Genomic DNA, 52980 nt, shown 5'->3' with positions numbered 1-52980 from the left:
CTTCACGAGTTCCCGCTCCTGAAGGGTGACGACCGTCCCGGCGCTACCGCCGCGCATCGCCTCGATCTCCGCGCGCGTGACGGGCTGCCGGTAGGCGATCACCGCGAGCACCTCCAGCGCCGCGCTGCTCAGGGCCGGCAGGGGCGGCGGGGCCAGCAGCGGGGCCAGGTGTCCGGACAGCGTGGGCGGCACCACCAGCCGGTACCCGCCGGCGACCGCCTCGACCGTGAAGCCCAGGTCGGCGGCCTGCACGCGCGCCGTGAACGCCTGCACCTCGCGCAGCGCCGCGTCCTCCGGCACGCCGAGCACCGCCGCGAGTTCCCGCACCTGCACCGGCCGCCCCGCCGCCAGCAGCGAGGCGCCGATCAGGGCGCCCAGGGACGGCGCGCCGCTCACGCGGGGTCCGTCAGGGCCGCCCGGAGCTGCGTCTCACTGACCGCCCCGGCCCGCAGGATCAGCCCCTCGGGCAGCAGCAGCACGGTGCTCGGCACGCCCAGCGCCGGGAACCCGCCGTCCGGTAGCACCTGATCCCCCAGGTTCAGGTCACGCGCCTGCTCGAAGGTCAGGGCGGCCGGCTCGCCACTGCGGTTGCAGCTGGTCGTCGCCAGCAGGCCCCCCACCCGCTCCAGCAGCGCCAGCGCCACCGGGTGATCCGGCAGGCGCAGGCCGACCCGGCCGCCCGGCGCGAGATCGGGCGGACAGTCGGGCCGGGCCGGCGTGACGACCGTCAGCGGCCCCGGCCAGAACGGCGCCAGTCGTGCCAGCGCCGGTTGCGGCAGGATCAGGCGCTGCGCCGCCTCGCGGTTCAGGCAGGACACCTGCACGGGTTTCTGCGCGTCCCGGCCCTTCAGTTCGTACAGGCGGCGGATGGCGGCCGGGTGATCCGGGTGCGCCGCCAGTCCCCAGACCGTCTCGCTGGGGTACGCGACCACGCCGCCCGCCAGGAGTCGCGCGGCCGCCCGGTCCACCTGCGCCTGCCAGTCCGGCGCGGCGTGCGCGCGTGCGTTGTTCTCGTCGTTCATGATCGGTTCTCCCTGACGCCGCCCGCCCGTCCGGGGCACCCCCGGACCTGTAAGGTCAGCGCAAGACCATCAGACTATACTGATCCGGTATGCCCGTCTTCGAATACCGAGTGCGTGACCGCTCCGGCAAGGTGCTGAAATCCCAGATGGAAGCCGAGACGGCCAACCAGGTCCGGGACGCCCTGCGCGCCAAGAACCTGATGATCGTCGAGATCAAGGCTCCCAAGTCGGGCCTGAACGCCGACATCAAGATTCCCTTCCTGGACAACCAGCCACCCAATCTCAAACAGATTGCCATCTTCAGCAAGCAGCTGGCCACCCTGATCAACGCCGGGGTGCCGCTGGTGCAGTCCCTGGCGATCCTGCAGAAGCAGATCGACCACAAGGGCTTCCAGACGGTCGTGAAGAACATGCGGACCGATGTGGAGGCCGGCACGCCCCTGAGCGACACCATCGTCAAGTACCCGAAGATCTTCAACCGCCTGTACGTGAACCTGGTGCGGGCCGGCGAGACCAGCGGCACCCTCGATTCGGTCCTGGAACGCATCGCCGCCTTTCAGGAGAAGGACCTCGCGCTGCGCGGCAAGCTGAAGAGCGCCCTGACCTACCCGGTCGTGGTGCTGGTCTTCGCGATCCTGATCACGTACTTCCTGCTGACGACCATCGTGCCGCAGTTCGCGAATATCCTCTCCCAGCTGAACGCTCCCCTGCCGCTGATCACGCGGGTCCTGATGGCCGTGTCGGACTTCCTGAAGAATTCGACGCTGATCATCGTCGCGATCGTTGCAGTGATCACGTACGTCTACCGCTGGTACTACAAGACGCCCAAGGGCCGGATGATCATCGACGACATCAAGCTCAAGATCCCGGTCTTCGGCAATCTCGTGCAGAAGAGCGCCATCGCGTCGTTCGCGCGCACCTTCGGCCTGCTCATCAGCAGCGGCGTGAACATCATCGAGAGCCTGGAGATCACGAAAGGCACCGCGAACAACGCCATCGTCGAGGAGAGCATCGAGAACGCCAAGAACGTCGTGATGGTCGGTGAGCAGATGAGCAGCAGCCTCGCCACCAGCAAGGTCTTCCCGCCGATGGTCGTCAGCATGATCTCCATCGGTGAGGAAACAGGTTCGCTGGACAACATGCTCGGGAAGGTCGGGGACTTCTACGACCGCGAGGTGGACGAGGCCGTGGACAGCATGACGGCCGCCATCGAACCGCTGATGATCGTGTTCCTGGGCGGCATCGTCGGGGTGATTGTGGCCGGGATGTTCCTCCCGATGTTCGCCATCATCGGGCAGCTCAGCCAGTAACGACCTTCAGCGGGAAGGAGGCCGGTGCATTATGCTCACCGGCCCCCTTCCCGTTGGCTCTGTGTGGTTCAGCGGGTGGCGGCGCGCACGGCGGCGTTCGCGTCCAGCAGGGGCTGCCCGGCGGCCCGGTTCACGCTGCCCAGCAGGCGGGCCTTCGTCTCGGCGGCGCTCAGGTCGGGGTTCGCGGCGCGCATGAGGGCGGCCACGCCACTGACGAGGGGCGCGGCGAAACTGGTGCCGGCCCCCAGGGTGTACCCGCCGCCGGGCGCGAGGATCAGCATCTGCGCGGCGTTCGTGGCGCCAGCGCAGTTGCCGGCGCCGCCCGGCGCGACGATGTTCAGCGCACGCGGCCGGGCGGCGCTGGGGCGGGCGCTGTAGCAGGCGAGTTGCCCGTCGTTCTGCGCGACGGCGCCCACGGCGATCACGTCCGGGTGACTGGCCGGGTAGTACACGCCGTCCCCGGCGGTGTTCCCGGCGGCGGCGACCAGCACGGCGCTCCTCGCGGCGTCCGTGAGGGCCTGGGCCAGCACGGCGTCCCCAGGATCACCTGCCAGTCCCAGGCTCATGTTGATGACCTTCGCGCCCTGCCGGACCGATTCGTTCAGGCCACGTGCCAGATCGCTGGTACTGCCGCCCGACGCGCCCAGCACCTCCACGGCCAGCAGCGGGCCGCTCCAGGTGACGCCCGCCACGCCACGGCCGTTGTTCGTGGCGGCCCCGACCAGTCCGGCCGACGCGGTGCCGTGGCCGGTGCTCGTGTCGGACCCACCGGAATTCGGGCTGAGGAACGACGCGCTGCCGGCCACGCGGCCCGTCAGGTCCGGGTGGCCCGCCTCGACCTTCGAGTCCAGGATGGCGGTCTTCGCGGCGACCGGCGTCTTGCCGCAGCCCTGCAGGAACGTCCAGGCCTGCGGGGCACGCACGCGCGTCAGGTACGACTGCGTGAACGTCCCCGCACCGCTGATGGGCACGCCCGCGTTGCCCGGCACGCCCGGATCGTTCGGGTTCGCCAGCGGCGCGTACAGGAAGTCCGGCTGGGCGCGCAGTCCGGCCTGCTGCAGCCGCACGGCGAACGCCCGGTCATCCGTGCCAGCGGGCGTGAAGGCCAGCCGCACGCCGTCCGTGACCGTCTGCGTCACCACGCCTGCCAGGGTCGTCACGGACTGCGCCGCCAGGGTGTCCGATCCCAGCAGCAGCACCCGCCCCGGCACGCGCGGCGCACTCCAGTCCGGTGCGCCCAGCGCAGCCACCGGCGTGGACTGCACCTGAACCGGGGTGGGGGCCGCCGCCTGCGTGCAGATGGGACCAGCGTCAGGTGGCGCGGGAGCCGGGGTGGAACTCCCGCCCCCTCCGCAAGCCGACAGCAGCAGCGAGGCGGTCACGGCACACAGCACGGGCACAGGCAGACGCATACCCCAGCGTATAAACCCCCGGCCTGACGCGGGTCTGAACCGCCTCCATCAACCCTGAACGTCACCCCCGCCGCCGGTCAGTGAACGCGCACACCCCGCGAGAGCGGCTGCTTCTGCACCCACTTCACGAACTTCTGCACCTCCTCCCGCTCGCGGATCGCCTCGACGGTGTTCAACTCGTTCGCCAGCTGCGAGTTGCTGAACGTCTTGCTCAGGAACCCCTGGCAGGCCGCGCACATCTTCACGGTGGGAATCTCGCCCAGTTTCACGCCCTGCCGCCGCCCCTGCGATTTGGGAACAAGGTGATGATCCGTCATTTCCCCCTCGCGCCCGCACAGCACGCACACGTCCAGCGGTTCCGTGCGCGTGTCCTCGACCCAGCTCGCCTGCTCCCGATCCTTACGACCCATGACGGCACCATAGCGCGGGCAGAACACCTGACCCGTACACTGAACGCATGACCAGTTCGCCCCTGAAGAAACTCAGCGAGGCCGAATACCTGAGCAGCGAACCGCTCAGCCCCCACCGCCGGGAGTACGTGGACGGCTTCGTGTACACCCTGCCCGCCGACACCCCTACCGCGCAGGCCGGAGCGACCAGTCGACACGGTACGGTCGCCACGAACCTCGTCGCCGCGCTGCACGCCCCCGCCCGGCGCATCGGGTGCCGCGTGTTCGCCAGCGACATGCGCGTCCGCATCCCCACCCACGGCACCCGTTACTACTATCCGGACATTCTGGTCACCTGCGAGGACATGCCGGACGACGCCCGCTACACGAATGCCCCGTGCCTGATCGCAGAGATTCTCAGCGACAGCACGCAGGACACCGACCGCCGCGAGAAACTCTGGGCATACCAGCAACTCCCCAGCCTCCGGGGGTACCTGCTGGTGGACACCAGCGTCCGCGCCGCCCGCCTCTACACCCGCACCGGCAACAGCTGGAGGGAGGACTACGTGGAAGGAAAGGGAACGTTGACGCTGCCGTGCGTAAACATCAGCGTTGCACTGGACGAGATGTACGAGGGGACAGCGCTGTAACGCCGGGTCACCCCCTCCGCCATAGCGTGAGCCCCGCCCAGGAAACCGGGCGGGGCTCGTTCACTTCAGGTCAGGCTCAGGCTTTGACTTCGTTGCTCTTGGCGAGGATGCCGCGCAGCACGGTCTGGAGGATGCCGCCGTTCTTGTAGTAGTCGATTTCGACGGGGGTGTCGATGCGGCACTGGACGGTGATGGTGCGGCTCTGGCCGTCGGCGGCGGTGATCTTCACGTCGACGTCCTGGCGGGGTTTGAGGTCGCCGGGCAGGATGACGTCGAAGGTCTCGTCGCCGTTGATGCCCAGGCTCTCGGCGGTTTCGCCGTTCTTGTACTGGAGGGGCAGGACGCCCATGCCGACGAGGTTGCTGCGGTGGATGCGCTCGAAGCTCTCGGCGATGACGGCCTTCACGCCGAGCAGGAAGGTGCCCTTGGCGGCCCAGTCGCGGCTGCTGCCCATGCCGTAGTCCTTACCGGCGAAGATGACCAGGGGGATGTTGCTGGCCTTGTAGTTGACCGAGGCGTCGTAGATGGAGCTGACCTGTCCGGTGGTGTAGTCGGTGGTGAAGCCACCTTCGGTGCCGGGGGCGAGCTGGTTCTTGAGGCGGATGTTGGCGAACGTGCCGCGGGTCATGATGCGGTCGTTGCCGCGGCGGCTGCCGTAGGAGTTGAAGTCCTTCGGAGCAATGCCGCGTTCCGTGAGGAACTTCCCGGCGGGGGTGTCGCTCTTGAAGCTGCCGGCGGGGCTGATGTGGTCGGTGGTGACGGAGTCGCCGACCTTCACCAGGGCGCGCGCACCCTCGATGCTGACGATGTCGCTGGGGCCGCCGGCGAGGTTGTCGAAGAAGGGGGGGTTCTGGATGTAGGTGCTGTCTTCCTTCCAGTCGTAGAGGGCGCCCTCGGCGACGGGGATGGCGTTCCAGTCCTGGTTGCTCTTCTCGATGCCGTCGTAGACCTTCTTGAACATGTCGGCGTTGATGGCCTGGTCCATGACCTGCTGGATCTCGGCGGTGGTGGGCCACACGTCGCGCAGGTACACGGGCTGGCCGTCCTTGCCGGTGCCGATGGGGTCGTTCACGATGTCGTTCACGACGGTGCCTGCCAGGGCGTACGCGACGACCAGGGGCGGGCTGGCGAGGTAGTTGGCCTTGATGTGCGGGTTGACGCGGCCTTCGAAGTTGCGGTTGCCGCTCAGGACGCTGGCGACGACGAGGTCACCTTCGTTGATGGCGTCCACGGTGGGTTCGGGCAGCGGGCCGCTGTTGCCGATGCAGGTCATGCAGCCGTAACCGACGGTGTTGAAGCCGATCTGGTCGAGGTACGTCTGGAGGCCGGCGGCTTCGAGGTACTCGGTGACGACGCGGCTGCCGGGGGCGAGGCTGGTCTTGACCCAGGGTTTGCTGTCCAGGCCCAGTTCGACGGCCTTCTTGGCGACGAGGCCGGCGGCGATCAGCACGCTGGGGTTGCTGGTGTTCGTGCAGGAGGTGATGCTGGCGAGCGTCACGGCGCCGTGTCCGATCTTGATGTCGGTGCCGGTGATGGTGCCCTGGGCGTCCAGCTTGCCTTCGGGCAGTTCGAAGCCGCGCGCCTTGACGGGCGCGGTGAGCGCCTCGTTGAACACGGTGTGCATCCCGGTCAGGTCCACGCGGTCCTGGGGACGCTTGGGGCCGGCGAGGCTGGGGACGATGGTGCCCAGGTCGAGTTCGATGGTGTCGGTGAAGACGGGGTCGACGGTGTCGTCGGTGCGGTACATGCCCTGGGCCTTGTAGTACGCCTCGACGAGTTCGATCTCGGTTTCCAGGCGGCCGGTGCGGCGCAGGTAGCGCAGCGCCTCGTCATCCACGGGGAAGAAGCCCATGGTGGCGCCGTACTCGGGGGCCATGTTGGCGATGGTGGCGCGGTCGGGGAGGGTCATGTTGCTCAGGCCCGCGCCGTAGAACTCGACGAACTTGCCGACCACGCCTTTGGCGCGCAGCATCTCGGTGACGCGCAGCGCGAGGTCGGTGGCGGTGGCACCTTCGGGCATGGCGCCGGTGATCTTGAAGCCGATCACTTCGGGCATCAGCATGTAGATGGGCTGGCCGAGCATGACGGCTTCGGCCTCGATGCCGCCGACGCCCCAGCCGACGATGCCCAGGCCGTTGATCATGGTGGTGTGGGAATCGGTGCCGACGAGGCTGTCGGGGTACACGACGACGCCGTCGTCCTCGGGGCGGCTCTGGACGCCCTTGGCGAGGTACTCCAGGTTGACCTGGTGAACGATGCCCGAGGCGGGGGGCACGACGCCGAAGTTGTCGAAGGCCTGCTGGCCCCAGCGGAGGAACTCGTAGCGTTCGCGGTTGCGTTCGAATTCGAGGGCCATGTTGTTGGCGAGGGCGAAGTCGGTGCCGAACTCGTCGACCTGCACGGAGTGGTCGATGACGAGGTCCACGGGGATCAGCGGGTTGATCTTGCTGGGGTCGCCGCCGAGCTTGACCATGGCGCTGCGCATGGCGGCGAGGTCCACGACGGCGGGCACGCCGGTGAAGTCCTGGAGGATCACGCGGGCGGGCTTGAAGGGAATCTCGACTTCCTCGTTGACGGGTTTCCACCCGGCGACCGTGGCGACGTCCTCGCGGCGGACGTCGTAGTCGTTCGCTTCGCGCAGCACGCTTTCGAGCAGCACCTTGATGCTGACCGGCAGGCGGCTGATGTCGTGGCCCTGCTCCTGGAGTTTGTTGAGGTTGTAGTAGTAGAGTTTCTGGCCGCTTTGCGTGGTGAGCGTGTCGCGCGCGCCGAACAGGTTCATCGCCATGTGTGTTCCTCCTTGCCCGTTTCCGGGCGGTACTTCCATCATACGTGAAGGGTGTCTGAGTGGGCGTTACCGGGGCAGGCACGCAGCTTCCAGAGTCGTTACCCCTACAGGGACAACAGCTCCTGTGCGGAGGCGTCCGGCAGGGGACGGCTCTGGTATCGTTCACGGGCATTCTCCCCCCCTGCGAGGTTCCCCTGCATGAGCGACGCCACCCCCCCCACCCAGCTTCAACCGCACGAACGTGCCCGCCTCTCTTCGCTGGAACAGACCGTCCGCGACGGCCTGCGCGACTTCCGACGGACCGGACAGGCCCTGTCCGAGATCCGCGACAACGAATTCTTCCTCGCCACGCACGACTCCTTCGAGGCGTACCTGCAGGACCGCTGGGGCTTCACCGCCCCGCAGGCCGGACGCCTGATCGACGCGGCGGACGTGGCCAGGGTGCTGGAACCGCTGGGCATCCAGCCGAAGAACGAGGCGCAGGCCCGCTCGTACCGCGCCGCCGCGAAGGTCATCGAGGAACTGGAACCCGAACAGCAGCGCGTGATCGCCCGCCTCGTCGAGGCCGCCGCGCCCGACACCCAGCCCGAAGCGGAGGGCGAGGTGGACGGCGAGGCCGACCTGCCCTGGGACGTGCCCGCCGCCGAGGTCCGCATCATGGCCAGCGTCGTGAAGAAGATGCAGCCCGACGCACTCGTCCACCACCCCGACAGCGGTGACGAGGTGCCCTTCGACACCCTGAGCAACCCCGAACGCTTCGAGGTCATCCGCACGCACGTGGACCAGAAGACCCAGGCGTACCGCGAGAAGCAGGAGGCGAAAGCGAACGCCCCGCAGGCCGAGAAGATCAACTGGGCCGACTGGGTGCTGAACACCGCCGCGCAGAACCTGAGCCACGGGCAGCGGCTGGAAATCACCGTGGAACCCGACGGCAGCGGCGCCGCGCGTGCCGTCGCCCGCATCGTGGACGGGGGCACCGGCGAGGTCCTCTCTGCCGGGGCCGGGGCCGTCACCCTGAAGAAGGCCGTGCTGAACCTCGCCGCCGAACTGAAGTAACGCCGCGCGGAGGCGGCCCGTATGCTGCGGGCATGCCTTCCACCCTGCTGACCGACCAGTCCGGTTTCACGCCCATGATCGCCCGACTGGTCGGCATGATGACCTACGCGCGCGAGACGACACTGGAGGCCGTGCAGGGCTGGACGCCGGAGGAACTGGACCTGATCCCGGACGGGCACGCCAACAGCGCCGGAATGCTGCTGGCCCACATGGCGGCCGTGGAACGCATCTACCAGCTGATCAGTGACGGGCACCCGGACCCGGACGGCGCGCTGGAAGCCCACCACTGGCCGGGCCTGAACCTCGGCCAGCAGGGCCGCGCCGAGATCCGGGGGCGGCCCCTGCGGCACTACCTGGAGGCACTGGCACAGGTGCGCGCCGGGACGCTGGCCCTGCTCGCCGCGCGGGACGACGCGTGGCTGGACGAACCGCTGCCGCTGTGGGGGGATACAGGCAACCGGCACTTTATGTGGTTCCACGTCTTCGAGGACGAGATCAACCACCGTGGGCAGCTGCGCCTGCTGCGTCGGCACCAGCCGGGTCACCAGGGGCTGGGAACGACCGGCGCGTGGCTGGAGCCGCTGCGGGACGGGCTCGGCGTGCGCTGCCGCATGGTGCATGAGGGCAGCCCGGCCGAACAGGCAGGCCTGCGCGGCGGGGATGAGATCGTCGCCATCGACGGGGTGGACGTGCGCGACACACTGTTCCACGAACTGCGGCTGGGCGCCGCGCCGGGTATCAGCAGCACCTACCGCGTGCGCCGGGACTTCGGAGAGCTGGACCTGACCGTGACGCGGGTGGCCCGGCTGAGTTTCCCCATGTGCGGACGTCCACCGGGGCATTCCTGCCTACACTTCGGCCATGTGGCGCAATCTTCTGATCACTCTGGGCGTGTTGTTCACGCTGTTCTACAGTGGCGCGACGCTGGCGTTCATGTCGCTTTTTGGCGCTGTCATGGCGACCGATTACCCGTATCTGGCGATCCCGTTCTGGCTGCTGGCACTGACGTTGCTGATCGGCTGCGCGGTCTGTACGGGTGAGGCGGTGTTGCTCGGCTGGGGTGCGCGGCCTCTGAATTCTGGTCGTGTGACCGGGTGGTTCCTGCGACTGATGGCCGAGGCGGGCAGTGAGCGGCAGACCGTCGCTGGGCAGCTGGGCTTCGTACGGGCGATTGTGCAGCCGGTTGCGCTGCCCCTGGTCGCGCTGGTGATGCTGGAGATGCAGGCCGAGGCGCAGGAGCAGAAGCGGTCGTGAGGGCTGGTGGCGCGGCCCGGCTGAGGGGAGAGGACCAGTGGGGTTCAGGTCCACGCTGAGGCTGACAGCACACCCTGCGTCCCGGTCAGAGGTGCCAGCCCTCCGGGCGTTCCTTGATGGGTTTGGCCGGGGCACCCACGGCGGTGCAGTTGGCGGGGAGGGATTTCGTGACGACGGCCCCCGAGCCGACGATGGTCCAGGCCCCGATCTCGACGCCCTGGTTCACGGTGGCGTTCGTGCCCAGGTCGGTGCCCTCGCCGATGGTAACGTTCCCGCTGATCACGGCGCTGGGGGCGATGGTCACGAAGTCGTGCAGATCGTCGTCGTGAGCGACGGTGGCCATGATGTTGATCAGGACGTGCTGTCCGATGCGGTAGTCGGTGGTCGTCGTGACGTTTGCGCAGATGACGGTACCCTCACCGATCTCGACACGGCGTCCGATGACGGCAGTGGGGTGGATCAGGGTGGCGAACCGCGTGTGCCCCAGTCCTCGGAGGCGCTCTACCACACGCCGACGCGTGGGGGGAGCGCCGATACCTACGGTGACATACACGTCGGGGTTGGCCTGGAGCCAGTCAACGTCACCCAGGACGGGAAGGTCGTGGACCGTTGTGCCGTGCGTGGCGGCGTTGCCGTCCAGCCAGCCCGCGATCTCCCAGGTGGTGGTGGTGCCTGCGGCATTGATGTCCTCCACGAGTTCATGCAGTTCTCGGGCGAGTCCACCTGTTCCGATGATGGCGAGGCGGCGGGACTGGGTCGTGCTCTCTTGACTCATGGCGGGATTGTAGGACGGTGGATGGTCCCGGCCTGTCATTGGACTGGGTTCAGTCTTCAGCGCCTCCCCTGCCTAGCGCAGCAGGTCGAGGAGTTCGCCGACGGTGTGATGCGCTTCGAGGGGGTGGCGCAGGGGGGTGCTGGGCTGGATGCGGTAGGTGTTGCGGCGGCCCTGGCGTTCGCGGGTGAGGACGCCGGCGTCTTCGAGGTCGCGGACGATGCGTTGTACGGCGCGTTCGGTGATGCCGACGCGCAGGGCGACTTCGCGGAGGGTGTCGCCGGGGTGCTGCTGGAGGCACAGCAGGACGTGGGTGTGGTTGGTGAGGAAGGTCCACGGGGCGGGCGTGGTCATGGGTGGCTTGACCTTAGCACATGATATACGACATACTTTTCGCGTATTAGATTTCGCTCTTCTGGAGGAGTCATGACGCACCCCACCCTGCACCCTGCCCACACCACCCCCCTCACCACCGTCGCCGTCGCCCACGGGGACGGCATCGGCCCCGAAATCATGGACGCCACCCTGCGGATCCTGGCTGCCGCCGGGGCGCGCATCCAGCCCGTCCCGATCCGCATCGGCGAGGCCGTGTACCGCGAGGGCCACACCAGCGGCTTCACGCCGGACACCTGGGACACCCTGCGTGCGGCGGGCGTGCTGCTCAAGGCGCCCATCACCACCCCGCAGGGCGGCGGATACAAGAGCCTGAACGTCACGCTGCGCAAGACGCTCGGCCTGTACGCGAACGTCCACCCGTGCCGCGCCTACGCGCCGTTCGTGCCCAGCCACCACGCGGGGACGGACGTGGTGATCATCCGCGAGAACGAGGAGGACCTGTACGCCGGCATCGAGCACCGCCAGACGCGCGAGGTCGTGCAGTGCCTGAAGCTCGTCACGCGGGACGGCTGCGAGCGGATCGTGCGCTACGCCTTCGAGTACGCCCGCGCGCACGGGCGGCGCAAGGTGACGGCGCTGAGCAAGGACAACATCATGAAGCTCACGGACGGCCTGTTCCATCAGGTGTTCCGTGAGATCGGCGCCGAGTACCCGGACCTCGAACAGGAGCACCAGATCATCGACATCGGCACGGCGCGGCTGGCGACCCACCCAGAACGGTACGACGTCGTGGTGACCCTGAACCTGTACGGGGACATCATCAGTGACGTAGCGGCCGAGGTGACGGGCTCGGTGGGACTGGCGGGCAGTGCGAACATCGGCCCGAGCTTCGCGCTGTTCGAGGCGATTCACGGCAGCGCGCCGGACATCGCCGGGCAGAACGTCGCGAACCCCGGCGGGCTGCTGCAGGCGGCGGTCATGATGCTGGGGCACCTGGGGCAGCACGACGTGGCGATGCGGGTGCAGAACGCGTGGCTGCGCGCCCTGGAGGATGGCGTGCACACCGCCGACATCGCGGGGGAACACACCCGCGAGCGGGTCGGGACGCGCGGGTTCGCGGACGCCGTGATCGCCCGGCTGGGGCAGGAGCCGCAGGTGCTGCCCGCCGCGCGCCGGGGGCCGGGGCAGCTGCCGGCGCCCGCGCCGCAGCCGGACCGTCGGGACGTGGTGAAGGCCCTGGTGGGCACGGATGTGTTCTTCGAGTGGGCCGAGGCGGACCGTGATCCGGCGGTGCTGGCGGCGCGGCTGGAGGCGCTGGCGACCGGGCGGCTGCGGCTGAACATGATCACGAACCGGGGCGTGAAGGTCTGGCCGGGCGGGCAGCCGGAGACGTTCCGCGCGGACCACTGGCGCTGCCGTTTCCTGGCGGACGGGGACGGGTCGGTGCGGCACGCGGACGTGGTGGCGCTGCTGACGGGTCTGCTGGGCAGCGGGCTGGATTTCATCAAGACCGAGCACCTGTACACCTTCGACGGCGTGCCGGGCTTCTCGATGGGGCAGGGGCAGTAGCAGGCAGACACTCTGACGGGGGGCCGCCTTCTTCCCGCGTGGGAGGGGGCGGCCTTCCTCCGTTGGGCGGCTGGGATTACCGAGCATTCCGGTGGGTGTTCTGCGTTGAGTTCGGGGGGCGGGGGGAGTAGAATCCTCTTATTGAGAATCCTTCCTATTAAGGAGGGTCGCCCCTCTCCCCCACCCCGGAGGCCCCCCGTGACCACCCAGACCCTCACCACCCCGCGCGACCGCCGAGAGCCGCGCTTCACGATGTCGCCGGAGCTGCGCCGCGCCGTCATCCTCACTGCCCTGACCCTGGCTGGCCTGCTCGTGGGCCTGACCGGGCAGTACCTCCTGCACCTCCCGGCCCTGCAGTGGGCGGGGTACGTCACGGCGTTCCTGGCGGGCGGCATTCCCGCCGGGCGCGAGGCGCTGCACTCGCTGTTCGTGGAACGCAAGCTGGACGTGGACCTGCTGATGGTCCTCGCGGCCCTGGGCGCGGCGAGCATCGGGCAGGCGGCAGACGGCGCGATCCTCCTCTTTCTGTTCAGCCTGAGCAACACCCTGCAGGACTGGGCGATGGGCCGCACGTCCAGCGCCGTCCAGGCCCTGATGAACCTGAACCCGGAGGGCGCGACCGTGCTGCGCGGCGGGCAGGAGAAATGGTGCGAACTGGGCGACATCCGCATCGGGGACCTGCTGATCGTGCGGCCCGGCGAGCGGGTCGCCGCCGACGCGCGGATCGTACGGGGGCAGACGAGCGTGGACGAGAGCCCCATCACGGGCGAGAGCGCCCCGGTGGACAAGGCGCCGGGCGCGGAGCTGGCGTCCGGCACCGTGAACCTGAACGGCAGCGTGCAGGCCGAGGTGCTGCGCCCCGCCGGCGAGAGCACCCTGGCGCGGCTGGTCACGCTGATGGAGCAGGCGCAGACGCAGAAGAGCCGCACCGAGAGCCTGACCGAACGCTGGGAGAGCCCGTACGCCATGACGGTCCTGCTGGCCGTGCCTGCCGTGTACGCCCTGCTGCGCTTCGGCTTCGGCCTGAACGTGGACGACGCGTGGTACCGCGCCATGACGTTCATGGTGGTCGCCAGTCCCTGCGCGGTCGTGATCAGCACCCCGGCCGTGATGCTCTCGGCCATGGCGGCCGCCGCGCGCGCCGGGGTGCTGTTCAAGAGCAGCGCCGCCGTGGAAGCCCTGGCGGGCGTGGGGACCGTCGCGTTCGACAAGACCGGCACGCTGACCCAGGCGCGCATGACGCTGGGCGGCGTCGTCGCGGACGACGAGCAGGCCACGCTGGCCCTGGCCGCCGGACTGGAGGCGCACAGCGAGCACCCCATCGCGCAGGCCATCGTCACGGCCGCCCAGGAACGTGGCGTGACCCCGCAGGCCGTCACGGACGCGCAGGCGATTCCCGGTCACGGCATCGAGGCGCGCCTGCCGGACGGGCAGGTCGCGTGGGCGGGGAACGTCCGCCTCGCGGACCGGCAGGGTGCAAGACTGGACGCCGCGCAGCAAGCGGCCCTGAGTGAGCTGGGCGCGCGCGGCAGCAGCAGCGTGATCGTGGGCGTCGGCGGGCAGGTGCTGGGCGTGATGGGCGTCGCGGACGCCCTGCGGCCCGACATCCGCCCCGCGCTGGACGCCCTGAAGGCCAGCGGCGTCACGCACCGCGTCATGCTGACCGGGGACCGCGAGGAGGTGGCCCGCAGCGTCGCCGCCGAGGTGGGCCTGAGCGAGTACCGCGCGGGTCTGCTGCCCGAGGACAAGCTGCGCCTGATCGGCGAGCTGCCCGGCCCGGTCGCCATGGTCGGGGACGGCGTGAACGACGCGCCCGCCCTGGCCCGCGCGGACCTGGGCGTGGCGGTCGCCTCGGGCACGGACGTCGCCATCGAGAGCGCGGACGTGGTCCTGATGCGCAGCGACCTCGGGAAACTGGCGGGCGCCGTCCGGCTGGCCCGCGACGCGCGGCGCACCGTGATCACGAACCTGCTGTTCGCGTTCGGGGTGATCCTGATCGTCGCGCCGCTCGCCGTGGCGGGCAAGGTGCCGCTCCCGCTGGGCGTCATCGCGCACGAGGGCGGCACGGTGTTCGTGGTGTTCATGGGCCTGCGCCTGCTGGGCCGCCGGCTGTAGCGCGGCGGGCAGGTCCCAAGGGCGCGTGAAGTCTCCCCCACCCGGCCGCCCGCACACGCCGCTTACCCTGGAAGGCACCACACGCACGTCGCCCGGCAGCGGGCACCAGGAGGCACGACATGGGAGAAGGCAACCCGAACGGTCAGGCGAACGCCAACGTCTCGCAGGACACCATCAACGATCAGGGGCAGTGGAACACCGGCACGCCCAAGAACGCCGGCGACGCCGCCACCGAGGGCCAGTACACGGGCGTCAGCGACGCGAACGCGGACGCCGGTGACAGCACCTCGCCGGCCGGGCAGGTCAGCAGCACCACCGACCCCCGCGCCGCCGACAACACCGGCCAGGACGCCAACCCCAGCACCTACGGCGGCATGAAGGACGGCCTGCCCGCCAGCGGCGCCGCCACCCACCCCGACAGGACCGTGGACGGCAACGAGGGCAGCTGATACGGATTCCGTTTATTTCGCCGACAATCCGGAACTTCACCGCCCCTGCCAGCTCCACGTCCGGAACCCGTGTTGCTCCCACTCTGCGGAGCAGCTCTACGAGTCGCTTCGCTCGGATTGAACGGGCTTTACAGCCCATTCAATCGGAGTCCGTATGATCCTCCCGCCGACGCAGCCGCGGGGCCGTTCTCCGGTGGAGGTCGGCCCCCGCCTGCCGTCAGCCTGGGAAGCTCAGCAGGACGTGCTCGGCGCTGAAGCCCGGTCCCATGGCGCTCAGCAGGGCGCGGCCCCGCTGTCCGTCCTGCAGCGCCCCGGCCAGGACGAACAGCACGGTCACGCTGCTCATGTTGCCGTACTGCCGCAGCACCCGGCGACTGGAATCCAGCGCCCCGGCCGGCAGGGACAGCGCCTCCTCGTAGGCGGCCAGGACCTTCACGCCGCCCGGATGCACCACGAACGTCCCCACGTCCGCGCGTGACCAGCCGTGCGCGCGCAGGGCTTCTTCCACGTTGCCGCGCATCATGCCGCGCACCAGGGTGGGAATGTCTCGGCTGAACCGGACCTTCAGGCCGTCGTCCACGACGTCCCAGCCCATGATGTCCTCGCTGTTCTCGATCAGGGTGGAGTACGCGCCGTGCAGGTGCGCCAGCGCGGGCGGTCCCGGCACGTCCGGGGCGGTCAGCACGAGCGCCGCGCCCCCGTCGGCGAACAGGGCCGTGCCCACGAAGTTACTGCTGGACTCGTCGCCCCGCACCAGCGTCAGGCTGCACAGCTCCACCGCCACGAACAGTACCCGCCGGAACCCCGCGCGGACCAGGTCGGCCGCGCGGGCCAGTCCGGCCGCGCCGCCCGCGCAGCCCAGCCCCCAGACGGGCACGCGGGCCGCGTGACGGTTCAGGCCGAGCGCGCCGATCAGGTCCGCGTCCAGGCTGGGGGTGCTCAGGCCGCTGGTGTTCACGACGACCACGGCGTCCACGTCCTGCGGGGCCACCTGCGCCTCCGCGAGGGCCTGCGCCGCCAGCCGGCGGGTCAGGGCGCGGGCTTCCTCGATGAAGACGGCGTTCTTCTCCCCGAAGCCCCGAGGCGTCAGGTACCACTCCAGCGGGCGCGCCAGCGCCCGCGAGTCGATCTGCGCATTGACGAACACGTCCAGCAGGCCGGGGCGGGCCGCCATGCGGGGAAAGAGGGTGCGGGCCGCCGCCTGCACGTCGGACTGCGCGGTCAGGTGCGGCGGCGTACCCGTCACCAGGGAACGGAGGGCCGGAAGAGCAGGAACGGACATGCGGGCATTCTGCCGCGCCCGCGCGCCCCCAGACCGTGCCCCTTCCCCCTTCCGGCCGCCGTTGGGCTTGGCCGGACCTTCAGACAGGTCGCCAGGGGTGGCGTCCGCGGCCGGCCCGCCCCCTGTGCGACGGGAGCGGTTTCAGTCGGGTCTGGACTGGCTGGCCCACTCCTGCTTCCCGACCTCGTCGAGCGCGCGGAAGTCCTCGTCGGTCAGGGTCAGCTCGGCGGCCGCCACGTTCTCCTCGAGGTGACGGACCTTGCCGGTGCCGGGAATGGGCAGCATGACGGGGCTGCGGCGCAGCACCCACGCCAGCGCCACCTGCGACGGGCTGGCGTTCAGGCGGGCAGCCACGTCGGCCAGCACGCTGCCGTCGCGGGCCAGTCCACCGGCGGCCAGCGGGTACCAGGGCATGAACCCGATGTTCTCGCGTTCGCAATAGTCCAGCACGTCCTCGCTCTTGCGGTTCACGAGGTTGTACAGGTTCTGCACGGTCGCCACCGGGAACACCCGGCGGGCCGCCTCGATCTCCTCGACGGTGACCTCGGACAGCCCGGCGTGCCGGATGACGCCCTCGTCCATCAGTTCCTTGATGGCGGCGAACTGCTCGTCGCGCGGCACTTTCGGGTCGATGCGGTGCAGCTGCCACAGGTCGATGCGGTCCACGCCCAGGCGGCGGCGCGACAGGTGCGCCTGCTGCTTGAGGTACTCGGGGCGGCCCACGGGCGGCCACACGTTCGGGCCGGTGCGGGTCAGGCCGCCCTTGGTGGCGATCACGACCGTATCGTAGGGGTGCAGCGCCTCGCGGATCAGTTCCTCGCTGACGGCCGGGCCGTAACTGTCGGCGGTGTCGATCAGGTTCACGCCGAGTTCCGGCAGGCGGCGCAGCGTGGCCAGCGCGCCCTCACGGTCGGCCGGGTCGCCCCAGACTCCGTCGCCCGTGACGCGCATCGCGCCGAAGCCCAGGCGGTTGACGCTGATGTCCCCGCCGATCCTGAACGTGCCGCTCTGCGCGGCGTTGGGTGTGGATTCAGTCATGGTGATGCCCTCCAGGGAGGCATTCTGCGCCGCCCGTCGGGACGCCGTGTGGCAGTCACGCTAAGAGATCATGAAGGATTCCGGTGGTCCGGTCGGGGGCGCGGCCGGGCGGGGTCAGTGGCCCGCGTCGTCCGGTTCCGGCACGTCGCAGGTGTCGCGGGACACGAACTGCGACAGGCGTTTGCGGTGACGGCTGCTCCAGTCGATGCTGGGCCGCGCCTGCTCGGGCGGCAGGTACCCCAGGCGGTACACGGCCATCAGTTCCAGCTGCGGCGGCACGCGCAGCAGCTCCTCGATCGCCCGCCACTGCCGGGGGATCTCCATGGGCGTACTGACGAACTGAATGCCCATGCCGAGCGCCCCCACGGCGTTCCAGATGTTCTCGACGGCGGCGCCCAGACCGAACACGCTGTAAAACCCGCTCAGTTCGCCGGGGCGGTACTCCTCGCGGTCCAGCAGCGCCGCCAGCAGCAGCGGACTGCCGGCCACGAGGCGGCGGTTGTCCTCGCCGAGTTTTTTCGGCACGCCGAGTTGCCGCATGACCTTCAGGCCCGTGTCACTGAAGATCTGGCGCGTGAAGGGCCGCAGCGGGCCGGGCAGGTGGTCGATGTGGATGCCGTCGCGCCGCTCGTCCATCTCGGTTTCGCTGAAGCGGAAGTAGCGGCGGTAGCGTTCGAAGAACACGCCCGCCTCGATCAGTTCGGTCATGCTCTCGCCGCTGATCTGCGCGACGCGGGCGATGGTGTCGGGGTTCTCGATCAGCACGAAGCGCCACGGCTGAGAGTTGAAGTGACTGGGCGCGGCCTGCGCGGCGCGCATCAGGACGTGCTGGTGCTCGCGGCTGACCGGATCCGGACGGAACGGCCCGTTCGTGGTGCGGCGGTTCAGCATGCCGCGAATCAGGGCGGCGTCCGGCGCGGGCAGGCGTTGCAGGGCACCCTGAACGGCCGCTTCTGGGGTCAGGTCGGAGGAGCTCATGCGGGTCAGCTTATACGGACTCCGATTGAATGGGCTTGGCGGCCCATTCAATCCGAGCGGATGCGACTCGTAGAGCTGCTCCGCAGAGCAGGAGAGAAACGCCCCTCCGGACGTGGAGCCGACAATCCGGTGAAGTTCCGGATTGTCGGCGAAACAAACGGCAGTCCGTATCAGAGCACCCGGCCTCAGCGGCCCGGCACGCCCCACGCGACCAGCGCGCCGCACAGGAACGCGGCGGCCCCCAGCAGCGCCCGCTGCCAGTGGTCGGCCCGGCCGGGCCGGGTGCGGGGCATGCTCAGCAGCAGGGCCAGGGCGGGCAGCAGCGCCCAGGCGCGCGCCCCGTCCCGCCACGCCAGCGCGGCGGCCAGCAGCGTGCCGGCGCTCACCAGAAAGAACAGCAGGTGGTGAACGCGGCGCCTCACGCCCCGCCAGCCCAGTTGCAGGCTCAGGCCCAGGCCCAGCAGGACCGTCAGGAGGGCGCCCGTGACCAGGAGCGTCAGCTGGTGCGGCGTCATACCCGGTCACCATAGCGGAGTGGGCGCGCATTGGAGGGAAGGCGGGGCGCGTGACAGATGACCCGCGCGGGCGGGTGTACGGTCAGGGTCATGCGCGCCTCTGCTCCCGCCGCCCTGCTGTCCGCCGCGCTGTGCGCCCTTGTCCTGACCGGCTGCCGGCCCGACCCGGACAGCGCCGGGTCCGGGGGGGGCCGCGCGGACGGCCAGGGGGACCTGGTGGGGCAGGTGCTGTTCATGGCGACCGGCGCGTTCGACGTGCAGTCCACGCAGAAGGCGCGGGTGCCGGGCGGCCTGCGCCGCGCCGTGTGGGAGGACCGGGTGCCGCTGGACGCCCGGCGGGTCGTCATCCAGTACGACAGTGACGCGCGCCCCATGACCTGGATGCTGGAGATCACGCAGCCGGGCTTCACGGCGCGGGACGTGGCGGGCGCCGACGCCCGCGCCGTGAGGACCGCGCAGGGCGAGGGGTTACGGCCCGGCGCGGCGTCACGCCTGCGCGACACGCTGATCCTGACGCGCGGCTCCGACCTGAAGATCCTGACGCGCAGCTACGCCACGCAGGTTGAACCGGAATTCCTGGGCGCGTTCCAGCCGGCCCCCTGATCCGGCTGGTTGGTCACCACCCGGAACGGGCGCGGTCCCGCTGCCGGAACCCGCTACCCTGCCTGTGAGCAGCGGCCCGTTCAGCGCACGGTGTTGCGGCCGGCGCGTTTGGCCTCGTACAGGGCGCTGTCGGCGCGGCCGAACAGGGTCGCGGTGTCGTCCTGCCCGGCCCGGTAACTGGCGACGCCGAAACTGGCGGTGACGGGCAGCCCCGCGACCTTCTCGCTGGCGACCTCCTGCCGCAGCCGCTCGGCGATGGCGTGCGCGTCGGTGCGGGCGACGCCGGGCAGCAGCACGAGGAATTCCTCGCCGCCCCAGCGGCCCACGACGCCGCCCCCGCCGCTCACGCTGCGGCGCAGGCGTTTACCGAAGGCGCGCAGCACGTCGTCGCCGGCGGCGTGGCCGCGCTCGTCGTTCACGCGTTTGAAGTGGTCGATGTCGGTCACGACGATGCTCAGGGGCGTGCCGGTCCGCTGCGCGGTGTGCAGCGCCCGCTCGAACTCCTCCTCGGCCGCGCCGCGCCCGTACACCTCGGTCAGGGCGTCCAGCCGCGCGGCCCGCAGGCGGCGGGTGTCCTCGCGGTGCTCGTCGAGGTTCTGCTCGATGAACGCCGTGAGCAGGTACGCCAGCAGGCCGGTCGTACCGATGGCGAGGCTGGCCGTCACCCAGTCCACCAGGTTCGGCGGGTCCACCGGGCCACTGCCGATCACCGTGACGATCATGCCGACCACGCTGATCACGTTCACGGCCGTCCCGATCCTGGAGCCGAACACCAGATACGACACGAGGACGTTCAGCATCAGCCACAGCGTCAGGTGCATGGGCATGTCGCCCCAGGCGACGGCGCGTGGAATCTCGGCCACGGCGACCAGCAGGTACCCGACCGTGCTGAACGCGTAGATGCCGCGCAGCCGGTGAGGCCAGATCAACGTGCCGATCACGGTCACCAGCGGCACCAGCGTCGCCCAGTACTTGGGCGTCTGGTACGCGGAGGGAAACGGACCGGGCGGGTCGATCAGGGCGGTCAGCAGGGCGTACAGCACGTAGGCGCTGCTGGCGATGCACACCGCCAGCAGGCGGCTGCGCTGAAGTCGTTGCGGCAGGGAGGTCATGGGCGGGCGGCGTCTCCGGCGGGCGGCAGAGGGCGGAACGGGGTGCGGGCGGGGCAGGCGGGACAGGGGTCAGGCGGACGCGGCTGCTCCCTGCCACCCCTGCATGAACGGCGCCCCGACCAGTTCAGACCAGCCGGGGCGCGCGTCGCGGAAGTCGGTTCAGGCGAGCAGTTCGCCGTCCGCGAAGAACAGCGCGAGTTCACGCGCGGCGCTCTCGCTGCTGTCGCTGCCGTGCGTGACGTTCTCGCCCATGCTGGTGGCGAAGTCGGCGCGGATGGTGCCGGGCGCGGCGCTCGCGGGGTTGGTCGCGCCCATCATGCCGCGCCAGCCGGCGATGGCGTTCTCGCCTTCCAGGGCGATGGCGACGACCGGGCCGCCCGTGATGAAGTCCACCAGCTCGCCGAAGAAGGGACGCTCCTTGTGCTCGCCGTAGTGCGCCTCGGCGGTCTCGCGGGGGATGACCATCTGCTTGAGGCCCACGACGCGGTAGCCCTTGCGCTGGATGCGCGCCAGGATTTCAGGAGTCAGGCCACGGCGGACGCCGTCGGGTTTGATCATGGCAAAAGTACGTTCCATAGCGTTCCCGAGAATAGCAGGCGGCGGGGTGGACACAACGCCCCTGCGCCCGCTACCCCCGGCGACCGCCCCGCACACTTCAGGTGGGGGCCTTCACGGCATGTCTGGACCACGTACAATGCTCCGGTGACCCACGTTTCTCACTCTCGCCCCTCCGGGGACGCTTCCCGCGTCGCGCTGATCGCCTGCGCGGTCGCGGTCGCGGGGATGCTCCTCGCCCCACTGGCCACCCTGGGCCGCGGTTTCAGCGCGGACGCCGTGCTGCTGCACCTGAGCGGTTCGGTCATGAACCTCTCGGCCAACCAGGAGGCGCCGCTGCCGCCCACCGGCACCATCGTCGCGCTCGCCTGGGCGACCCTCGCCATGATGGTCGCCACGCTCGTCGGGGCGCTGCGCCGCCAGAACTGGTTCTGGATCACCGGCCTGATCGGTTCGGTCCTGGCCGTCACAGCCGTCGTGACGCTCGGCAACAGCATCGACGAGCAGACGGCGCGCGTCATGGCCGACAGCGCCCTGCGGCCCGGCGCCAAACGCCAGCTGCGCAACTACTACGCCAGCGCCGGCATGAACCTCGGCCTGTTCCTGCCGGTCCTGGCAGGCCTGATCGCCGCCGGCGCCGGCCTGAGTGCCCGCGACTGGTGGTGGCAGACGTTCAACCGCATGCGCGGCCTGCTGGTCCCGACCGCCGCCATCGGCCTGGCGATCCTGGTGGGCGCGCTGGTCGTCCTGATCGTGCAGCCCGCCGTGAACCAGAGCGGCGCGGCCCTGAGCCTCTGGAGCGGCTGGCTGGCCAAGGCCGACATGGTGTACTTCGTGTACTCCACGCTGTTCGCGCCGCTCACGGCCCTGAACCCGCTGCTGGACAGCCTGAAGCTCGCCACGCCCCTGATCTTCACGGGTCTGAGCGTGGCCTTCGCGTTCCGCACGGGCCTGTTCAACATCGGCGCGCCGGGCCAGCTGACCATGGGCGCCATCGGCGCGATGCTGGTGGGCGTGTACGCCCCGGCCAGCCTGGGCTGGGCGCTGCTGCCGCTCTCCGTGCTGGCCGCCGCGCTGGGTGGCGCGCTGTGGGGCGCCATTCCAGGCATCCTGAAGGCGCGCTTCGGGTCCAGCGAGGTCATCAACACGATCATGCTGAACTACGTGGCGTCCGCCATCTTCATCTTCATGATCGGCAACGACAAGTTCCCGTTCCTGGGCCGTGAGTACTCGCTGCCCTTCAAGGCCGAGGGCTTCGAGCCGCGCAGTCAGGAGTTGCAGGAGGCCGCGCAGCTGCGCCCGCTCCTGAGTGTCCTGAACGTCGGGCAGAACGGCGCGGTCGCCGTCAGCATCGGTCTGCTGGTCGCCACGGCCGCGTTCTTCGGGCTGCGGCTCGCGCTGCGCCGCCAGAAGAACCGCTCCCTGATCGCCGCGGCCGCCGCGCTGATCCTGGGCGCCCTGACGTGGCAGATCGGCATTCCGGTCAGCGTGACCGGCAGCCAGCTGAACGGCGCGTTCCTGATCGCGCTCGTGTGCGCGGCGCTGTTCGGGCTGCTGATGTGGCGCACCGCGACCGGCTACGCCCTGCGCGCCGTGGGCCTGTCGCCCAAGGCCGCCGAGTACGGCGGGATCAGCGTGGCGCGCGGCACGATCCTGGCCATGACCATCGCCGGGATGTTCGCGGGTCTGGCCGGCACGCACTACGTGAACGGCGGCGCGCTCGACGAGTACCGCCTGAAAGGCAACATGCCCGTGAACGTCGGCTTCGACGGCATCGCGGTGGCCCTGATGGGCCAGAGCACCCCGGCCGGCGTGGTCGCCGCCAGCGTGCTGTTCGGCACCATCGACACGGGCGGCATCGACGTGGACCAGAAACTCGACACCATCAACCGCGACATCGTGACGGTCCTCAAGGCCCTGATCGTGCTGTTCATCGCGGCCGGCGGGTTCCTGAGCCGCCGCGTGACCGACCCGCCGCCCCCCGCGCTGCTGGCCTCCGCGAAGGCCGGGCCCGGCGCGCCCTCCCTGGACGGCACCTCGGCCGCGCACCTGGAACGCAGCACGCCCCTCCCCAACGTCGGTCAGAACCCCGAGCATCACCGGGACGGTGACAAATGAATCTTCTCGAGCAACTGTTCACGACCGCCTTCCTGGTCACCTTCATCCGCTCTGTCGTGCCCCTGCTGCTGACCGCGCTGGGCGGCCTGTTCAGCGAACGCAGCGGCGTCGTGAACATCGCCCTGGACGGCCTGATCATCTTCGGGGCGCTGGCCGGCGCGGTGTCCACCAAACTGCTGGAACCCTCGCTGGGCGCCGCCGCGCCCTGGGTGGGCTGGCTGGCCGGCATGCTGGTCGGCGGCCTGATCGCCTGGATTCACGCGGTGGTGTCCATCAAGTACCGCGCCAATCAGGTGATCAGCGGCACGGCCATCAACCTGCTCGCCACGGGCGTCCCGGCGGTCCTGCTGACCGCGCTGTACGGCGTGTCGAACGAGAGCCCCAAGGTCGAGAACGCCCTGCCGCTGTGGGGCATCGGGGACCTGAAGTTCTCGCCGCCCGTGTACTTCGCGTTCCTGGCCGTGGCCGCCGCGTGGTACGTGATGTACCGCACGCCGTACGGCCTGCGCCTGCGCGCCACCGGCGAGCAGCCGGGCGCGGCCGCCAGCATGGGCGTGAACGTGCGCCGCATGCGCTACAGCGCCGTGATCCTGTCCGGCGTGCTGGCCGGCACGGCCGGGGTGTTCCTGAGCATCGGGAACCTGGACTCGTACGTGCGGAACATCAGTGCCGGAGGCGGCTTCATCGCGCTGGCCGCGCTGATCTTCGGGCAGTGGAAACCGCTGGGCGTGCTGGCCGCGACCCTGCTGTTCGGACTGCTACAGGCCATGAGCATCACCCTCGACGGGCAGAACCTGCTGCCGTCCACGCTGGTGCAGGCGCTGCCGTACCTGATCACCATCATCGCGCTGATCTTCACGGGCCGCAGCCGCGCGCCCAAGGCCCTGGGCACCCCGTATGACGGCTGAGGTCGTTGTCTCGTTCAACGCCGGCACACCCGCCCGGAAACGTGTAGGGTAACGGATATGAGCTTTGGCGCCGCGCTGAAACAGGCCCGTGAATCCCAGGGGCTCTCCACGCAGGACGTGGCCCTGCGCACCAAGATCCGTGGGGATTACCTCCGCGCGCTCGAGGACGGCAACACCAGCCTGCTGCCCGAACGCACCTTCGCCCGCTCGTACCTGCAACGCTACGCCCGCGAACTCAGCCTGGACCCGGCGCCGCTGCTGGCCGACTTCGACCGCAGCGTGCCCGCCTCGGCGGAAATGACGCAGTCGCTGCGCGGCCCGGCGGCCCGGCCCGGCCGGAAGGCGGGCGCGGGCGGCCGGGGCCTGAACCCGGCCCTGCTGGCGGGCGTGGCGACCGGCTTGATCATCCTCGGCGCCGGCGGGTACTACGCCCTCGGCGCCCTGAAACCCGCGCCCGCCCCGGCGGCGGTCACGCCGGCCGTGACGCCCGAACCCACCCCGGCGCCGGTCACGACCGTCCGCCTGAGCGTGAGCAGCGTTCCGACCGGCGCGCGCGTGTACCTGGACAACCGCGACCTGGGCGTGACGCCCGTCCGGTCGTTCCCGGTCGACGCGCGCCGCAACGCGCAGCTGCGCGTGGAAGCTCCCGGCCGCGCGTCCCTGAAGGAGACGGTGGACCTGAGCCGCAGCCGCAACCTGAGCGCGCAACTGCGGCCGACCGGGCAGAGCAGCGTCCTGGTGGACGTGAACGCCGCCCGCGCGGCGCGCGCCGCTGCTGCCGCCGCCGCGGCCCAGACCACCCCCGCCGCCACGACGCCCACGCCGACGGCACCCACGCCGACCACACCCGCGACCACTCCGCCGGCGACGACCCCACCCGCTGCCGCGCAGGCCGTGAACGTCACCTTCAGCGGCGCCTCGTGGACCCGCGTGACCGACGCGGCGGGCCGCGTGCTGTACCAGGGCACCCCACCCGCCGGGACCGTCAAGGGCTTCCCGCAGGGCGTGACCATCCGCACCGGGAACGCCGGAGCCGTCCGGGTCGGAGTGAACGGCGCCGCGCCCGCCCCGCTCGGGCAGGCCGGTCAGGTCGTGACCCGCACCTTCTGATCCGGACTCCGGTTGAAGGTGCGGTAAGGACCCTTAACGGGCTCCGGATTGTTGGCGAAACAAACGGCAGTCCGTATCACCCGCCTCACCTGAGCGCACGACCCGCCCGGCCCGAATTCAGGCCGGGTTTCGTCTGCCTCCGCCTGTCGGCCCGCCCGTGGGTACCGCCACTGCAGACGCGGCCGTGGGCCGGCCCCGACGGGTCCCGTGCCGTACAGTGTGAGCAACGTGACCACCTCTCCTCCCCCCCGTCCGGACCGGAACCACCTGAACGCCTTCCAGTACGCCTGGCGTCACCCCTGGGTTCGCCTGGCGGTCTTCGCGCTGGCCGCCTACCTGCTGTACCGGCTGGCCGGGCAGGTCCGCTCGGTCCTCGTGAATTTCACGGTGGCGTTCCTGATCGCCTACCTCGCCAATCCGCTGCTGAACTGGCTGGAGCGCGGCCGGGTGAAACGCGGCCTGGGGGTGTTCTTCGTGGTGCTGGCCTTCATGGCGCTGCTGGGACTGGCGGGCGTGCTGCTGGCAACCGTGTCGGCGCAGCTGATCACGCTACTTCAGAAACTCCCGGATCAGATCGGGACGCTGGGCGACACCCTGGACCGCCTGACCAGCTGGCTCAGCGGACTGGGCATCCCCGGACTGGGCGACACCCGCGCGCAGCTGATCGAGGCCGCGCAGAAGTACGTGCAGAACCTCGGGGAGAACCTGATGCCGATCCTGCAACGCGGCCTGAGTTCCACCGGGTCGATCCTCAGCGGGCTGCTGTCCATCGGGGGGGTGGTGGGGCAGCTGCTGCTGATCCTGCTGCTGAGCATCTACCTGATGCTGGACTACAGCCGCGTGAACGCCACGCTGCTGGGCCTGTTCCCGCGCCCCTGGCAGCCGCGCGTGCTGGAGGTCAGCGACCTGATCGGCACGGCGGTCGGCGGGTACGTGCGCGGGCAACTGGTGATCGCCACGTTCATCGGGGTGGTCGTGTGGCTGGGCCTGAGTGCCATCGGGATTCCCAGCGCCGCCGCCATCGGGTTCCTGGCGGGCGCGTTCAACATCGTGCCGTACCTGGGGCCGATCATCGGGGCGCTCCCGGCGATCCTGCTGGCCCTGACCCTGCCGGGCGCGCTGATCAAGATCCTGCTGGTGATCGGCGTGTTCGTCATCGCCAACCAGATCGAGGGGAACTTCCTGAGCCCCTACATTCTCTCCAGGACCACCGACCTGCACCCGGTCACCGTGCTGGTCGCCATCCTGGTGGGCGTGGGCCTGCTGGGCTTCACGGGCGCGCTGCTGGCCGTGCCGACCGTGGCGCTGGGCAAACTGCTGATGCAGCGCTACTACTTCCCCAGCCGCATCTATACCGAAGGCCCCTAGAGAGGCCCGGCCGACCACACACGCGCAGGGCCAGGAGGTCGCTCTCCTGGCCCTGCTGTTTTATTTCTACCGGCTGACCGTGCCAGCGGGCAGGCCGGGCCGGTAATACGAAACCCCGCCACTGGGGCGGGGTTCGTTCGGACAGGTCCTTGAATCAGACGAGTTCGATCAGGGCCATGGTGACGCCGTCACCGCGGCGGGTGCCGACGCGCAGGATGCGGGTGTAGCCACCGGGACGCTCGGCGTACTTGGGGGCCACTTCGTCCATGACCTTACGCAGCACGTCGTTGTCGTGGATGTCGCGGGCCACCAGACGGCGGGCGTGCAGGTCGCCGCCCTTGGCGGTGGTGATCAGTTTCTCGACGTAGGGGCGAAGCTCCTTGGCCTTGGTGAGGGTCGTCTGGATGCGACCTTCACGCAGCAGGGCCGTCGCCTGGGCGCGGGCCAGGGCGGTGCGGGCGCTGCTGTTGCGGTTGAGCTTGCGACCGGATTTACCGTGACGCATGGTGTATCTCCTTTGGGGTCAGTCGGCTCAGTCGCGCAGGGCGAGGCCGAACTGGGCGAGTTGCTGCTTGATTTCGTCCAGGCTGCGCTCGCCGATACCGGGGACCTTTTTCAGGTCGCGGTCGGAGAGGGCGCACAGGGCGTCCACGCTGTCGATGCCTTCTTCCTTGAGGGAGTGCAGCACGCGGGTCGTCAGACCCAGCCCTTCGAGGGTCACGCGGGGTGAGTCCATCTCGGCGGGGTAATCGCCGGGGTTCAGGTTCAGCGAGGAGGTCTGGGGGGGCAGGTCGTACACGTTCGGCGCGGCGGGCGCGGGGGTGTAGACCGGCTGCTGGTACTCGGGGGCGGCGGCGGGGAGGGTTTCCACGTTGCCGAACACCGTGAGTTCATCGCGGAGGATCTCCACGCCCTTGTCGAGCGCGTCCTGGGGGCTGACGCTGCCGTCGGTCCAGACGCGCAGGATCAGGCGGTCCAGGTCGGTCTGCTGACCGACGCGGGTGTTCTCGACGTGGTACGCCACGCGGCGCACCGGGGAGAACATGGCGTCCACCGGAATGGAGTTGATGCGGTCCTTGGTGGCGTGCTTGTCGGCGGGAACGTAGCCTTCGCCTTCTTCGACACGCACTTCCATGACCAGTTTGCCGTCCTCGGCGAGGTTGGCAATCACCAGGTCGGGGTTGACGATCTCCGCGTCGCTGGGGACCTCGAAGGCGCTGGCCCGCACGACGCCTTCGCCCTGCGCACGCAGGGTCAGGGTCTTGGGGCCGCTCGCGTGGAATTTCACGACGAGCTCCTTTAGGTTCAGGATCATCTGGATCACGTCTTCCTTAACGCCAGGAATCGTGGAGAACTCGTGCAGGACGTCCTCGATGTACACGCTGGTGACAGCCGTGCCGGGGATCGAGGACATCAGGATGCGCCGGATGGGGTTCCCGATGGTGACGCCGTAACCGCGCGTGAGCGGTTCCAGGACGAACTCGCCGTAATCGCCGTCCACGCGGGCCTTGAGTTGAGGGCGCTTTTGATCCACTGGGGCCTCCTGATTTAGCGCGAGTAGTACTCGATGATGAAGTTCTCGTTGATGGGCAGGGCGAGGTCTTCACGCGCGGGGAGGCGGGAGAAGGTGCCCTTGAAGTTCTCGGCGTCCAGTTCGACCCAGGGGCTCACGCGGCGGCGCTTCTGCGCTTCCATGTTTTCCTGGATGAAACCGATCTTGCGGCCGAGTTCGGACACGCTGATCTCGTCGCCGATCTTGACGCGGTAGCTGGCGATGTCGACCTTCTTGCCGTTGACCAGGATGTGACCGTGGCCGACGAACTGACGGGCCTGCCGGCGGGTGCTGGCGAAGCCCATGCGGAAGACGACGTTGTCCAGGCGGCGTTCCAGCAGCTGCAGGAACACGGTGCCGGTCACGCCGGGAACGTTGGCCGCTTCCTCGAAGAGGTTACGGAACTGCTTCTCGCCCATGCCGTACAGGCGGGCGAGTTTCTGCTTTTCACGCAGTCGGACGCTGTAGTCGCTGGGGCGACCACGGCCACGGCGCTGACCGTGCTGGCCGGGCGCGTAGGGACGGCGGTCCAGGTACTTCTGGACTTTTTCGGTCTCCGCGAGGTTGATGCCTTCGCGGCGGCTCTGTTTGGTGATGGAACCACGGAAACGACCCATGTCTTAACTCTCCTTGCGGCGCGACTTCTGTGAAGTGCGGCCGGGTCTGCGGCCCTCTGTTGCCCGCCTCCGTCGCCTGTGGTGAGGCTTACGTCACCGTGAGGTGAGCGGTGGAGGCGGGGCAGGTGGGCGCGCGCGTGCGCTTTAGGCGCGGAACTTCTTCTTGGGGCGGCAGCCGTTGTGGGGCACGGGGGTGTCGTCCATGATGGACTTCACTTCGATGCCCGACGCCTGGATGGCGCGGATGGCCTGCTCGCGGCCGGAGCCGGAGCCGCGCACGATCACGTCGACGATGTTCATGCCGAAGGTCTGCTGCGCTTTCTTCACGGCGTCGGCGGCGGCCAGCTGGGCGGCGTAGGGCGTGCCCTTCTTGCTGCCTTTGTAGCCGATCGTGCCGCCACTGCTCCAGGCAACGGAGTTGCCGTCGAGGTCAGTGATGGTGACGATGGTGTTGTTGTAGCTGGCGTGCACGTACGCGCGGCCAGCGCTGATGTTGCGCCGGGCGCGGCGCGGGGTCTTGCCTTTGGTACTCTTCGCCATGGCTTACTTCCTCGTCGCTTTCTTCTTACCGGCGACGGTCTTGCGCGGCCCCTTGCGGGTACGGGCGTTCGTCTTGGTGCGCTGGCCGCGCACGGGCAGGCCGCGGCGGTGACGCAGGCCACGGTAGGCGCCGATGTCCATCAGACGCTTGATGTTCTGACCGACTTCGCTGCGCAGGTCGCCTTCGACCTTGTAGGTCTTTTCGATGGCGTCACGCAGGGTGCTCTGTTCCGCTTCGCTGAGGGTCTTGACGCGGGTGTCCGGGTTGATGCCGGTGGTCGCCAGGATTTCCTTGGAGCGGGTCAGGCCGATGCCGTAGATGTAGGTGAGCGCGATTTCGACGCGCTTTTCGCGGGGCAGGTCAACGCCAGCAATACGCGCCATGCTTAACCCTGCCTCTGCTTGTGCTTGACGTTGGTGCAGATGACCAGAACGCGCCCGTGGCGGCGGATCACCTTGCAGTTGTCGCACATCTTTTTGACACTGCTACGAACTTTCATGCTTCCTCCTCGCGCAGCCGCGTCTGCGCGCCCCATCGTGGGCGGCTGACTGGCAGCGCTCGACCCCCCTCCCACCTCTGGCAGGCGGGGAATCTGTGGGTACTTCTGCCTTCGGGCTTACTTGCGGTAGACGATGCGTCCGCGCGACGTGTCGTACGGACTGATTTCCAGAACCACACGGTCACCGGGCAGGATGCGGATGTAGTGAATGCGCATCTTGCCGCTGATGTAAGCCAGGAGATCGTGTCCTGTATCGAGCTTCACGCGGAAGGTCGTGTTCGGAAGTGCTTCCTCCACGACGCCCTCGGCCCGCACGGTATCGGACTCTTCCTTCTTACGCTTTTCCCGCTGTTCCGGCATTTTTCGTCTCGCCACGCAACCTCCAGGCTTGATACAAGCCAAACGTAAAGGTATCACGCACCCCCGCGAAACGGCAAGCATCCGCCCACGGGTTAAGCGGGCCTGTCAGACCACCCCCGACACTCGTTCGGCTATCCGGGACGGGAGCAGCGGGCCGGCCCTGGTCGCCCATCTGCCCCTCCCCTGCCCCGGCCGGCATGGCACGCTGGACCTCATGCAGCCCCCGGCCACCCTGTCCGCCGCGCTGGCACGGGTCGCGCAGGCTCCGGCCCTGTGGCCCGGCTTCACGCCGCAGCGCACCCCCCTGCTGACCTTCGACGGCACCCACACCTGGCTGCACCAGTCCGGCGGCCCGCCCCCCGGACCGGACTGGACCGCACAGGCGCCGGGGTGGCGCTGGCCCGGCCGCCACCCGGACCTGAACGCCAACACCGCGCTGCCACTGGAAGACGGCCGCTGGGCGGCGGGCGTGCTGCTGCCTAGCCTGGGCGAACCGGACGCCCGGACCCTGGCCGCCATCCTGGTCCACGAGGCTTTTCACGTCTACCAGCACGCCACGCCCTCGGCCGCGTGGGAGGTGAACGAACTGGACGCCCTGACCTACCCGGCCCACGCGGACATCCTGCACGCCCGCGCCGAGGAGACCCGCTGCCTGCGCCGCGCCCTGCATGAACCCGACTGGACCGCTCCGGCCCGGCAGGCGCTGTTCTGGCGCGGGCAGCGCCACGCCCTGCTGACCGACACGCAGCGTACCTTCGAGGCGCGGATGGAAACCAGGGAAGGGCTGGCCACCTACGTGGAAACCCGGTTCCTGCGCCAGTTCCCGGCGCTGGCAGCGGCCGCCGCTCCGGGCCTGGGGCCACGCCGCTGGGCGTACGGCAGTGGCGCGGCCCTGGCACACCTGCTGGACCGCCACGCACCGGACCGGCAACCGCTCTGGCAACAGGCGGTGCTGGACGGGCAGCCGCTGGCCGACCTGCTGCTCGAACGCACCGGCCCCCCGCGACCCGCCGCGCCGCACCCCGACCTGCAGGCCGCCGCGCACCAGGCGGCCGCCACCCACGCCGCGCAGCTTCAGGCTCAGCTGGACGCCTTTCAGGCCCAGCCGGGGCCGCGCCTGCATCTGCGGGGCGCGCTGCGCGTCTGCGGGTTCGACCCCATGAACCTGCATGTCCTGCCCGGCGGCGACCTGCTGCACGCCCGCCACGTTCAGCTGCGCGGCGCCGGGCCGGACGACCTGCACGCCCAGCTGGGCACCTTCGGCCATCCGGCCCGCACCGGCGGCCCGACACTGCCCCACGTTCAGGAGGTCACGCTGCGCGCCCTGCCCCACCCGACCGTGCAGGGAGGTCGCTGGCAGATCCGCACGCCCGGCCTGACCGTGGATCTCCCCGCCGATGCCGTGCGCCCGGACGCGGACGGCTGGACGGCCCGGCTGCCCTGAGCGGCAGGACCGGAAACCGGATCAGCGGGCGGCGTGCCCCACCCGGCGCGCCTCGCCGACCAGATCACGGATCGCCCCTGGCCAGCTGGGATGCTCGAACGTGAAGCCCGCCTGCAACAGGCGCCCCGGAACCACCCAGCGGCTCTTGAGCAGCAGTTCCGGCTCGGAATCCATGACGGCGGCGCCCAGGCCGATCAGGAACGCGGTGGAGGGCACGCCGAGCGGCACTCCCCACGCCCCCCGGTAGGCGCGCAGGAAGTCGGCGTTCGGGAGGGGCTGCGGCGCGGTCACGTTCACGGCCCCTGATAGCGGCGTCCCGATCAGGAACTGCACGGCGCTGCAGAAGTCCCGCTCGTGAATCCAGGACACCATCTGCCCACCCCCGGCCATCGCCCCGGCCCCGCCCAGCCGCACCACCCGGTCGGTCGTCTCCATCACGCCGCCCGCGCCGACGCCGTACACCATGGCAGTCCGCAGGGCCACGCGGCGCGTGTGGGACAGGTTCAGTTCGTTCAGGGCGGCCTCCCAGCGGGTGGCGACGTCCACGCTGAACCCCACGCCCGGCTCGCCTGAATCCTCGTCCTGCGGGCGGTCGCGGGCGTCGCGGTAGAGGGTTGCGGTGGAACTGTTCAGCCACACGGCCGGGGGCCTCTCCACGGTCGCCATGGCGCGGCCCAGCGCCCGCGTGCTGTCCAGGCGCGAGGTGTAGATGTCCAGCATGTTCTGCGCGGTGTACCGGCAGTTGACGGTGCGGCCCGCCAGATTCAGCAGGGCCGCCGCGCCGTCCAGTTCCCGCACCCACCCGCCCTGACGCAGCGCGTCCCAGGCCACCCAGCGTCCCGGCGTGGGCACCGGCGGACGCGAACGCGACACGATCACCACGTCCCAGTCCTGCGCGGCGAAGTGCCGCGCCACGGCCCGCCCCAGGAAGCCACTGCCGCCAGCAATCACGAGGCGGGGCGCAGCGTCGGATCGGACCGGTTCGAGTCGGTTCAGGTCGGGGCGGTTCAGGTCGGGGCGGGGCGTCATGCGCTCAGCCTACGCCGCCCCCACGCACCACGAGTCCCTGTTCGCCCGCCCAGCTGCCCACGTCGTCCCCGCGAATGGCGGCGGCCATCAGGCCGGGAAAGTGGTCGGGCGTGCAGGCGAACGCCGGGATGCCCATGCCCGCCAGGGCGCGCGCCACGCCATGGTCGTAACTGGGCGTGCCGTCGTCCGAGAGGGCCAGCAGCGCGATCAGCTGCACGCCGCTGTCCTTCAGCGCGCGGGCGCGGGCCAGCATCTCACGCTCGTTGCCGCCCTCGAACAGGTCGCTGATCAGCACCATCACGGTCTGCTCGGGCCGCTGGATGACCCCCTGGCAGTACGCGAGCGCCCGGTTGATGTCCGTACCGCCGCCCAGCTGAATGCCGTACAGCACGTCCACCGGGTCGTCCAGATGCTCGGACAGGTCCGCGACCGCCGTGTCGAACACCACCACGCGGGTCGTGACGGCCGGGAGACTGGCCAGCACCGCGCCGAACACCCCGGCGTACACGACGCTGCTCGCCATGCTGCCCGACTGATCCAGGCACAGCACGATGTCCCGCAGACTGCGGCGCCGCCGCCCGTGCCCGACCAGCCGTTCGGGAATCACGGTGTTCCGGTCCGGCTGGTACGTCTTCAGGTTCGCGCGGATCGTGCGGGCCCAGTCGATCTCGGCCGGACGCGGCCGGAAGTTCCGCTGCGCGCGGCTCAGGCTGCCGGTCACGGCGGCGCGGGTGGGTTCCTCCAGACGGCGCGTCAGGTCGTCCACCACGCGGCGCACCACCGCCCGCGCGGCGTCCCTGGCCCGCTGCGGCATCACGCCCTTCAGGGTCAGCAGCGTCCCCACGAGGTTCACGTCCGGCTCGACCCCGTCAAGCATCTCGGGTTCGAACAGCAGCTGTTGCAGGTCCAGGCGTTCGATGGCGTCCGCCTGCAACACCCGCACCACGTCCGCCGGGAAGAACTCCCGCAGGTCCGCCAGCCAGCGCGCGACCCTGGGCGCACTCGCGCCCAGCCCGCCCCGTCGCGGCCCGGCCGCGTCGTACAGGCCGCCCAGGGCGTCGTCCATGCGCCGGTCCAGCGCCGAGAGCTTCAGCGGCGTGCCCTCGCCGTCACCGCCCAGGCCGTCCGCCTCGGCGCCGCCCAGCACCAGCCGCCAGCGGCGGCGACGTTCCATGTCCTGCGTCATGCGTTCACCCCCAGCAGTCGCAGCACCACGGGCACGACCCGCAGCGCCCGTTCCTCGTGCAGCTCGCGTTGCGGGCCTCGGGCCGCTGCGCCCCCGCCGCGCAGGGCCTCGCCGACCGCGCGGCGTTCCGGCGGCTCGAAGCGCGAGAACACCCGCCGCAGCAGCGGAAGCGTCTGCGTGAACGTGGCGTCGTCCAGGCCGGTCAGCCAGTCGTCCAGCAGGCCCAGCAGCGCCGGATCGTGCGCCAGCAGCGCGCCGCTGTCCCCCAGGAACCCGTCCAGCCACGCCGTGACCTCCGGCGGCCGTCCGCTGAGGGCGCGGGCCAGTCGGCGTTCGACCTGCGGGCCGTCCAGCAGTCCCGCGTCCCGCAGGCGGCGGACCGCATCCCCGACCGGCAGCGGGTGGGCGTCCTCCCGGTCCGACAGGCGGGCCAGCGCCGCGTGCCATCCGGTCTGGGCGTCCGGGTCGCCCAGCAGCCGCACTGCCCCGTCCGCGCCGCCGACATGCCCGCGCAGCGCGGCGGCCGCGTCGTCCGCGACACTCACCGCCGCCAGCGGCAGGCCCACACCCGCCCGCGTGAGCAGCGTCCGGAACGTCGCCCCAGCCAGGGCACTCGCCTCGCCGTCCCGGCCGCGCACGTCCCCGTAACGCGCCAGTCGCGCCAGGGGCGGCAGGGCCCCGAGCAGGTCGCTCACGTCCGCGTTCCCGGCGGCCCGTGCGTCCAGCGCCGCGAGTGCTGCCGGCAGCGCGCCGTCCAGCTCGGCGTACCGCACCACCTCCAGCAGGGTGGTCAGTTCCGCCAGCGTGCCCGCGTTCCGGGCGGCGTCGGTCGCCACGGCGGTCGCCGCGTCCTGCACCGTCTGCCCGCTGCGGCTCGCCTCGACCAGCCGCACGCTGAACTCGGGTTTCCAGGCCAGCGTCCACGCCTCCCGGAAGGTGCCGCGCCCGCCCGCGTAGCGTTCCTGCGCCCACGGCACGCCCAGCAGGTTCAGGCGGTGAAACAGCACCGAGCGGGCCAGATCGTTGTCGGTGCGGAGGTCCAGCGTCAGCTCCAGCTGCTCGGGCTGCACCTTCAGCCGGAGCCGCTTCTGGAGTCGCGCCAGATCCTGCGCCAGCGGCACGGTCGGCACGCCCTCCGGCACCCGGCCCAGCGCCTCGCCCACCACCAGTTGCCGCTCGATCAGCCGCAGCGGCAGGTCGCTGTCCCAGCCGAACACGCTCAGGGCCGCCTCGTTCAGCTCGTCCAGGCCCGGCAGCGCCCGCCCGCGCAGGGCCGCCAGGGTGTTCGCCAGCCGCGTCGCCTCGATCACGGACGCACTGCTCGCCTCCAGCCGCTCCTCACGCAGCAGCCGCGCCACCCGCGCGAACCAGCGCTCGGTCACGTCCCGCCGCGTCGTGAACAGGTGATGGTAGTACCCCGGCGACCGCACGCCCGCACCGTACCCGCTGCCCGTGCTGAGGCGACCGTGCGTCCACGGCACCCAGGTCAACGTGACCTTCGCTTTCGGCAGCCCCTTCAGGATCGCCGCGTCGTCCTTCGCCTTGAACGCCGCCACGTCCAGCGCGGGGGCGTGCCACGCCCCGCACACCACCGCCACCCGCCCCGCCCCGCCCTTCACGGCCGCGCGGATCGCCTGCCGCATCCACGCCTCACGCTGCGCCTCCCGGCCCACCGGGGCCGGAGCGTCCGCCCGCACCGCCCGCATGGCCTCGCCAATCGCGTCAAAGACCTCGAAATCGTCGCCGCGCGCCTCGACCAGCGTCTCCCACCACCGCTCGAAATCCGCGTACCCGGCCGCCTCCGCCAGCACCCGCAGGGGATCGCTGTGCAGGTCGTCCGACTCGTCGTCCCCACGTTCGCCCGCCAGGGTCACCGACGCCGGAAGATCCATGAACCGCGCCTGCGCCCCCGCCCGCGCCGCCCAGCGGAACGCCACGAACTCCGGACTGAACGCCGCGAACGGCCAGAACGAGGCCCGCGCCGGATCGTCGTTCACGTAGCCCAGCAACGCCACGGGCGGCGTCATCTCCGACTGCGCCAGGAACGGCAGCACGGAATCCGCATCGGACGGCCCCTCGACCAGCACCACATCCGGGTCGAGCTGCGACAGCGCGTGCTCAAGGCTACGGGCCGAGCCGGGGCCGTGATGACGGATGGGGAAAATGGAGATCAAAACCTGATACTCCAAGTCGGGTAGACGCCTTTTGCCTTCTTGTAAATCTCATTCAACGTATGCAGCTTCAGGGTCTTAGTTGTGGTGTTGTAGAAGGCGAACTGATACAGCTCTCCTAAAGCCTGGGCTACCAGCAATTCAGCAGTAGAGAGCGAGAAAAAATATCCAGAGAAATCATCGTCGATTTTCGCTCGTCCGGTAGATTTAACCTCAAGCAGCCTGAGATCCTCGTGGTGAATAGCTTGTTCAATACCATCAGTAGATCTTGGGTACTGAGCGGATATCTGGAAGAGATCGAAGGCCTTTCCATAAACCGGCTTCCCCTTACGAGCGAAGGCAACACATATAGTGGCTCTCTCTTCAGTAGTGGGTTCGTGACAGTGTTCGAGCTGTCGCATGATCAGGAGGGCAGCTGTACGCGCCGTCCTTTTATTACTCGAATTATCAATCTCAATGTCGCCAGCGATAAGCAGAGGAGCATCTATAGGCATGTCTACCATTCAGCTCACCGCCCGGCAGGCTTTATAGAAATCTTTCCAGTCGTCACGTTTCTTGGCGACGGTTTCCAGGTACTCGCGCCAGATGACGGCGTCTTGCACGGGGTCTTTCACGACGGCTCCGACGAGGCTGGCGGCGACGTCGTGGGCGGTGAGGTGGCCGTTCCCGAAGTGCGCGGCGAGGCTGAGGCCGTGGCCGACGACGGATATAGCTTCGGCGGTGCTGAGGCTGCCGCTGGGGCTCTTGAGTTTCGTCTTGCCGTCCTCGGTGGCTCCGGCGCGCAGTTCGCGGAACACGGTAACGATCCGGCGGACTTCCTCCAGCGCGGGGGGCTGGGCGGGAAGGTGGAGGCTGGTGGCAAGCTGCGCGACGCGGCGGGTGACGATGCTGACCTCGTCGTCGAGGCTGTCGGGGACGGGCAGGATGACGGTGTTGAAGCGGCGCTTGAGGGCGCTGCTCAGATCGTTGACGCCCTTGTCGCGGTTGTTGGCGGTGGCGATCAGGTTGAAGCCCTGCACGGCCTGCACCTCGGCGTTCAGTTCCGGGATGGGCAGCGTCTTCTCGGACAGGATGGTGATGAGGGTGTCCTGCACGTCGCTCTGCACGCGCGTCAGTTCTTCCAGGCGGGCGATCTTCCCGGTGCGCATGGCGCGCACGATGGGACTCTCGACCAGGGCGGCCTCGCTGGGACCCTCGGCGAGCAGGCGGGCGTAGTTCCAGCCGTAGCGCACGCTTTCCTCGCTGGTGCCGGCGGTGCCCTGCACGAGCAGGGTGCTGGTGCCGCTGATCGCGGCGGCGAGGTGTTCGCTGACCCAGCTCTTGGCGGTGCCGGGCACGCCGATCAGCAGCAGGGCGCGGTCCGTGGCGAGGGTGGCGACGGCGATCTCCATCAGGCGGCGTTCGCCCACGTACTTGGGGGTGATCTCGGTGCCGTCTTTCAGCGTGCCGCCCATCAGGTACGTCAGGACGGCGTGCGGCGAGAGGTTCCAGCGGGGCGGACGGGGCCGGTCGTCGTGCGCGGCCAGGGCCGACAGTTCGTGCGCGTAGGCCTGCTCGGCGTGCTGACGGAGGACGGTGGAATCAGGGGTGGTCATGGGTGGGCTCCTAGTTGTGTCAGGTGATATTGAATCTCAGTTCGGACTGATCGCGCTACTTTTTCGATGTGCCTGGAGAGGGTCTGCCTGACTTCTGGCGATGGGTGGCTCAGCAGCCGGCGGGCCGCGCCGCCAGGGATCAATTCCGTGAGGGCCATACCCTTGATCAGCTCTGAGGCGGTCTTATCCAGATTTGGACAGGGGGCGTTGTCTCCGTACCCCACGAGAATCTCCAGACCCATGGTGGTCAGGCAGGTGACTCGCTCAGCGATGGCTTCCAGAACGTCCAGAGTGGTCGCTGGATTGGCGGCGAGACGGTCCGCCATCCTCCGGTGACATCGTTCAGAAAGCTTCCTCAGCACTTCGGGAGGAGTGCTCCTGTTTCCCGCGATGGCCAGCAGGAGTTCCGTGTCCTGGCTGCTTGCAAGTTCCATCAGCAGTGCTGGCGGTGTGTTCGGGTTGCTCATCACTGCCAGGACTGCTCGGGAGTCGGATGTCCTGGCCAGAACTTCCAGAACTTGCGGGGGAGTGTTCTGGGCGCGGGCGACTTCTCTTGCCAGATCAGGAGAGATCCTCGCCAGCTCCGCCAGTCTTTCTGCGGAGGTGCCCAGCTTCCGCGCTTCCCGTTTCAGTGCTTTCCAGTCCAGGGTCATCCTCTCTCCTTCCCGAAGTCGGTCCAGAGTTGCTGTCTGAGGTCCAGGGTGGCCTGGAGCTTGCCCATGGTCTGGGGGGCCCATTCGGTGGCGTCGTCGGGCAGTGGGCCGGGGTGGAGGGTGTGTGGGTGGGCGCGGGTGGCGGCGAGTTCCGCGAGTTGTTCCCAGCGGTGGGTGTGGGCGGCGTGGTGGCGGGTGGGGCAGGTGGCGTGCAGGGTGGTCAGGAGGGCGGCGCTCAGGTCGGGGGTCCAGGGGCCGGGGTGCGGGTCGAGGAGGGTCAGCAGGCGTTCCAGGTCGCGGTCGTTCATGGCCTGGGTGTGGGCGGCGGCCAGCGTTTCGGGAGGTCCGACCTGGAGCAGTTGGGGGTGGGTGGGCAGTTCGGTCAGGAGTGCGGCGGCGAGTGGGGTGTGGTGGGTGGTGACGGCGTTCTGCGCGAGCGGCTGGAGCTGGTCGTGCTGCCGGGCGAGGGCGGTCAGGGCGGCGGGGGTGGTGTTCAGGGCGGTCAAGAGGGTGTCGGGGTGGGTGTGTGCCAGCAGGTGGGCCAGCAGGGCCGGGGTGTTCTGGCCGGGCGGGTCGGGCAGGCCGTCGCGCGTGGCGTGGTCGTCGGGGGTGGGGGGCGTGCCGCCGAACAGGGCAGCGAGGCGGGCGGCGTTGCGGGCGTTCTGGGCGCTGCGGGGCAGGCGGTGCAGGGCGGCGCACGCCTGGGTGCGGGTGTCGGCGCTGCGGTCGGTGGTCAGGGTGTCCAGCAGCGGTTCGAGTGGGTGGTCGTCGTCGGTCAGGGTGTCGAGCAGCGCGGTCAGGAGGCGGCGGCGGGTGTCGGCGCGTTCGCTGTCCAGGCGCCGTTGCAGGAGCTCGCGGGCGGCCTGCGGGTCGTGTTCGCGCAGGCGGCGCCACAGGTCCTCGCGTCCGGCGGGCGTGGTGGCCTCCCAGCTGTCCGGGTTGGGGGACAGGCTGGCCCAGTCGGGGTGCAGGCGGGCCAGCCAGTGGCCGCGTTCGCCCAGCACGGGGGTCAGCAGCGGGCGCAGGTGGCTGTTGTAGCTGGTGGCGGCGTGGTCGAGGAGGTCCGGCAGGAGGGCGTGCGGAACGCGCCATCCACCCTGGGCGCAGAGGGTCAGCCATTCGTTCAGGAGGGGCGTGCGGATCACGGTGGGCAGGTGCCGGGCGGCGCGGGCCGGAAGTTCGGGGAGGGTTTCGGGCGGGGCGGGGTCGGGCTGGTCGCCGGGGGGGTCGGGGCGGCGGCCGGCGGCGTGCGCCAGGGCGTGCAGGGCGGCGCGGGCCAGCAGGGTGCCTTCGGGGTCGGGGCGGGTGACCTGCGCGGCGGCCCCCGCCAGGGCGTCCGGGCCGGGGGTGGGCAGGGGGCCGCGGGCGGTGCCGATCAGGGCCAGGGCGAGCAGGGCGTCGGGGTGGTTCATGCGTCGCTCACCGCCCGCAGGGGGTGCAGCGTGCCCGCGTGCAGGGCGCTCAGGGGGGTCAGGGTCTCGCCGTTCCATTCGGCGTACAGGGTGACGGGGTGACCGCCGCTCAGGGCGAGGAGGGTGGGGTTGCGGCCGCTCATGGGGAGGCGGCCGGTGTGGTCCTGCGCGTGCCAGGGGTCGCCGGGAACGATGTGCAGCGGGCCGGTCAGGTGCGCGGTGCGTTCCAGCCAGGGGTTCAGGGCGAGGGCCGCGCCGTGCCTGTCCAGCAGGGCGTCCAGCGTGAGGCCCGGCGGGGGCGCTTCCGGGCGGGTGGGGGTGGCCTCGCCGCGCAGCAGGGCGCGTTGCGGGACGGTGCCGGGGGCGTGGCAGACCTCGGCCTGGAGGGTCACGCCGGGGGGCAGGGCGGGCGGGAAGGGCCGTCCGGCGGCCGAGAAGTCCAGCAGCAGGGCGGTGTGGTCGCCGCTGGTCAGCCAGGTGCGGCGGGTACTCAGGGTGTCTTCCTCGGTGACGCTCTGCCCCATGACCTGCCAGCGGGCCTGGAGGCCGCTGCCGGCCAGGACGCCGGCCGAGTCGATCGGGAAGCCCAGCGCGGCGCGCAGGTCCGCCTGCTGGGCGCCCGACAGGGTGTCGCGGCGCGGCCACGCCTCGGTCAGCAGGTACAGGCGGCCCAGGTGAGCCAGCAGCGCGGCGGGGTCGGACAGGTGGTCGGGAATCTGCCGGACCAGTCGGGCCGCGCCGGGCGCCTGGGCGTCCACGAGACGGGCGGCCTGGGTATCCCAGTCGCTATACGGGCGGGCGGTGGCGTGGGCGAGGCCGTCGCGGATCAGGTCTTTCAGGAAGGTCTGCAACTGGTCCAGGCCCAGGCTGACCTTCTTCTCGCGGGCGGCGCGGCGCTTGGCCTGCGCGGCGGGGTCGGGCGCGGCGGTGACGGGGGTGGTCGTGGCGGCCCGCGCGGCGCGGCCGTCCAGCCACGTCTGCAGGCTCTGGGGGGGCGCGGCCTGTCCGAAGCTGTCTGCGTGCGTGGCGTGCAGCAGCAGCAGGGCCAGGGCGTGCTTGCAGGGAAGTTTGCGGCTGGGGCACGAGCACTTGAAGGCGGGGGTGGTCGGTGCCGGGCCGCTCAGGTCCACGCCGGTCAGGTAGGGGGTGCGGCCGCTGCCCTGGCATTCGCCCCACAGGCTGCTGGCCGGGGCGTTCAGGGTCGGCCAGTTGCCGGGCGCGGCGAGTCTGCGGGCGGCCTGGGCGCTGGCGGCGTCGGGCGCGAGGGCCAGGACAGCGTCGGCGGTCAGCGGGGTGGGGGTCATGGGCCTTCCTTTCACGGGTCCAGCAGGCAACTCAGAACCCCGGAGATGAATTACGTTACTGGCGTAATGTAACGCATTCACCGTTGGCAGGCAAGCCGCCCGGCACCCCGCCAGGGCTCACTCCTGCCAGCGCTCACTCCTGGCAGGGCCACCCCAGTCAGGGCGCAGCCACAGCAGAGGGCCGGGAGCGACGGCCGTCCTGCGCGTCACCCCCGGCCCCCCGGTCCCGGCCCTTACTTCAGGCCAGCCACGATCCGGTCGTAGACCTCGTCCATGCCGCCCACACCGTCCACGCGGTACAGGTGCCCACGCGCCGAGTAGTAGTCGATCAGCGGCTGCGTCTGCTCGCGGTACACGTTCTGACGGTGGCGCGCCACCTCCTCGGTGTCGTCGCTGCGCACCGCCTCGCCCCGCTCGGCCGCCTGACGGCCACGCTCCACGATCCGCTCGATCAGCACCTCGTCCGGCACCTCCAGCAGCGGCACGGCGTTCACGGGCGCACCCAGTTCCTCCAGCAGCATGTCCAGCCCCTGGGCCTGCGCGGTCGTGCGGGGGAACCCGTCGAAGATCACGCGCACGCTGTCCATGTCGGCCAGCCGGTCGCGGATCAACGCGATCAGGATCTCGTCCGGCACCAGTTTCCCGGCGTCCAGAATGGGCTTGACCTGCTGCCCCAGTTCGGTGCCGCGTTTCACGTGATCCCGCAGGATGTCGCCGGTGCTGATCTTCACGAGCTCCCGGTCCTGCGCCAGTCGTTCCGCCTGGGTTCCCTTGCCGGCGCCGGGAGGCCCGAGGAAGATCACGACGTTGTTCTTCTGTCCAGTCACACTTTCCCTCCGTTAGACACTCAGGATAAAGGCTCCGGCGCAGTGCGGGGCGTCCCTGCTCAGTCCGGCCCTGTACCCCCGCAGGTAACGAGACCGCCCCGCGCGGGTCGCACATGAAAAAACCGCCTGCGCGAATGGCAGGCGGTTGCAGGAAGCGGTCGGGGTCAGTTGTTCAGGCGGCCACGGATGCGGCCCTTGCTGATGAACCCGTCGTAGCGGCGCACCGTGAGCTGCGCTTCGAGCTGCTTGAGCGTCTCGAGCGCCACGCCCACGATGATCAGCAGGCCCGTTCCGGAGAACTGGAAGGTCGTGATGCCCGTCGCGCTCTGCACGAGCTGCGGCATGATCGTCAGGACCACCAGGAAGGTCGCGCCCCACAGGCTCAGGCGGCCGCTGATGGTGCCCAGGAACTCGGCGGTCGGCGTGCCCGGACGGACACCCGGAATGAAGCCGCCTGCCTCGCGCAGCTGCTCGGCGATGCGCTTGGGGTCGAACTGCACGCTGTTGTACAGGTACGTGAACCCGAAGATCAGCAGCGCCTCGACGGCCATGTACAGCGGCTGTCCGAAGGTCAGGTTCGTCTGGATGAACGCGTTCACGTCCGGCGCGCGTTCCACGGTGGCCGTGGCGATCAGGTTCGGGATGATCAGCACCGCCGACGCGAAGATCACGGGAATCACGCCCGCCTGGTTCACCTTGATGGGCAGCCAGGTGGCCTGACCCGCGCCGCGTGCCTGACCGGCCGCGCCGGCCCGCGCGCGGGCGTACGTGACGGGCACCCGGCGCTCGGCCTGGTACACGTACACGATCCCGGCGATGGTCACCAGGATCACGGCGGCGAAGGCCACCAGCGACAGGATCTGCACCTGATCGGTGCGCAGCAGCTGCGCGGTCGCGGCGATCTCACGCGGGTACACCGCGATGATCCCGGCCGTGATGATCAGGCTGATGCCGTTCCCGATGCCGACGTCCGTGATGCGCTCCCCGATCCACATCGTGAAGGCGATCCCGGCCACCTGGGTCAGGACCATCACGAACAGCGTGAAGAACCCGGCGTCCCAGCCGGGCGCCAGGAACTGCGGCTGCGAGGTGATGTACAGCGAGAAGAACACCGCCTGCACGGTGCCCAGGCCCACGGCGGCGTAGCGCGTGAACTGGTTGATCTTCTTGCGGCCTTCCTCGCCCTCCTTGGAGAGTTTCTCCAGGGCGGGAATGGTGGTGGTCATCAGCTGGATGACGATGCTGGCCGTGATGTACGGCAGCACGCCCAGCGCGAAGATCGAGAACTGCGAAAGATTGCCACCCGAGATCAGGCTGATCAACCCGAAAAGGCCACCCGAGGTGGCCTGTTCAAGTGCGGCGGTGTTGACGCCGGGAGTGGGAATTGCACTCCCGAGTCGGTACACCGCCAGGAGCAGCAGGGTGAAGACAATCTTCCGCTGGAGATCCGGAATCCGGAAAGCGTCGCGGAAGGCGCGCAGCATTTACTCCGCCTTCTCGGCGCTTTCCGTCTTCGCGGCGGGCAGGATGACCTTGCCGCCGGCAGCTTCCACGGCCTTGACCGCGCCTTCGCTGGCCGCGTCGACGTGGATGGTCAGGGCGCGGCTGAGTTCACCGTTGCCGAGCAGTTTCACGGGGCGGTTCTTGCGGCGCACGAGGCCCACAATTTCCAGCGTGTTGCGGTCGATGGTGGTGACGGCGTCCTCGATCATGTCGAGGCTGGCCAGGTTCACCACTTCGAAGGTCACGCCCACGTTGTTGAAACCGCGCTTGGGCAGGCGGCTGATCAGCGTGCTGCGGCCACCTTCGAAGTAGCTGCCCTTGCCGGCGCCGCTACGGCTCTTCTGGCCCTTGTGACCGCGACCGGCGGTCTTGTCGGTGCCGCCGGGGCCGCGACCGACGCGCTTGCGGTCCTTGCGGCTGCCAGCGTGGGGTTTGAGTTCGTGGAGCTTCACGCTTCCACCTCCAGGAGGTGCTTGACGGTCTTGACCATGCCGCGGACGGCCGGGCTGTCGCTGACTTCACGGCTGTCGCCGATCTTCTTGAGACCCAGCGCCTGAACGGTCTTCACCTGGTAGCCAGGGCGGCCGATGACGCTGCGCTTGAGGGTAATTTTCACTGGGCGCCTCCGGTGGGCTGCGCCTCGCCGCGCAGGGCACGGACCTGCTTGGCGGTGCGGAGGTTCTTCAGGCCGTCGAACACGGCGTACGCCACGTTCACCTTGTTGCGGCTGCCGAGTTCCTTGCTGAGCATGTTGGTGATGCCCGCCAGTTCAGCGATGGAGCGGGGCACGGTGCCGGCGATCACACCGGTACCGGGGCCTGCGGGCTTGAGCAGCACGCGGCTGGTGCTGTTCACGCCCACGATGTCGTGGGGGATCGTGCCGTTCTCGACGGGCACGCTGATCATGTTCTTGCGGGCGATGCTCTTGGCCTTCTCGATGGCCACGGGCACTTCCTTCGCCTTGCCGATGCCCATGCCCACGCGGCCGTTGCGGTCGCCGAGGATCACGAGAGCAGCGAAGCGGAACCGGCGACCACCCTGGTAGGTCTTGCTGGTGCGGTTGACGAACAGCATCTTCTCTTCGAATTCGCTGCTTTCGCGCTCCATGCGGTCGTTGCGTCGGTTAAAAGTCAAGGCCACCCTCCCGCGCCGCGTCTGCGAGCGCTTTCACGCGTCCGTGGTAGCGGTACTGGCCACGGTCAAAGACCACCTTGCTGACGCCCTTGGCGACAGCGGCTTCCGCCAGGGCCTTGCCCACGGCGGCGGCGGTGTCGGTCTTGGTCCCGGTCTTGACGGCGGCGCTGCTGGCCGCAGCAACGGTCGTGCCCTTGCTGTCGTCGATGATCTGGGCGTAGATGTGCTTGCTGGAGCGGAACACGCTGAGGCGCAGGCGCTCTCCGGCGGCCTGCCGCACTTTGCGGCGGGCGCGGAGCTTGCGGCGCACGGTCGTCTGGGCAGCCATTATTTCTTCCCTTTCCCGCCGGTGGCACCGGCTTTACCAGCTTTGAGGGCGATTTTCTCGCCGGCGAAGCGAACACCCTTGCCGTGGTAGGCGTCGGGCTTACGCACCTTGCGGACGTTGGCGGCCACCTGACCGACGAGCTGCTTGTCGATGCCGCTCACGTCGATCTTGGTGGGCTCGGGGACCGTGAAGGTCACGCCGGCCGGGGGCTCGATGATGACCGGGTGGCTGTAGCCGATGGTCAGTTCGAGGTTCTTCCCGGCGAGCTTGGCGCGGAAACCCACGCCCTTCAGTTCCAGGTTGATGGTGAAGCCGTCGCTGACACCCTTGACGGCGTTGGCCACCAGGGTGCGGGTCAGGCCGTGCAGCGCGCGGTGACGCTGCTGGTCACTGGGACGCTCGACGAGCAGCTGGTCGCCGTCCTGCTTGATGGTCAGTTCCTGGTTGTAGGGAACGGTCAGTTCGCCTTTCGGGCCTTTGACCTTGAAGACGCCGCCAGCGGCGCTCGTGGTCACGCCGCTGGGAACGGCGATCGGCTGTTTACCAATTCGGGACATGGGATGTCCTCCTTCTTCCTTAAGTTCGGACGTTCCGCCGTGCGGCGTCCGAGGTCAGGTGAGATCTCGTGCGCGCTGGAATCCTACCGCAGTGCGGGGATTACCAGAGGACGCAGATGACTTCGCCGCCGACACCCTGTTTGCGGGCGTCGCGGTCGGCCAGCAGGCCTTTGCTCGTGGAGACCACGGCAACGCCCAGGCCACGCTGCACGCGGGGCAGGTTCTCGGCGCTCACGTACGCGCGGCGGCCGGGGCGGCTGATGCGCTCGATGTGCTTGATGACCTGCTCGCGCTTGGCCCCGTACTTCAGGGTCAGACGCAGCACGTCGAATTTCTGCCCTTCGGGCAGGAGGCGCTCGTAGGACGCAACGTAGCCTTCCTGCACGAGCAGTTTGGCCAGTTCTTCCTTGAACTTGGAGGCCGGGATGTCCACGGTCTCCTTAAAGGTGCGCGTCGCGTTGCGGATGCGCGTGAGCATGTCGGCGATAGGATCACTCAGCATGTATCTCCTCCAGGGGTCGGCGTGTCGGGCACGCGCGCCCCGGCAGGTGGCCCCGCATCTGTCTGATGCCGGGCGCTAGGCTCCCCTCGTGAAGTGGCTGGCGGTCCAGACGGCCGCCGATTCTTCTGTTGGGTTGGAATCCGCCTCTGGACGATCACCGCTCAAGCGGAGTGGTTCGTATCCAGGGGGGCACAGCACGAACACCGCACAGGGTGCGGCAAGAAAAGAGTGTATCAGATGCCGGCCGCCCCTGGCAATGCCCGCCCTGTCTGGTCACGCGCGGTCCACTGATCACGACCGCAGGCTGGCCAAAACGAACAACCCCCCGTCGCCGGGGGGAGTGTTCAGAACAGAAAGGGGGTGCTTACCAGCTGCTTTTCTTTACGCCGGGCAGTTCGCCCTTGTGTGCCATCTCGCGGATGCAGATGCGGCACAGGCCGAAGAAGCGGTAGTACCCGCGGGCGCGGCCGCAGCGGCTGCAACGGCTGTAGTTCTGCACGGCGTACTTGTGGCCGCGCGCGGCCTTGACAACTTTCGAGGTGTTCGCCATATCAGTTCCTTATTTCCGGAAGGGCAGACCCATGGCCTGGAGGAGCGCGCGGGCTTCTTCGTCGGTTTTCGCGGTGGTCACGATCGTGATGTCCATCCCGCGCACCTTGTCGACCATGTCGTAGGTGATTTCCGGGAAGATCAGCTGCTCCTTGATGCCAAGGTTGTAGTTACCGCGGCCGTCGAAGGCGTTGGGGTTCACTCCGCGGAAGTCACGGATGCGGGGCAGGCCGATGTTGATCAGCTTGTCGAGGAACACGTACATGCGCTCGCCGCGCAGCGTGACCTTGATGCCGACCGGCATGCCCTGACGCAGCTTGAAGTTGCTGATGCTCTTCTTCGCCTTGGTGACGATGGGCTTCTGCAGGGTGATCAGCGCGAGTTCCTTGCTGGCCTTGTCGATCGCCTTGCTGTCTTCCTTGGCGGAGCCCAGGCCTTCGTTCACAACGATCTTCTCGATGCGGGGCACGGCCATCACGCTGGAGTAGCCGAACTGCTGCATCAGCGCCGGGCGGACCTGCTCGTTGTACTTGATTTTCAGTTGCTGCATGGTGGGTTCCTTCGAGCGGTCTCCCAGTTTTTCAGAGAGCGCCGCTCAGGCCGCTGCGCGCCCCGCGGTGGGGGCGGCGCGGCCCGGAGTGGATTCAGTCGATGTTCTTGCCGCTCGCGACGGCCACGCGGACTTTCTTGCCGTCCACGATGGTCTTGCGGATGCGGGTCGCCTTGCCCGTTTCGGGATCGACGATGGCGACCTTGCTGGCGTGAAGGGCCAGCTCGCGGCGCTCCTGCCCACCCTGGGGGTTGGCGGGGCTGGGCTTGACGTTCTTGGTGACGAGGTTCACGCCTTCCACGACGACCTTCTGGTCGCGGGGCAGGGCGAGGAGGACCTTGCCGGTCTGACCTTTGTGCTTGCCGCTCAGAACGATGACGGTGTCACCCTTCTTGAAGTGCAGCTTGTCGCCGTGGTGGCTACCAGCGCTGGGACGGGGCATTACAGCACCTCCGGGGCCAGGGAGACGATCTTCATGAAGCGGCGGTCGCGGAGTTCACGGGCGACCGGCCCGAAGACGCGCGTGCCGCGGGGCTCGCCCTGGTTGTTGATGATGACGGCCGCGTTCTTGTCGAAGCGGATGGTGCTGCCGTCGGCACGCTTGATGGCGTGGCTGGTGCGCACGACCACGGCCTTGACGACGTCGCCGGCCTTGACGGTACCGCGGGGGGCGGCGTCCTTGACGGAAGCGACGATGATGTCGCCGACGTGGGCGTAGCGTTTGTTACCGCCGCCGCCGGTCGTCAGGCCCTTGCCGCCGATGCCGCTGTTCAGCACGCGGATGCACATGATCTCGCGGGCGCCGCTGTTGTCCGCCACGTCGAGGCGGGATTGAGGCATGATCATGCGTTACCCCCTTCGGTTTCCACGGCGGTGGTCTCGATGCCGCGGGGGCGCTCGATCAGCTTGGTGACCTTCCAGGTCTTGGTCTTGCTGATGGGACGCACCGCGAGGATCTCGACGCGGTCACCCACGCGGAACTCGTTGTTCTCGTCGTGCGCAGCGTACTTGTGGCTGCGGGTCACGACCTTGCCGTACAGCGGGTGGGCGAAGCGACGCTCGACCTTGACGCTGACCGTCTTGTCGGCCTTGTCGCTCACGACGACGCCGGTAAAGGTCTTTTTCATGCCTGCTCTCCCTGCTTGCTCAGCTCGGCGCGGATGGTGTTGAGCTGGGCGACTTCGCGGCGCAGCTGCGTCACGCGGTGGGGCTGGGCCAGGTTGCCGGTGGCGGCCTGGAAGCGCAGCTCCATCAGTTCTTTCTTACGGGCGTCGATTTCACGGGCGAAATCGTCGGCCTTCAGGTTACGCATCTCACTGGGCTTCATCGTAGACCTCGCGCTTGACCATCTTGGTCTGGATGGGCAGCTTGTGACCGGCCAGGCGGAAGGCTTCCTTGGCCTGCACCTCGGTCACGCCGGACACTTCGAACATCACGCGGCCGGGCTTGACGACGCTGACCCAGTACTCCACGGCGCCCTTACCTTTACCCATTCGGGTTTCGGCGGGTTTCTTGGTGACGGGCTTGTCGGGGAAGATGCGGATGTAGATCTTACCGCCGCGGCGGAAGTGACGGCTCATGACGATACGGCACGCTTCGATCTGGTTGCTCTTGATCCACGCGGGTTCCAGGGCGATCAGGCCGTAGTCGCCGAACGCGACGTAGTCGCCGCCTTTGGCGTCGCCGGTCATCCGGCCGCGGTGCTGTTTACGGAATTTGGTGCGCTTGGGAAGAAGCATCACTCACCTCCGGGGCGGCGCCGCGCGGCGGGGCGGCGGCGGTTGGGGCGGTCGCCTTCGGGGCGGCGCTCATCGTTGCGGCGCTGGGGGCGGGCGAAGGTCTCGGTGCGGCCACCGATGACTTCACCGGTGAAGACCATGACCTTGATGCCCAGCGAGCCGTAGGTGGTCTCGGCGCGGGCGGTGCCGTAGTCGATGTCGGCGCGCAGGGTGTGCAGGGGCACGCGGCCTTCGCGGACCATCTCGGTGCGGGCCTGCTCGGCGCCGCCGAGTCGACCGGACAGGATGATCTTGACGCCACGGGCGCCGGATTCCATCACGCGCTGCGCGGCCTGCTTCATGGCGCGGCGGAACGCGAAGCGGCGTTCGATCTGCTCGGCGATGCGCAGGGCGACCAGCGGGGCGCTGATGTTGGGGTTGGGGATCTCGGCGACGTTCACGGCGACGGTGCCGGCAGACACGAGCTTCTCGATGTCCTGGCGGAGTTCCTTGATGGACTCCCCACCCTTGCCGATCACGATGCCGGGTTTCGCGGCGCTGATGATCACGTTGACCTGCTGGCCGGCGCGCTCGATCTCGATGCGGGCGATACCGGCGGCGTTCAGCTTCTTGCCGACGAGGTTACGGATCTTCTCGTCTTCTTTCAGCAGACCGGCGTACTGCTTCTTGCCGGCGTACCAGCGGCTGTTCCAGCCGCGGGTGATGCCCAGGCGGAAGCCGTTCGGGTTGATCTTGTTACCCATTACTTGTTCCCCTTCTCGCCCACGATGATGGTGATGTGGCTGGTGCGCTTCTTGATGATGTTCGCGCTGCCACGGGCGCGGGGAATCAGGCGCTTGAGGGTCGGTCCGGCGTCCACGTAGGCGGCCGTGATGACCAGGCGGTCTTCGAGCATCTCGTCGTTGTGCAGCGCGTTGTGCTTGGCGCTGTTCAGCACCTTGGCGACGGGCTCGCTGGCGGCGCGGGGGATGAAGCGCAGCAGGTCTTCGGCGTCACGGACGCTCTTGCCACGGATCACGTCGACCACGAGGCGGACCTTGCGGGGGCTGATGCGCACGTACTTGGCGATCGCCTTGCCGGGGGTGCGCAGCTTGACGTTCTGCTTGCGCTGCTTCTTGTTGCGGAATTCAGGAGCGGTCATTTCTTCTTGCTCCCTTTGGCGTTCTTGTCAGCGCCGTGGCCGCGGTAGCTGCGGGTGGGGCTGAACTCGCCGAGCTTGTGGCCGATCATCTGCTCGTTCACGAAGACGGGAACGTGCTGCTTGCCGTTGTGGACGGCGATGGTGTGACCGATCATTTCGGGGACGATGGTGGAGCGGCGCGACCAGGTCTTGATGACGCGCTTGTCTTTCTTTTCGTTCTGGACGTCGACCTTCTTCAGGAGGTGGTCATCCACGAACGGGCCTTTCTTGAGGCTACGGGGCATGTCCTACCCTCCTTACTTCCCGCCGCGGCGGGTGATGATGAAGCGGTCGCTGTTCTTGCGCTTCTTGCGGGTCTTGAGACCCTTGGCGGGCTGGCCCCAGGGGGACACAGGCACGCGGCCGGCACCGGTGCGGCCTTCACCACCGCCGTGGGGGTGATCCACGGGGTTCATGGCGCTACCACGCTGGTGGGGCTTGCGTCCGAGCCAGCGGCTGCGGCCGGCCTTACCGAGGTTGATGTTCTTGTGCTCGGCGTTGCCGACGGTGCCGATGGTCGCGTAGCACTCGCTGTGCACGCGGCGCAGCTCACCGCTGGGCAGTCGCAGGATCACGTAGTCGCTTTCCTTGCCCTGCACCTGGATGCTGGTGCCGGCGCTGCGGGCGAGCTGGGCGCCCTTCTGCGGCACGAGTTCCACGGCGTGGACGACGGCACCGACCGGCACGAAGCGCAGCGGCAGGGCGTTGCCCAGCTTGGGTTCGGCTTCGGGTCCGGCGTTCACGGTCGCGCCGACCTGCAGGCCTTCGGGAGCCAGGATGTAACGCTTGGCGCCGTCGGCGTAGTGCAGCAGGGCGATGCGGGCGCTGCGGTTGGGATCGTACTCGATCGCGGCGACCTTGGCGGTCACGCCGGCCTTGTCGCGGCGCTTGAAGTCGATGATGCGGTACAGGCGCTTGTGGCCACCGCCGATGAATCGGCTGGTGATGCGGCCACGGTTGTTACGACCGCCGGTCTTGGGGAGGGCGGTGGTGAGCGCCTTCTCGGGGCGCTTCTTGGTCAGTCCGCTGAAGTCCGCAGTCGTCATCTGGCGACGGCTGGGGGTGTACGGACGGTATTTCTTGACGGCCATGTTCAATCTCTCCTTAGGCCTGGCCTTCGAGGGCCTCGATCTTCTGGCCTTCGGCGAGACGCACGATGGCCTTCTTGCGGTCGGCGCGGTGCCCGATGAAGCGGCCGACGCGCTTGCGCTTGCCGGGGACGTTCATGGTGCTGATGCCGATCACGGTCACGCCGAACGCTTTCTGGACGGCGCTCTTGATGTCGGTCTTGGTGGCTTTGGGGCTCACCCAGAAGGTGTACACGCCGCGTTCCATGCCGGCGTAGGCCTTCTCGCTGATCACGGGCTGCTGAAGGATGTCGTAGTGGCTCATGCCTGCTCCCCTTCTTCTTCCTGCGCGGGCTCCAGGGCAACCGCGTCGATCACCAGGCGCTCGTGGCGCAGGATGTCGTAGGCGTTCAGACCGGCGACGGGCATCACGGTGGCCCACGCGACGTTGCGCGCGGCCTGACGGGTCTGGGCGTCGTCGGTGACGATCAGCACGCGCTCGCTGCCGTCCATGCCGTTCTGGGCAGCCCAGGCGACGAAGTTCTTGGTCTTGCCGTCGACGTCGAAGCCGTCCACTGCGACCAGTTTGCCTTCGTCCTGGCGGGCGGCCAGGGCCATGGCGAGGCCCAGCTGGCGGACCTTGCGGGGCAGGGTGTAGCCGTAGCTGCGGGGCTTGGGCCCGAAGGCCACGCCGCCGCCCACGAAGGTGGGGACGCTGCGGTCGCCGTGACGGGCGTTACCGGTGCCTTTCTGGCTGAACATCTTCTTGCCGGTCGCGCTCACCTGAGCGCGGGTCTTGGTGCTGGCCGTGCCGCGGCGGCGGCTGGCGAGCTGCCAGGTCACGACGTCGTGCAGGACGCCGCTGTTCACTTCCGGCAGTTCGAGGTCGATGGTACGGCCCCCGTTCTTGCCGATGACGTTGATCTGCGCCATGTCTTACTTGCCTCCCTTGGCAGCCTGGCGCAGCACGACGAGTCCACCGTTGGCGCCGGGGATGGCGCCCTTGACCAGAATGATGTTCTCGTCAGCGCGGATCTCGACCACTTCCAGGTTCTGGACGGTGATGCGCTCCATGCCCATGTGGCCGGCCATGCGTTTGCCCTTGTACACGCGGCCGGGCGTCTTGCGCTGGCCGATGGAACCGGGGCGACGGTGCCATTTCTTGGAACCGTGGCTGGCGGGACCACCCTTGAAGTTCCAGCGCTTCATGACGCCCTGGAAGCCTTTACCCTTGCTGGTGCCGGTCGCGTCGATCTTCTCGCCTTCGGCGAAGATGTCGATGCTGACGGTGTCGCCTTCGGGGTTGAAGTCGCGGAATTCACGCAGGAAGCGCACGGGGCTGACCCCGGCCTTCTTGAAGTGACCCAGCGCGGGCTTGTTGACGCTCTTCTCGCGCTTGGGGGCGTAGCCGATCTGCACGGCCTCGTAGCCGTCGGTCTGCGCGGTCTTGCGCTGCACGACGGGGCACGGGCCAGCCAGGACGACCGTCACGGGAACGGCGCGGTCGCCTTTCCAGATCTGGGTCATGCCGATCTTGGTGCCGAGGATGCCTTTCATGCGCGGCCTCCGACGGTCTTGATCTCGATGTCGACGCCGGTGGGCAGGTCGAGGGTCATCAGGCTGTCAATCGTCTTCTTGGTGGGGTTCATGATGTCCACCAGACGGTTGTGCGTGCGGATCTCGAAGTGCTCGCGGCTGTCCTTGTTGACGAAGGGGCTGCGCAGCACGCAGAAGCGGCGGATGCGGGTGGGGAGGGGCACGGGGCCGCTCACGTCCGCTCCGGTGCGCCGGACCGTGTCCACGATCTTGCTGGCGGACTGGTCAAGCGCCTTGTGGTCGAAGCCACGAAGTTTGATACGGATCTTGGGGGCAACCATGTCGATTACTCCAGGACCTTGGCGACGACGCCGGCGCCGACGGTGCGGCCACCTTCGCGGATGGCGAAGCGCAGGCCTTCTTCCATCGCGATCGG

At 69.1% G+C, this 52980-nt stretch carries 66 protein-coding genes (1 of these 66 only partly in view); 14 read left to right on the top strand and 52 right to left on the bottom strand.

Annotated elements, in window-relative coordinates:
• Positions 1–396: the 5' portion of an SMC-Scp complex subunit ScpB gene (scpB, locus tag CBQ26_RS15970; RefSeq protein WP_088249636.1), read on the bottom strand. Its footprint begins 141 nt before the window's first position; only the first 396 of its 537 coding nucleotides appear in the window; it begins with the start codon at positions 394–396; its stop codon lies off the left edge, out of view.
• Positions 393–1022, bottom strand: coding sequence for an L-threonylcarbamoyladenylate synthase (locus tag CBQ26_RS15965; RefSeq protein WP_088249730.1), 630 nt, complete (start codon positions 1020–1022; stop codon positions 393–395). The genes scpB and CBQ26_RS15965 overlap by 4 nt, the downstream gene beginning before the upstream one ends.
• An 89-nt stretch (positions 1023–1111) precedes the next feature.
• On the opposite strand from CBQ26_RS15965, the gene pilC reads away from it, so the two are divergent.
• The gene (gene pilC, locus CBQ26_RS15960) at positions 1112–2332 is read left to right on the top strand and encodes a type IV pilus assembly protein PilC (protein ID WP_088249635.1); all 1221 of its coding nucleotides are present in this window, start codon (positions 1112–1114) and stop codon (positions 2330–2332) included.
• Positions 2333–2400: 68 nt separating this feature from the next.
• Here the strand turns inward: pilC and CBQ26_RS15955 are convergent, their stop codons facing one another.
• Positions 2401–3744 (bottom strand): S8 family serine peptidase, encoded by a 1344-nt coding sequence (locus CBQ26_RS15955; protein ID WP_088249633.1) that lies wholly within the window; start codon positions 3742–3744, stop codon positions 2401–2403.
• Between the two features lie 77 nt (positions 3745–3821).
• A complete protein-coding gene (locus tag CBQ26_RS15950; RefSeq protein WP_088249632.1) occupies positions 3822–4154 on the bottom strand; it encodes an HNH endonuclease in 333 nt (110 codons plus the stop codon).
• Positions 4155–4201: 47 nt separating this feature from the next.
• Between CBQ26_RS15950 and CBQ26_RS15945 the strand changes: the two genes are divergently transcribed.
• Entirely contained in the window at positions 4202–4783 is a 582-nt protein-coding gene (locus CBQ26_RS15945; protein WP_088249630.1) for a Uma2 family endonuclease, read from the top strand.
• Between the two features lie 76 nt (positions 4784–4859).
• Here the strand turns inward: CBQ26_RS15945 and acnA are convergent, their stop codons facing one another.
• Positions 4860–7571 (bottom strand): aconitate hydratase AcnA, encoded by a 2712-nt coding sequence (acnA, locus tag CBQ26_RS15940; RefSeq protein ID WP_088249628.1) that lies wholly within the window; start codon positions 7569–7571, stop codon positions 4860–4862.
• 198 nt (positions 7572–7769) lie between these two features.
• Here acnA and CBQ26_RS15935 point away from each other — a divergent pair, with 198 nt between their 5' ends.
• From CBQ26_RS15935 to CBQ26_RS22015, 3 genes are read left to right on the top strand one after another with little or no spacing between them, the layout of a single operon-like run.
• Positions 7770–8627, top strand: a complete 858-nt coding sequence (locus CBQ26_RS15935; RefSeq protein WP_088249627.1) for a hypothetical protein — start codon at positions 7770–7772, stop codon at positions 8625–8627.
• Positions 8628–8659: 32 nt separating this feature from the next.
• A complete protein-coding gene (locus CBQ26_RS15930) occupies positions 8660–9667 on the top strand; it encodes a DinB family protein (RefSeq protein WP_088249626.1) in 1008 nt (335 codons plus the stop codon).
• A 46-nt stretch (positions 9668–9713) separates the two neighbouring features.
• Positions 9714–9881, top strand: a complete 168-nt coding sequence (locus CBQ26_RS22015) for a hypothetical protein (RefSeq protein ID WP_172418129.1) — start codon at positions 9714–9716, stop codon at positions 9879–9881.
• An 85-nt stretch (positions 9882–9966) separates the two neighbouring features.
• Here CBQ26_RS22015 and CBQ26_RS15925 read toward each other — a convergent pair whose 3' ends face one another.
• Positions 9967–10656 (bottom strand): acetyltransferase, encoded by a 690-nt coding sequence (locus tag CBQ26_RS15925; protein WP_172418128.1) that lies wholly within the window; start codon positions 10654–10656, stop codon positions 9967–9969.
• 72 nt (positions 10657–10728) lie between these two features.
• On the bottom strand, positions 10729–11007 hold the full coding sequence (locus tag CBQ26_RS15920) for a helix-turn-helix transcriptional regulator (RefSeq protein ID WP_088249624.1): 279 nt from the start codon (positions 11005–11007) through the stop codon (positions 10729–10731).
• A gap of 72 nt (positions 11008–11079) precedes the next feature.
• Here CBQ26_RS15920 and CBQ26_RS15915 point away from each other — a divergent pair, with 72 nt between their 5' ends.
• From CBQ26_RS15915 to CBQ26_RS15905, 3 genes are all read left to right on the top strand, one after another.
• Positions 11080–12558 carry an NADP-dependent isocitrate dehydrogenase gene (locus CBQ26_RS15915; RefSeq protein WP_088249622.1) on the top strand — a complete coding sequence of 493 codons (1479 nt, stop codon included), beginning with the start codon at positions 11080–11082 and terminating at the stop codon, positions 12556–12558.
• Positions 12559–12756: 198 nt separating this feature from the next.
• On the top strand, positions 12757–14673 hold the full coding sequence (locus CBQ26_RS15910) for a heavy metal translocating P-type ATPase (RefSeq protein WP_229843932.1): 1917 nt from the start codon (positions 12757–12759) through the stop codon (positions 14671–14673).
• 119 nt (positions 14674–14792) lie between these two features.
• Positions 14793–15122, top strand: coding sequence for a hypothetical protein (locus tag CBQ26_RS15905; protein WP_088249620.1), 330 nt, complete (start codon positions 14793–14795; stop codon positions 15120–15122).
• A 217-nt stretch (positions 15123–15339) separates the two neighbouring features.
• Here CBQ26_RS15905 and CBQ26_RS15900 read toward each other — a convergent pair whose 3' ends face one another.
• The 4 genes from CBQ26_RS15900 to CBQ26_RS15885 form a co-directional block, all read right to left on the bottom strand.
• Entirely contained in the window at positions 15340–16404 is a 1065-nt protein-coding gene (locus CBQ26_RS15900; protein ID WP_088249619.1) for a type III polyketide synthase, read from the bottom strand.
• A gap of 141 nt (positions 16405–16545) precedes the next feature.
• Positions 16546–17442 (bottom strand): aldo/keto reductase, encoded by an 897-nt coding sequence (locus CBQ26_RS15895; protein WP_088249617.1) that lies wholly within the window; start codon positions 17440–17442, stop codon positions 16546–16548.
• Positions 17443–17556: 114 nt separating this feature from the next.
• Complete coding sequence (locus CBQ26_RS15890; protein WP_229843975.1) at positions 17557–18333, bottom strand: nitroreductase family protein; 777 nt, start codon at positions 18331–18333, stop codon at positions 17557–17559.
• Between the two features lie 272 nt (positions 18334–18605).
• Positions 18606–18935, bottom strand: a complete 330-nt coding sequence (locus CBQ26_RS15885) for a hypothetical protein (RefSeq protein WP_088249615.1) — start codon at positions 18933–18935, stop codon at positions 18606–18608.
• A gap of 90 nt (positions 18936–19025) precedes the next feature.
• On the opposite strand from CBQ26_RS15885, the gene CBQ26_RS15880 reads away from it, so the two are divergent.
• The gene (locus CBQ26_RS15880; protein ID WP_088249613.1) at positions 19026–19538 is read left to right on the top strand and encodes a hypothetical protein; all 513 of its coding nucleotides are present in this window, start codon (positions 19026–19028) and stop codon (positions 19536–19538) included.
• A gap of 80 nt (positions 19539–19618) precedes the next feature.
• On the opposite strand, the gene CBQ26_RS15875 is transcribed toward CBQ26_RS15880, so the two are convergent.
• Both CBQ26_RS15875 and ndk read right to left on the bottom strand, forming a co-directional pair.
• Positions 19619–20650, bottom strand: coding sequence for a GGDEF domain-containing protein (locus CBQ26_RS15875; RefSeq protein WP_244898059.1), 1032 nt, complete (start codon positions 20648–20650; stop codon positions 19619–19621).
• 159 nt (positions 20651–20809) lie between these two features.
• Positions 20810–21226 (bottom strand): nucleoside-diphosphate kinase, encoded by a 417-nt coding sequence (ndk, locus tag CBQ26_RS15870; RefSeq protein ID WP_055362801.1) that lies wholly within the window; start codon positions 21224–21226, stop codon positions 20810–20812.
• 126 nt (positions 21227–21352) lie between these two features.
• Between ndk and CBQ26_RS15865 the strand changes: the two genes are divergently transcribed.
• From CBQ26_RS15865 to CBQ26_RS15850, 4 genes are all read left to right on the top strand, one after another.
• Complete coding sequence (locus CBQ26_RS15865) at positions 21353–23323, top strand: ABC transporter permease (RefSeq protein WP_088249612.1); 1971 nt, start codon at positions 21353–21355, stop codon at positions 23321–23323.
• Positions 23320–24231, top strand: coding sequence for an ABC transporter permease (locus CBQ26_RS15860; RefSeq protein ID WP_088249611.1), 912 nt, complete (start codon positions 23320–23322; stop codon positions 24229–24231). The genes CBQ26_RS15865 and CBQ26_RS15860 overlap by 4 nt, the downstream gene beginning before the upstream one ends.
• A 57-nt stretch (positions 24232–24288) precedes the next feature.
• The gene (locus CBQ26_RS15855; protein ID WP_088249609.1) at positions 24289–25341 is read left to right on the top strand and encodes a RodZ domain-containing protein; all 1053 of its coding nucleotides are present in this window, start codon (positions 24289–24291) and stop codon (positions 25339–25341) included.
• Between the two features lie 228 nt (positions 25342–25569).
• Positions 25570–26709 carry an AI-2E family transporter gene (locus CBQ26_RS15850; protein ID WP_229843929.1) on the top strand — a complete coding sequence of 380 codons (1140 nt, stop codon included), beginning with the start codon at positions 25570–25572 and terminating at the stop codon, positions 26707–26709.
• A 154-nt stretch (positions 26710–26863) separates the two neighbouring features.
• Here CBQ26_RS15850 and rplQ read toward each other — a convergent pair whose 3' ends face one another.
• The 7 genes from rplQ to infA all read right to left on the bottom strand — a co-directional run bounded on the left by rplQ (position 26864) and on the right by infA (position 30278).
• Positions 26864–27214: a 50S ribosomal protein L17 gene (gene rplQ, locus CBQ26_RS15845; RefSeq protein ID WP_055362798.1), complete on the bottom strand. Its 351-nt coding sequence runs from the start codon at positions 27212–27214 to the stop codon at positions 26864–26866.
• Positions 27215–27241: 27 nt separating this feature from the next.
• Positions 27242–28243, bottom strand: coding sequence for a DNA-directed RNA polymerase subunit alpha (locus tag CBQ26_RS15840; RefSeq protein ID WP_088249607.1), 1002 nt, complete (start codon positions 28241–28243; stop codon positions 27242–27244).
• Between the two features lie 14 nt (positions 28244–28257).
• Positions 28258–28878 carry a 30S ribosomal protein S4 gene (gene rpsD / locus CBQ26_RS15835; RefSeq protein ID WP_055362796.1) on the bottom strand — a complete coding sequence of 207 codons (621 nt, stop codon included), beginning with the start codon at positions 28876–28878 and terminating at the stop codon, positions 28258–28260.
• Positions 28879–29022: 144 nt separating this feature from the next.
• Positions 29023–29418 carry a 30S ribosomal protein S11 gene (gene rpsK, locus CBQ26_RS15830; protein ID WP_046843186.1) on the bottom strand — a complete coding sequence of 132 codons (396 nt, stop codon included), beginning with the start codon at positions 29416–29418 and terminating at the stop codon, positions 29023–29025.
• Positions 29419–29421: 3 nt separating this feature from the next.
• Positions 29422–29802: a 30S ribosomal protein S13 gene (rpsM, locus tag CBQ26_RS15825; RefSeq protein WP_088249606.1), complete on the bottom strand. Its 381-nt coding sequence runs from the start codon at positions 29800–29802 to the stop codon at positions 29422–29424.
• 2 nt (positions 29803–29804) lie between these two features.
• Positions 29805–29918, bottom strand: a complete 114-nt coding sequence (gene rpmJ / locus CBQ26_RS15820; RefSeq protein WP_019012075.1) for a 50S ribosomal protein L36 — start codon at positions 29916–29918, stop codon at positions 29805–29807.
• Between the two features lie 117 nt (positions 29919–30035).
• On the bottom strand, positions 30036–30278 hold the full coding sequence (gene infA / locus CBQ26_RS15815; RefSeq protein WP_019012076.1) for a translation initiation factor IF-1: 243 nt from the start codon (positions 30276–30278) through the stop codon (positions 30036–30038).
• Between the two features lie 214 nt (positions 30279–30492).
• Between infA and CBQ26_RS15810 the strand changes: the two genes are divergently transcribed.
• Positions 30493–31722 carry a hypothetical protein gene (locus tag CBQ26_RS15810; RefSeq protein WP_088249605.1) on the top strand — a complete coding sequence of 410 codons (1230 nt, stop codon included), beginning with the start codon at positions 30493–30495 and terminating at the stop codon, positions 31720–31722.
• 21 nt (positions 31723–31743) lie between these two features.
• Here CBQ26_RS15810 and CBQ26_RS15805 read toward each other — a convergent pair whose 3' ends face one another.
• The 32 genes from CBQ26_RS15805 to CBQ26_RS15660 form a co-directional block, all read right to left on the bottom strand.
• Complete coding sequence (locus CBQ26_RS15805) at positions 31744–32751, bottom strand: epimerase (protein WP_088249603.1); 1008 nt, start codon at positions 32749–32751, stop codon at positions 31744–31746.
• Between the two features lie 4 nt (positions 32752–32755).
• The gene (locus tag CBQ26_RS15800; RefSeq protein WP_088249601.1) at positions 32756–33937 is read right to left on the bottom strand and encodes a VWA domain-containing protein; all 1182 of its coding nucleotides are present in this window, start codon (positions 33935–33937) and stop codon (positions 32756–32758) included.
• Entirely contained in the window at positions 33934–36111 is a 2178-nt protein-coding gene (locus tag CBQ26_RS15795; protein ID WP_088249600.1) for a DUF5682 family protein, read from the bottom strand. The genes CBQ26_RS15800 and CBQ26_RS15795 overlap by 4 nt, the downstream gene beginning before the upstream one ends.
• Positions 36108–36611 (bottom strand): hypothetical protein, encoded by a 504-nt coding sequence (locus CBQ26_RS21490; RefSeq protein ID WP_143342174.1) that lies wholly within the window; start codon positions 36609–36611, stop codon positions 36108–36110. The genes CBQ26_RS15795 and CBQ26_RS21490 overlap by 4 nt, the downstream gene beginning before the upstream one ends.
• The gene (locus tag CBQ26_RS15790; RefSeq protein WP_088249599.1) at positions 36612–37703 is read right to left on the bottom strand and encodes an ATP-binding protein; all 1092 of its coding nucleotides are present in this window, start codon (positions 37701–37703) and stop codon (positions 36612–36614) included.
• Positions 37700–38356, bottom strand: a complete 657-nt coding sequence (locus CBQ26_RS21485) for a DUF2336 domain-containing protein (RefSeq protein ID WP_143342173.1) — start codon at positions 38354–38356, stop codon at positions 37700–37702. The genes CBQ26_RS15790 and CBQ26_RS21485 overlap by 4 nt, the downstream gene beginning before the upstream one ends.
• Entirely contained in the window at positions 38353–39768 is a 1416-nt protein-coding gene (locus CBQ26_RS15785; RefSeq protein ID WP_088249598.1) for a DUF5691 domain-containing protein, read from the bottom strand. Before CBQ26_RS15785 ends, CBQ26_RS21485 begins: the two co-directional genes overlap by 4 nt.
• On the bottom strand, positions 39765–41072 hold the full coding sequence (locus CBQ26_RS15780; RefSeq protein WP_088249596.1) for an SWIM zinc finger family protein: 1308 nt from the start codon (positions 41070–41072) through the stop codon (positions 39765–39767). The genes CBQ26_RS15785 and CBQ26_RS15780 overlap by 4 nt, the downstream gene beginning before the upstream one ends.
• 233 nt (positions 41073–41305) lie before the next feature.
• Positions 41306–41899: an adenylate kinase gene (locus CBQ26_RS15775; protein ID WP_088249595.1), complete on the bottom strand. Its 594-nt coding sequence runs from the start codon at positions 41897–41899 to the stop codon at positions 41306–41308.
• Between the two features lie 164 nt (positions 41900–42063).
• Complete coding sequence (secY, locus tag CBQ26_RS15770) at positions 42064–43383, bottom strand: preprotein translocase subunit SecY (RefSeq protein ID WP_088249594.1); 1320 nt, start codon at positions 43381–43383, stop codon at positions 42064–42066.
• A complete protein-coding gene (rplO, locus tag CBQ26_RS15765; RefSeq protein ID WP_088249593.1) occupies positions 43384–43854 on the bottom strand; it encodes a 50S ribosomal protein L15 in 471 nt (156 codons plus the stop codon).
• On the bottom strand, positions 43851–44018 hold the full coding sequence (rpmD, locus tag CBQ26_RS15760) for a 50S ribosomal protein L30 (protein ID WP_088249592.1): 168 nt from the start codon (positions 44016–44018) through the stop codon (positions 43851–43853). Before rpmD ends, rplO begins: the two co-directional genes overlap by 4 nt.
• On the bottom strand, positions 44015–44536 hold the full coding sequence (gene rpsE / locus CBQ26_RS15755) for a 30S ribosomal protein S5 (protein ID WP_280522606.1): 522 nt from the start codon (positions 44534–44536) through the stop codon (positions 44015–44017). The genes rpmD and rpsE overlap by 4 nt, the downstream gene beginning before the upstream one ends.
• On the bottom strand, positions 44526–44864 hold the full coding sequence (gene rplR, locus CBQ26_RS15750) for a 50S ribosomal protein L18 (protein ID WP_055362784.1): 339 nt from the start codon (positions 44862–44864) through the stop codon (positions 44526–44528). The genes rpsE and rplR overlap by 11 nt, the downstream gene beginning before the upstream one ends.
• A complete protein-coding gene (gene rplF / locus CBQ26_RS15745; protein ID WP_088249589.1) occupies positions 44864–45421 on the bottom strand; it encodes a 50S ribosomal protein L6 in 558 nt (185 codons plus the stop codon). The genes rplR and rplF overlap by 1 nt, the downstream gene beginning before the upstream one ends.
• 100 nt (positions 45422–45521) lie before the next feature.
• Complete coding sequence (rpsH, locus tag CBQ26_RS15740) at positions 45522–45923, bottom strand: 30S ribosomal protein S8 (RefSeq protein WP_088249587.1); 402 nt, start codon at positions 45921–45923, stop codon at positions 45522–45524.
• Positions 45924–46287: 364 nt separating this feature from the next.
• Positions 46288–46473: a type Z 30S ribosomal protein S14 gene (locus CBQ26_RS15735; protein ID WP_088249586.1), complete on the bottom strand. Its 186-nt coding sequence runs from the start codon at positions 46471–46473 to the stop codon at positions 46288–46290.
• Positions 46474–46482: 9 nt separating this feature from the next.
• On the bottom strand, positions 46483–47022 hold the full coding sequence (gene rplE, locus CBQ26_RS15730; RefSeq protein ID WP_088249585.1) for a 50S ribosomal protein L5: 540 nt from the start codon (positions 47020–47022) through the stop codon (positions 46483–46485).
• Between the two features lie 94 nt (positions 47023–47116).
• The gene (gene rplX, locus CBQ26_RS15725) at positions 47117–47464 is read right to left on the bottom strand and encodes a 50S ribosomal protein L24 (RefSeq protein ID WP_055362779.1); all 348 of its coding nucleotides are present in this window, start codon (positions 47462–47464) and stop codon (positions 47117–47119) included.
• Entirely contained in the window at positions 47464–47868 is a 405-nt protein-coding gene (gene rplN / locus CBQ26_RS15720) for a 50S ribosomal protein L14 (protein WP_022800312.1), read from the bottom strand. The genes rplX and rplN overlap by 1 nt, the downstream gene beginning before the upstream one ends.
• The gene (rpsQ, locus tag CBQ26_RS15715; protein WP_088249583.1) at positions 47865–48149 is read right to left on the bottom strand and encodes a 30S ribosomal protein S17; all 285 of its coding nucleotides are present in this window, start codon (positions 48147–48149) and stop codon (positions 47865–47867) included. The genes rplN and rpsQ overlap by 4 nt, the downstream gene beginning before the upstream one ends.
• Positions 48146–48349 (bottom strand): 50S ribosomal protein L29, encoded by a 204-nt coding sequence (gene rpmC, locus CBQ26_RS15710; RefSeq protein ID WP_088249582.1) that lies wholly within the window; start codon positions 48347–48349, stop codon positions 48146–48148. The genes rpsQ and rpmC overlap by 4 nt, the downstream gene beginning before the upstream one ends.
• On the bottom strand, positions 48336–48761 hold the full coding sequence (gene rplP / locus CBQ26_RS15705) for a 50S ribosomal protein L16 (RefSeq protein ID WP_088249581.1): 426 nt from the start codon (positions 48759–48761) through the stop codon (positions 48336–48338). The genes rpmC and rplP overlap by 14 nt, the downstream gene beginning before the upstream one ends.
• Positions 48761–49504, bottom strand: coding sequence for a 30S ribosomal protein S3 (rpsC, locus tag CBQ26_RS15700; RefSeq protein WP_088249580.1), 744 nt, complete (start codon positions 49502–49504; stop codon positions 48761–48763). The genes rplP and rpsC overlap by 1 nt, the downstream gene beginning before the upstream one ends.
• Entirely contained in the window at positions 49504–49902 is a 399-nt protein-coding gene (gene rplV, locus CBQ26_RS15695) for a 50S ribosomal protein L22 (RefSeq protein ID WP_088249579.1), read from the bottom strand. Before rplV ends, rpsC begins: the two co-directional genes overlap by 1 nt.
• Positions 49899–50186, bottom strand: a complete 288-nt coding sequence (gene rpsS / locus CBQ26_RS15690; protein ID WP_055362774.1) for a 30S ribosomal protein S19 — start codon at positions 50184–50186, stop codon at positions 49899–49901. Before rpsS ends, rplV begins: the two co-directional genes overlap by 4 nt.
• A gap of 12 nt (positions 50187–50198) precedes the next feature.
• Positions 50199–51032: a 50S ribosomal protein L2 gene (gene rplB, locus CBQ26_RS15685; protein ID WP_088249578.1), complete on the bottom strand. Its 834-nt coding sequence runs from the start codon at positions 51030–51032 to the stop codon at positions 50199–50201.
• Between the two features lie 13 nt (positions 51033–51045).
• The gene (locus CBQ26_RS15680; RefSeq protein ID WP_055362773.1) at positions 51046–51333 is read right to left on the bottom strand and encodes a 50S ribosomal protein L23; all 288 of its coding nucleotides are present in this window, start codon (positions 51331–51333) and stop codon (positions 51046–51048) included.
• Positions 51330–51941 carry a 50S ribosomal protein L4 gene (gene rplD / locus CBQ26_RS15675; protein ID WP_088249577.1) on the bottom strand — a complete coding sequence of 204 codons (612 nt, stop codon included), beginning with the start codon at positions 51939–51941 and terminating at the stop codon, positions 51330–51332. Before rplD ends, CBQ26_RS15680 begins: the two co-directional genes overlap by 4 nt.
• A gap of 3 nt (positions 51942–51944) precedes the next feature.
• Positions 51945–52565 carry a 50S ribosomal protein L3 gene (gene rplC, locus CBQ26_RS15670; protein ID WP_088249576.1) on the bottom strand — a complete coding sequence of 207 codons (621 nt, stop codon included), beginning with the start codon at positions 52563–52565 and terminating at the stop codon, positions 51945–51947.
• Positions 52562–52885: a 30S ribosomal protein S10 gene (gene rpsJ / locus CBQ26_RS15665; RefSeq protein ID WP_014685998.1), complete on the bottom strand. Its 324-nt coding sequence runs from the start codon at positions 52883–52885 to the stop codon at positions 52562–52564. Before rpsJ ends, rplC begins: the two co-directional genes overlap by 4 nt.
• Positions 52886–52890: 5 nt before the next feature.
• Positions 52891–52980: EF-Tu C-terminal domain-related protein (locus CBQ26_RS15660; RefSeq protein WP_216360381.1), on the bottom strand; the 90-nt coding region annotated here is incomplete at its 5' end.

Source organism: Deinococcus indicus, assembly GCF_002198095.1.
GTDB classification, from domain to species: Bacteria; Deinococcota; Deinococci; order Deinococcales; family Deinococcaceae; genus Deinococcus; species Deinococcus caeni.
This window is presented reverse-complemented; position numbering and strand designations above follow the sequence as displayed.

Excerpts from the sequence above, each read along its gene's own strand:
- CBQ26_RS15935 (WP_088249627.1), top strand. The coding sequence starts at position 7,770 with ATGAGCGACGCCACCCCCCCCACCCAGCTTCAACCGCACGAACGTGCC.
- rplX (WP_055362779.1), bottom strand. The coding sequence starts at position 47,464 with ATGCCCCGTCCCAGCGCTGGTAGCCACCACGGCGACAAGCTGCACTTC.
- CBQ26_RS15880 (WP_088249613.1), top strand. The coding sequence starts at position 19,026 with ATGCGCGCCTCTGCTCCCGCCGCCCTGCTGTCCGCCGCGCTGTGCGCC.
- CBQ26_RS15905 (WP_088249620.1), top strand. The coding sequence starts at position 14,793 with ATGGGAGAAGGCAACCCGAACGGTCAGGCGAACGCCAACGTCTCGCAG.
- CBQ26_RS15680 (WP_055362773.1), bottom strand. The coding sequence starts at position 51,333 with ATGAGCCACTACGACATCCTTCAGCAGCCCGTGATCAGCGAGAAGGCC.
- CBQ26_RS15900 (WP_088249619.1), bottom strand. The coding sequence starts at position 16,404 with ATGTCCGTTCCTGCTCTTCCGGCCCTCCGTTCCCTGGTGACGGGTACG.
- CBQ26_RS15955 (WP_088249633.1), bottom strand. The coding sequence starts at position 3,744 with ATGCGTCTGCCTGTGCCCGTGCTGTGTGCCGTGACCGCCTCGCTGCTG.
- rplP (WP_088249581.1), bottom strand. The coding sequence starts at position 48,761 with ATGCTTCTTCCCAAGCGCACCAAATTCCGTAAACAGCACCGCGGCCGG.
- acnA (WP_088249628.1), bottom strand. The coding sequence starts at position 7,571 with ATGGCGATGAACCTGTTCGGCGCGCGCGACACGCTCACCACGCAAAGC.
- rplC (WP_088249576.1), bottom strand. The coding sequence starts at position 52,565 with ATGAAAGGCATCCTCGGCACCAAGATCGGCATGACCCAGATCTGGAAA.
- CBQ26_RS15860 (WP_088249611.1), top strand. The coding sequence starts at position 23,320 with ATGAATCTTCTCGAGCAACTGTTCACGACCGCCTTCCTGGTCACCTTC.
- CBQ26_RS15780 (WP_088249596.1), bottom strand. The coding sequence starts at position 41,072 with ATGACCCCCACCCCGCTGACCGCCGACGCTGTCCTGGCCCTCGCGCCC.
- CBQ26_RS15735 (WP_088249586.1), bottom strand. The coding sequence starts at position 46,473 with ATGGCGAACACCTCGAAAGTTGTCAAGGCCGCGCGCGGCCACAAGTAC.
- rplE (WP_088249585.1), bottom strand. The coding sequence starts at position 47,022 with ATGCAGCAACTGAAAATCAAGTACAACGAGCAGGTCCGCCCGGCGCTG.
- rpsQ (WP_088249583.1), bottom strand. The coding sequence starts at position 48,149 with ATGAAAAAGACCTTTACCGGCGTCGTCGTGAGCGACAAGGCCGACAAG.
- CBQ26_RS15915 (WP_088249622.1), top strand. The coding sequence starts at position 11,080 with ATGACGCACCCCACCCTGCACCCTGCCCACACCACCCCCCTCACCACC.
- CBQ26_RS15945 (WP_088249630.1), top strand. The coding sequence starts at position 4,202 with ATGACCAGTTCGCCCCTGAAGAAACTCAGCGAGGCCGAATACCTGAGC.
- rpsS (WP_055362774.1), bottom strand. The coding sequence starts at position 50,186 with ATGCCCCGTAGCCTCAAGAAAGGCCCGTTCGTGGATGACCACCTCCTG.
- rpsC (WP_088249580.1), bottom strand. The coding sequence starts at position 49,504 with ATGGGTAACAAGATCAACCCGAACGGCTTCCGCCTGGGCATCACCCGC.
- rpmC (WP_088249582.1), bottom strand. The coding sequence starts at position 48,349 with ATGAAGCCCAGTGAGATGCGTAACCTGAAGGCCGACGATTTCGCCCGT.
- CBQ26_RS15895 (WP_088249617.1), bottom strand. The coding sequence starts at position 17,442 with ATGACTGAATCCACACCCAACGCCGCGCAGAGCGGCACGTTCAGGATC.
- rpsM (WP_088249606.1), bottom strand. The coding sequence starts at position 29,802 with ATGGCGCGTATTGCTGGCGTTGACCTGCCCCGCGAAAAGCGCGTCGAA.
- CBQ26_RS15875 (WP_244898059.1), bottom strand. The coding sequence starts at position 20,650 with ATGACCTCCCTGCCGCAACGACTTCAGCGCAGCCGCCTGCTGGCGGTG.
- rplF (WP_088249589.1), bottom strand. The coding sequence starts at position 45,421 with ATGTCCCGAATTGGTAAACAGCCGATCGCCGTTCCCAGCGGCGTGACC.
- CBQ26_RS15790 (WP_088249599.1), bottom strand. The coding sequence starts at position 37,703 with ATGACCACCCCTGATTCCACCGTCCTCCGTCAGCACGCCGAGCAGGCC.
- rpsK (WP_046843186.1), bottom strand. The coding sequence starts at position 29,418 with ATGGCGAAGAGTACCAAAGGCAAGACCCCGCGCCGCGCCCGGCGCAAC.
- CBQ26_RS15800 (WP_088249601.1), bottom strand. The coding sequence starts at position 33,937 with ATGACGCAGGACATGGAACGTCGCCGCCGCTGGCGGCTGGTGCTGGGC.
- rplD (WP_088249577.1), bottom strand. The coding sequence starts at position 51,941 with ATGGCGCAGATCAACGTCATCGGCAAGAACGGGGGCCGTACCATCGAC.
- CBQ26_RS15925 (WP_172418128.1), bottom strand. The coding sequence starts at position 10,656 with ATGAGTCAAGAGAGCACGACCCAGTCCCGCCGCCTCGCCATCATCGGA.
- rpsH (WP_088249587.1), bottom strand. The coding sequence starts at position 45,923 with ATGCTGAGTGATCCTATCGCCGACATGCTCACGCGCATCCGCAACGCG.
- rpsD (WP_055362796.1), bottom strand. The coding sequence starts at position 28,878 with ATGGGTCGTTTCCGTGGTTCCATCACCAAACAGAGCCGCCGCGAAGGC.
- CBQ26_RS15930 (WP_088249626.1), top strand. The coding sequence starts at position 8,660 with ATGCCTTCCACCCTGCTGACCGACCAGTCCGGTTTCACGCCCATGATC.
- CBQ26_RS15950 (WP_088249632.1), bottom strand. The coding sequence starts at position 4,154 with ATGGGTCGTAAGGATCGGGAGCAGGCGAGCTGGGTCGAGGACACGCGC.
- CBQ26_RS15890 (WP_229843975.1), bottom strand. The coding sequence starts at position 18,333 with ATGCTGAACCGCCGCACCACGAACGGGCCGTTCCGTCCGGATCCGGTC.
- rpmJ (WP_019012075.1), bottom strand. The coding sequence starts at position 29,918 with ATGAAAGTTCGTAGCAGTGTCAAAAAGATGTGCGACAACTGCAAGGTG.
- rplQ (WP_055362798.1), bottom strand. The coding sequence starts at position 27,214 with ATGCGTCACGGTAAATCCGGTCGCAAGCTCAACCGCAACAGCAGCGCC.
- CBQ26_RS15805 (WP_088249603.1), bottom strand. The coding sequence starts at position 32,751 with ATGACGCCCCGCCCCGACCTGAACCGCCCCGACCTGAACCGACTCGAA.
- infA (WP_019012076.1), bottom strand. The coding sequence starts at position 30,278 with ATGCCGGAACAGCGGGAAAAGCGTAAGAAGGAAGAGTCCGATACCGTG.
- CBQ26_RS15855 (WP_088249609.1), top strand. The coding sequence starts at position 24,289 with ATGAGCTTTGGCGCCGCGCTGAAACAGGCCCGTGAATCCCAGGGGCTC.
- CBQ26_RS21485 (WP_143342173.1), bottom strand. The coding sequence starts at position 38,356 with ATGACCCTGGACTGGAAAGCACTGAAACGGGAAGCGCGGAAGCTGGGC.
- rplB (WP_088249578.1), bottom strand. The coding sequence starts at position 51,032 with ATGGCCGTCAAGAAATACCGTCCGTACACCCCCAGCCGTCGCCAGATG.
- CBQ26_RS15965 (WP_088249730.1), bottom strand. The coding sequence starts at position 1,022 with ATGAACGACGAGAACAACGCACGCGCGCACGCCGCGCCGGACTGGCAG.
- pilC (WP_088249635.1), top strand. The coding sequence starts at position 1,112 with ATGCCCGTCTTCGAATACCGAGTGCGTGACCGCTCCGGCAAGGTGCTG.
- CBQ26_RS21490 (WP_143342174.1), bottom strand. The coding sequence starts at position 36,611 with ATGGTAGACATGCCTATAGATGCTCCTCTGCTTATCGCTGGCGACATT.
- CBQ26_RS15810 (WP_088249605.1), top strand. The coding sequence starts at position 30,493 with ATGCAGCCCCCGGCCACCCTGTCCGCCGCGCTGGCACGGGTCGCGCAG.
- CBQ26_RS15920 (WP_088249624.1), bottom strand. The coding sequence starts at position 11,007 with ATGACCACGCCCGCCCCGTGGACCTTCCTCACCAACCACACCCACGTC.
- rplR (WP_055362784.1), bottom strand. The coding sequence starts at position 44,864 with ATGGCTGCCCAGACGACCGTGCGCCGCAAGCTCCGCGCCCGCCGCAAA.
- rpsJ (WP_014685998.1), bottom strand. The coding sequence starts at position 52,885 with ATGGTTGCCCCCAAGATCCGTATCAAACTTCGTGGCTTCGACCACAAG.
- ndk (WP_055362801.1), bottom strand. The coding sequence starts at position 21,226 with ATGGAACGTACTTTTGCCATGATCAAACCCGACGGCGTCCGCCGTGGC.
- rplV (WP_088249579.1), bottom strand. The coding sequence starts at position 49,902 with ATGACCGCTCCTGAATTCCGCAACAAGAAGCAGCGCAAGCAGAACGTC.
- CBQ26_RS15885 (WP_088249615.1), bottom strand. The coding sequence starts at position 18,935 with ATGACGCCGCACCAGCTGACGCTCCTGGTCACGGGCGCCCTCCTGACG.
- CBQ26_RS15785 (WP_088249598.1), bottom strand. The coding sequence starts at position 39,768 with ATGAACCACCCCGACGCCCTGCTCGCCCTGGCCCTGATCGGCACCGCC.
- secY (WP_088249594.1), bottom strand. The coding sequence starts at position 43,383 with ATGCTGCGCGCCTTCCGCGACGCTTTCCGGATTCCGGATCTCCAGCGG.
- rplN (WP_022800312.1), bottom strand. The coding sequence starts at position 47,868 with ATGATCATGCCTCAATCCCGCCTCGACGTGGCGGACAACAGCGGCGCC.